The following is a 56,188-nucleotide window of genomic DNA, read 5'->3' on the forward strand; positions in this document are numbered from 1 at the left end:
GCTGCCGCCGGGCACGACGCTGGACTCGACCCGCCGCGCGGTGGACCGGGCGGCGGCCAGCATCCGCGAACTGCCCGAGGTGCGCTCCGTGCTCGCCATCGGCGGCTCATCACCCACCGGCACGCTGGAGGTGCGCCGCGCCGCGCTCACGATCAATCTCGTGCGCAAGTTCGACCGCCACCGCAGCCAGGCCCAGCTCGAGCCCGTCATCGCCGCCAAGCTCGCGGCGATCCCGGACCTGCGCTCCTTCTTCGTCAACGACCGGGGCGAGCGCGAACTCTCCGTCGGCCTGCTCGGCAGCGACGGCGCGGCGGTGAGCGAGGCGGCCGCGCGGCTGGAAAGCGAGATGCGGCGCGAGCCGATCTTCGCCAATCCGTCGGCCATGATGTCCTTCGCGCGGCCCGAGCTTCGCATCGTGCCGCGCCTGGACGAGGCGGCCGATCTCGGCATTGCGCCCGAAGCCATCTCGCAGACCGTGCGCGTCGCCACGATCGGCGATGCGGACGCCAATCTCGCCAAGTTCAATATCGGCACGCGCCAAATCCCGATCCGCGTGCAGATCAGCGAAACGGCGCGGCAGGATCTGGGCGCCGTGCAGTCCCTGCGCGTCCAGACGGCCAAGGGCGGCACGGTGCCGCTCGACGCCATCGCCGCGATCGGCTTCGGCCAGGGCCCGTCCACGATCGACCGCTACGACCGCGAGCGCCTCGCCAAGGTCGGCACGTCCATGGCCCCCGGCCATGAGATCGGCGAGGGGTCGGCCTGGATCGCTCAGAGTGAAACCGTCAAGACCCTGCCCCCGGGCGTGCGCCTTCAGGCGGTGGGCGACGCCGAAATCCAGGGCGAGGTCTTCGCCGGCTTCGCCTCGGCCATGGGCGCGGGCATCATGATGGTACTGGTGGTGCTGATCCTCCTGTTCGGCTCGGTCTTCCTGCCGATCACCATTCTCGCCGCCCTGCCGCTCTCCATCGGCGGCGTGGTCGGCGCGCTCTGGCTGACGCAGAATGCCGTGTCCATGCCGGTCGTCATCGGCATTCTGATGCTGATGGGCATCGTGACCAAGAACACGATCATGCTGGTGGATTTCGCGGTCGAGCAGGAGCGACACGGGATGCGCCAGCGCGACGCGATCATCGACGCCGGTCGCAAGCGCGCGCGCCCGATCATCATGACCACGATCGCCATGGCGGCGGGCATGATGCCGGCGGCCATGGCGACGGGCGAAGGCGGCGAGTTCCGCGCGCCCATGGCCATCGCGGTGATCGGCGGCCTGCTCGTCTCCACCGTCCTGTCGCTGATCTTCATCCCCTCGCTCTACACGCTGATGGATGATCTGAGCGGCCTGACGGGGCGCATCTTCGGCAAGCTCATGAAGCCCAACCGGGCCGATGGCGAGGCGCCCGCCCACGCCCATCACGCAGCGCCGCCGCTCGCGGCCGAGTTCGAGGCGGGGCCGACCTGGAAGCGCGTCACCGAGTTCGGCGGCCAGAAGGACGCCGGCGGCGGCGGCACGCTTCAGCCAGCGGCGGAATAGCCGTCACCCGAAGAAGTATATGAAGGGGCCGGTTTTCGAACCGGCCCTTTTTCGTGGACGGACGTCTCGAATGCTCTGCCCACCCCGACAATGCGAACAGCCCGCTCTGCCTCGCCCTTGAGCAGCCTGCTCAGACATGCGCCAAACGCAGAACTCGCCGCCTTATTCCCGCCCAAAACCCTTCGATGAGGTTGAGATTGCCTCGGAGACTCGAGCGGTTTGCATAAGTCGCATGGCAAGTATGCGCGTCGCTGCATTGCAGCATGGCTCGGCCGATCCTATTCTTGGATCAACACGCAAGCCAAAGGACCCCTACGATGAAGCTCACTGCTCGACTGCGCGAAGCCCTTCGCCCCACCCGCCAGAGCGACCGCGAAGCCGCCTATCTCAACGAAGCCACCTCGCTCGTCGACCTCGAAGGCCGTCAGCGCGAAATCGATCGTGGCCGCTATGGCCGCAACCACAACTCGGGCTTCTGATCCTCTCGACAGCGTATGCTGCGGGGTGACGGTGCATTCACCCCTCCCCGCTCGACAGGGGGCCTTCGCCCCCGCATAAGCTGGCCGCGTTCGGCGACAGCTCTCAGGACGGCCCGAACCTGTCGATGATCAGGCCTGCCGTCCATGCCGGACCCGCTTCCGCCCCAAGGGAGCCGCCCGGCGGCCCGATGGGCCAGTGTCATCGATAGCTCCCCTCGCATCCTGTCCTGCGGAGCTTGGCCATGGCCTCTTCTCTCGAACTCGGCCTCGACACGTTCGGCGACGTGACGCGCGGGCCGCACAGTGCCCTCCAGCCGCACGCGGCGGTGCTTCGCGAAGTGGTGGAGCAAGGCGTTCTGGCCGACGAGCTGGGCGTCGATTTCTTCGGCGTCGGCGAGCATCATCGCGCCGATTTCGCGGTATCCGCGCCCGACATCGTTCTGGCCGCCATCGCCTCGCGCACCAGCCGCATCCGTCTCGGCTCGGCCGTCACGGTCTTAAGCTCCGACGATCCGATCCGCGTGTTCCAGCGCTTCTCGACGCTCGACGGCCTCTCCTCGGGCCGGGCCGAGGTCATTCTGGGGCGCGGCTCCTTCACCGAGTCCTTCCCGCTCTTCGGCTTCGACCTCAGCCAATACGAGCGCCTGTTCGCCGAAAAGCTCGACCTCTTCGCGGCCCTGCGCGCGGGCGGCCCGGTGACATGGCAGGGTTCGATCCGCCCTCCGCTCACCGAGCAGAGCGTGTTTCCGCCCACCGAAAGCGAGCCGCTGCGCACCTGGATCGGCGTCGGCGGCAGCCCGGAATCGGTGGTGCGCGCCGCGCGCTACGACATGCCGATGCTGCTCGCCATTATCGGCGGCGATCCCGCCCGCTTCCGCCCCTATGTCGATCTCTTCGCGCGCGCGAGCGCCGAAATGGGACGCCCTGTCCGGCCGATCGGCGTTCACTCGCCGGGCTTCGTCGGCGAAACGGACGAGGCCGCGCGCGAAGCCTTCTGGCCCGACTACAAGCGGATGCACGATCGGATCGGCGCGGAGCGCGGCTGGCCGCCGCTGGAAAAGGCGCAGTTCGAACGCGAGATCGAGCGTGGCTCGCTTTACGTCGGCTCGCCCGAAACCGTCGCCGCCAAGATCGCCAAGACCGTGAAGGCGCTCGGCCTGTCCCGCTTCCAGCTGAAATACAGCGCCGGCCCCCTGCCCCAGGCCGATCTGATGCGCTGCATCGAACTGTTTGGGACGCGCGTCGCGCCGCTCGTGCACGAACTCGCGGCGAACTGACGCCAACAAAAAGGGCCGGCCTCCCGAGCGGGAGCCGGCCCTTCGTGTCGCATCAGGCGCTCAGGCGCTCGAAACTCTCGTCGTTCAAATCGAAGTCGAAGCCCGATCCTGCCGACGGTGGGGCGGCGGACGGACGCTGGCTCGGTGCGGGCTGTGCCTCACGTGGCTGGATGCGCGGCGCCCGCTCCTGCGCCTTGGCGGCCACGGGCTCGGCGCGGGGCTGCGCCGGGCGCGGCGCCAGCTTGAAGAAGGATGCGCGCTCGGCCAGCCGGTGCGCTTCCCCGGACAATTGATCGGATGTCGCCGCCATCTCCGTCGCCGCGCTGGCGGTGGATTGCGTGACCTGGTCGAGCTGCGTGATCGCCTGGCTGATCTGGTCGGCACCCGCCGATTGCTCGCGGCAGGCCGCCGAAATTTCGGCGACGAGTTCGGCCGTGCGCTCGATGCCCGGCACCAGCGCGGCGAGCTTCATCTGCGCGCTTTCGGCCACCACAAGCGTCGAGGAGGAGAGTTCGCCGATCTCGCGCGCGGCCACCTGGCTGCGCTCGGCGAGCTTGCGCACCTCGGAGGCCACCACCGCGAAGCCCTTGCCATGCTGTCCGGCGCGCGCCGCCTCGATGGCGGCATTCAGAGCCAGAAGGTCGGTCTGGCGGGCGATTTCCTGCACCATCGCGATCTTGGAAGCGATGTCGCGCATGGCGTCTGCCGACTGCGCGACGGCCGCGCCGCTCTCGGTGGCGTGGCGGGCCGCCTCGGCCGCGATCTTTTCGGTCTGCGACGCGTTTTCGGCCGTCTGCCGGATATTGGCGGTCATCTCTTCGATCGCCGCCGAGGACTGCTCGGATGCCGCCGCCTGCTCGCTGGACCCCGAGGACAATTGCTCGGCCGTCGCGGCCGACTGGGTCGAGCCGGAGGCGACCATGGCGGCCGAAGCGTTCACGTCTCCCGCAATCTCGGCGAGGTTGCGGTTCATCAAAGCCATGGCGCGCTGGAGATCGCCGATCTCGTCGGAGCCCTTCGCCTCGATCTGGCGCGTCAGGTCGCCGGCCCCGATCGAGCGAGCCATGGAGACCGCCGTGTCCAGCCGCTTGGTGATGTTGCGGGTAACGAAGACGCCGCCGGCCGCCATCGCGAGCGCCATGCCCAGCAGCCACAGACCCGCTTCGATCATGCGCTGGCGCAGAATGGCCTGGATGTCATCGACATAGACACCCGTTGCGACCGTCCAGTCCCACGGCTTGAAATAAGCGGAATAGGCGTATTTCGGCACATCCTCCGTGCCGCCGAGCCGCTTGGTGGAGTAGCTCGTGAACCCACCGCCCGCGATGGCGCGGCGGATCATTTCCTGGTTGAGATAGACGCCGTTCTCGTCCCGCCGCTCCCAGCCGCTTTCCCCTTCCTGCTCGGCCTTCGGGAAGATCGTGCGGATGCCCTTCGAATCGAAGCTGACGAGATAATTGTCCCCGCCGAAGCGGATCGGGCGCAGGGCTTCGCGGGCTCGGTTCTGAGCTTCGGTGAGGGACAGTTCGCCCTTTTCCACACGCCCTTGGAGCGAGGCGATCGTCGTCATGGCGGCTTGGATCTGCGCGGTCAGGAGGTCGCCGCGATCGGCCCACAGCTGGTTGCGCAAGGTCCAAAGCTGGACGCTGGCGCAACCGATGGCGATGGTAATCGCAAAGGCCATGAGCAAGAATAGTTTCCGCCCAACGGTGAGACGCATAAGAAACTCCTGGATTCGCACGAATGCAGCAATCCAGCGCAAGCTCGCCGAAAGGCGTTAAGAGTTCCCGAGACGATTGGGAAAAATGCCAATACGACCTGATAATCCAAGGTCATGGTAAATGGGCGTTTTCAAACAACCCCGCACGTCAACAATGCCCTCAGGTTACAAACGTCGGCGCAAACCGGCGAGAAACGCAACGCAGGCCATGCGTCTGCGATACCGATCAGGGCAGGAAAAGTTTGAGCAGCAGCCAGCCGGCGGCCATCATCATGCCAAGCGCCGTCGTGTGAACGAAGAGCGTGACGATCGTCTCGATTCGCATGGCATTCTCCCGCGCCGCTCCCCATCCCCCGATGGGCGGCGAACACACGACACGGCGTGGGTTCGATCTGGCATGGACGAGCTTAGCCCAGCCGCTTTTCCGAAGAACTGACGCGGGCGACCGCAGCGGACCTATCCACCGGAAAAAGAAAAAGCCCGCTCGGGGGAGGACCGAGCGGGCGAAGAATGCAAGGTATCTGGGAGGAAACGATGCACAGACACATAACCATGCTGCACCGCACTCCAGCAAGCCCAATATTGCATAGCTGCCATGCCCGTCACGATATTCGTGCATAGATTGTGATTTGCATGGTGGGGTTACCGAGGAGGGTTTGGAGCGCGAGAGGGCTGATCGGCTCTGGCCTTCGGCCGTGCTCTCCGATAGCGAGCGCGCTGGAAGTGTAGAGGCTTGGCGGAGGGCAGCATGGCCGATCGGGAACAGGTTGCGGGAGGGAACTGGCTGGAGCGCGCGTCGCACCGCCAATGGCTCTTGCGCGAAGCGGACGATCTGTTCCGCTTCTTCGAAGGGGCGAGCCTCAATTGCGACGGGCGGATTTCCGTTCCCGACACGAAGGGTCGGCCGATGCGCGACGGCACGCCAACCGAGCTTCACACCACGACGCGCCTCGTTCATTGCTTCTCGCTCGCCAGCCTTCAGGGCCGGCCGGGGGCCGACGCTCTGGTGGACCACGGCATGAAGGCCCTATGGGAGCGTCATCGCGACGCCGAGCATGGCGGCTATGTCTGGAGCTTCGGCCCGGATGGTTTCGCGGACGACAAGAAACAGGCCTATGGCCACGCCTTCGTGCTGCTGGCGGCGTCCAGCGCCCTGCAGGCCGGGCACCCGGACGCGCCCCGGCTTCTGGCCGATATTACCCAAACGCTGAACACGCGCTTCTGGGAAGAGGCGCATGGCGCGACGGCCGAGGAGTTCACGCGCGACTGGCAGCCCTTCGACACCTATCGCGGCCAGAACTCCAACATGCACCTCACCGAAGCGCTGATGGCGGCCTTCGAGGCGACGGGCGAGCGGCATTATCTCGACAAGGCCGGGCGCATCGCCGACCTCATCGTCAACCGTCACGCCCGCGCCACCGGCTGGCATCTGCCGGAACATTTCGACGCGGACTGGCAGTTCGACCGCGCCTATGACGGCAACCCGATCTTTCGACCCTTCGGCACCACGCCCGGCCATTGGCTGGAATGGGCGCGGCTTCTGATCCAGCTTTGGAAGTTGGAAGGACGGGTAACCGACTGGATGCCGGACGCCGCCAAGGCGCTCTTCGCCAAGGCCGTGTCGGATGGCTGGGACGAGGCGCGCGGCGGGTTCTTCTATACGCTCGACTGGGACGGCCAGCCCCGCATCGCCGATCGCTACTGGTGGCCGGTCTGCGAGGGCATCGGCGCGGCGGCCGTACTGGGTGCGGTCACGCAGGACCCGTTCTACGAGACCTGGTATCGCCGCATCTGGGACTTCGCGGCGCTCCACCTGATCGATCGGCGGCGCGGCGGCTGGCACCCGCAGCTCGGCCCCGACAACCAGCCCAAGCCCGAGCCCTTCGCCGGCAAGCCCGATCTCTACCACGCGCTTCAGGCCTGCCTGATTCCGCTTCTGCCGACCGATACGGGCCTTGCCAAGGGACTTCGCGAAGGTCATCTGCGCGGGGCGTGAAGCCCCCTCGCCCGCAAGAACCCGACGCTCGAAGCCTTCTGCCATGCTGCGTCGCAGCATGGCTTTCGCTTGCGCTCGGGCGCGATCCGTCGTTCCCCTGTGTCCCGCCGTCGGACAAGCAATTCCGGGAGGGAGGCGCATCGGCGGCGAAGCGATACGAGTGCTGCGGATGTCTCATTCTTCTCCCCTGCCGACCGATGCGACCGAGGCGGTTCTGGTCGGACGCCTGTTCGACCCCAAGGTCGGCGGTCCGGTCATCGTCCATGTGCGGGGGGACCGGCTGGTGGACGTCTCCGCGCTCGCCCCCACCGTATCCGAGCTTCTGGAAGGCACCGACGTCGCGGCCCGGCTGCGCGCGGCCGAGGGCGGCCGATCCTGGGCCTTGTCCGACGTCTTAGCCGCCAGTGAGGCGCATGAGACCGGCGAGACGCGGACGATCCTCCTCGCCCCTTGCGACCTCCAGGCGGTGAAAGCCTGCGGCGTGACCTTTGCCCGCTCCATGGTGGAGCGCGTGATCGAGGAGCGCGCCAAGGGCGACTACGCGCTCGCCAACGCCATCCGGCAGGAGATCGGATCGGTGATCGGCGGCGCGCTGGCCGAGGTGGTGCCGGGCTCGCCCAAATCGGCCGAGGTCAAGCGCATCCTTCAGGAAAAGGGCTACTGGTCGCAATATCTGGAAGTCGGCATCGGGCCGGACGCGGAGGTCTTCACCAAGGCCCCGGTTCTGGCAAGCGTCGGCCATGGTGCCGAAGTCGGCATCCTGCCCATGTCGGAATGGAACAATCCCGAGCCCGAAGTGGTGCTGACGGTCAATTCGCGCGGCGAGATCCTGGGCGCGACGCTCGGCAACGACGTGAACCTGCGCGACGTGGAAGGCCGCTCCGCCCTCCTGCTCGGCAAGGCCAAGGACAACAACGCCTCCTCCTCGATCGGCCCCTTCATCCGCCTGTTCGACGAAGCCTTCACGCTGGACGACGTGCGCTCGGCCGAGCTGACGCTGATCGTGGAGGGCGCCGATGACGGCTACCGGCTGGAGGGCTTCTCCACCATGCGCGAGATCAGCCGCGACCCGGCCGATCTGGTGCGTCAGGCGCTCGGCCCCCACCATCAATATCCCGATGGCATGATGCTGTTCTGCGGCACGTTGTTCGCGCCGGTGGAGGATCGCGACACGCCGGGCAAGGGCTTCACGCACAAGCTCGGCGACCGCGTCACCATCGCCTCGCCGCGCCTTGGCGCGCTGACCAACACGGTGACCCACACCGACAAGGCCGCCCCTTGGCGCTTCGGCATCGCGGCGCTCATGCGCAATCTGGCGGCGCGGGGTCTCCTGTCGTGAAGCATTTCCAGCGAAAGCCGAGCCGGCTTTCGCGGCCGGACAATGCGGAAAACAAAAGCCCGGTGCCTTTCGGGCGAACCTATGGTCGGCGGAAAGGCACCAGAATTGGATGCAAGGCGAACGGTTTGTTGGCCTTCTCGTCTTCCAAAGGCTTGTGATCGTCACAATTTGACGTCATTCCATGGTGGCTCCGAAGGGGCCGCCATTTCGATCTCAAGAGGAAGTCTGCCCCATGGCCGATCCTGTGACGAGCCGACCAGTCCCCGTCGAGACGGAGACACGGCGTCTCCTGGAAAGGTTCGATTGGTCCACGACCTCGCTCGGCCCGCGCGAAGGCTGGCCGGAGCGGATTCGAACGGTCATCGACACGGTGGTGGATTCGCCCGTGGCCAAGGTTCTCATGTGGGGGCCGGACCACGTGATGATCTATAACGATGCCTATATCGAGATCGCCGGCGCCAATCATCCGCATGCCTTCGGCGGGCGCGTGCCGAAGATCTGGCCCGAAATCTGGGACTGGAACAGCGCCATTCTGGAGGCGGGTTTCCGGGGCGAAATCCAGTCCTTCCGGGACAAGATTCTGCGTTTGAAGCGCAACGAACAGCTCGAAGACGTTTATTTCGACCTCTTCTACACGCCGATCCGCGATGTCACGGGCGGCATCGGCGGGGTGCTCTGCACCGTCCTGGAGAAGACCGACCGGATCGTCGCCGAGCGGCAGACCTTCCTGTCCAACCAGCGCTTCCGCGCCGCGATCGACGCCATCCATGGCACGATCTGGACCAACGAGGCGAGCGGGCGCATGGTCGGCGAGCAGCCCGGCTGGGCGCGGCTGACCGGGCAGAGCTATGCCGACTATCAGGGACTCGGCTGGAGCAAGGCGGTTCACCCGGATGACGGTCCGGCCTCCGTCGCCGCCTGGCAGGAGGCCGTTGCAACCGGCCAGACCTTCAATCACGAGCACCGGGTTCTGGTGGCCGGCGGCGAATATCGCCGCTTCATGGTACGTGCCGTGCCGACCTTCGACGAGGCGGGTGTGCTGCGCGAATGGGTCGGCGTCCACACCGATGTCGAGGACATGCGTGCCTACGAGGATTCGCTGCGCGAGCACGCCGAGATGCTGGAGCGTCAGGTGCGCCACCGCCAGCGCGCCGAAGAGCAGTTGCGCAATCTCAACGAGACGCTGGAAAGCCGCGTCATCGACGCGCTGGAAGAGCGCCGGCAGGCGCAGATGGCGCTGGCCCAGTCGCAGAAGCTGGAAACGATCGGCAAGCTGACGGGCGGCGTCGCGCACGATTTCAACAATCTGCTTCAGGTGGTCTCGGGCAATCTCCAGCTTCTCCAGCGCGATCTGACCGGCAACGAGCGGGCCGAGCGGCGCATTGGGAACGCCTTGGCCGGCGTCGCGCGCGGCTCCAAGCTCGCCGCGCAGCTTCTGGCCTTCGGCCGCCGGCAGGCGCTGGAGCCCAAGGTCGTCAACGTCACGCGCTTCGTGCGCGGCATGGACGACATGCTGCGCCGCGCGCTCGGCGAAGGCATCGAGATCGAAACCGTGGTCGGCGGCGGCCTCTGGAACACGTTCATCGACCCGACGCAGATCGAGAACGCGCTTCTGAATCTTGCCATCAACGCCCGCGATGCGATGGATGGCCAGGGCAAGCTGACGATCGAACTCGGCAATGCCTCGCTGGACGACACCTATGCCCGCACTCATGCCGAGGTGACGCCGGGCCAGTACGTCATGCTGGCGGTGAGCGACACGGGCTGCGGCATGAGCGCCGAGATCATCGATAAGGTGTTCGAGCCCTTCTTCTCGACCAAGGCGGAAGGCAAGGGCTCGGGCCTTGGGCTCTCCATGGTCTATGGCTTCGTCAAGCAGTCCGGCGGCCATGTGAAGATCTATTCCGAGATCGGCCACGGCACCACGATCAAGCTCTACCTGCCCCGCGCCGAACAGGCCGAGGACGTGGAAGTCACGATCGACAACGGGCCGATCTCCGGCGGCACGGAAACCGTTCTCGTGGTGGAGGACGACGACGAGGTGCGCGCCACCGTGGTGGAGATGCTGACCGATCTCGGCTACCGCGTGCTCAAGGCCGTGGACGCGCAGTCGGCGCTCTCGGTGGTGGAAAGCGGCATTCCGATCGACATTCTGTTCACCGACGTCGTCATGCCCGGCAAGCTGAAAAGCCCGGAACTGGCGCGAAAGGCCAAGGCGCGCCTGCCCGACCTCGCCGTGCTCTTCACCTCCGGCTACACCGAGAATTCCATCGTCCATGGCGGGCGGCTGGATTCGGGCGTCGAACTTCTGTCCAAGCCGTATACGCGCGAGGCGCTGGCGCGAAAGTTCCGCCATGTGCTCGCCAACCGCGCGCAGAAGGGCGTGCGCAAGCCCGATGTCGCGGCTCCCGCTCTCGCAGCGGAAGCCCCTTCCTTGGAGACCTCCCTGCGAAGCGCCCCGTCCGCAGACGCCCCGGCACCGCGCCATTTCAAGCCCTGCACCGTGCTCTTCGTGGAAGACGACGCGCTGATTCGCATGAACACGGCCGACATGCTGAAGGATCTCGGCCATATCGTCGTGGAAGCGGGCAGCGCCGAAGATGCGCTGGTGGCGCTGGAAACGGCGGGCGTCGATGTTCTCGTGACCGACGTGAACCTTCCCGGCATGTCCGGCCCCGAGCTCGCCCGCCGCGCGCTGGAGCTGACGCCTGGCATGGGCATCGTCTTCGCCACGGGCGATCGCCATGTGGATGGCATCGAGCAATTCGGCGCGCGCACCGCCCTTCTGCCCAAGCCCTACGACATGAGCGATCTCGACAAGGCCGTGGCCAAGGCGAGCGCGCGTCAGCGGGTCGACGCCTAGGAGCCTGCCTCGAGAATCCACCGGGTCGGTCCGGCGAGTCTCTTCCGGCCCCGGTTTATCGTCCATCCTCGCCGACCCTCTGCCGGGGCGTTTCCAAACGGGCTCGAAGGCACGCCCCTTCCCATCCGAGGTTGGTGACAGGATGAGCGATTTTTTAGCTCATCCGTGCCCTTCCGCCCTTTGTTCCGGCCCGGTCCTGAGCTAGGAAGCGACCCGTCCTTCAGGCCTTCCCGCCCATGGAGCCGCCATGTCCGACCAGCCCCAGAATCAGGCCAGCCTTCTGGCCGAAGCCCTGCCCTTCATGCAGGCTTACGAGAACAAGACGGTCGTGGTGAAATATGGCGGCCACGCCATGGGCAATGCCGAGCTCGGCCGTGCCTTCGCCCGCGACATCGCCCTCCTCAAGCAGGCCGGCATCAACCCGATCGTCGTCCATGGCGGCGGTCCGCAGATCGGCCGGATGCTGGAGAAGATGGGCATCGAAAGCCGCTTCGAGCACGGGCTGCGCGTCACCGACGAGCGCACGGTCGAGATCGTCGAGATGGTTCTCGCCGGCTCGATCAACAAGGAGATCGTCGCCCTCATCAACGCCGAAGGCGAATGGGCCATCGGCCTGTGCGGCAAGGACGGCAACATGGTCTTCGCCGAAAAGGCCAAGAAGACCGTGGTCGATCCCGATTCCAACATCGAGCGCGTGCTCGATCTCGGCTTCGTCGGCGAGCCGGTGGAAGTCGATCGCACGCTGCTCGACCTTCTCGCCCGTTCCGAGATGATCCCGGTGATCGCGCCGGTCGCGCCCGGCCACGACGGCTCGACCTACAATATCAACGCCGATACGTTCGCGGGCGCCATCGCCGGCGCGGTGAAGGCAGCCCGGCTTCTGTTCCTGACCGACGTTCCCGGTGTTCTCGACAAGAACGGCCAGCTCATCAAGGAGCTTTCGGTGAGCCAGGCGCGCGAGCTGATCCGCGACGGGACGATCTCCGGCGGCATGATCCCCAAGGTCGAGACCTGCATCGAGGCCATCGATCGCGGCGTCGAAGGCGTCGTGATCCTGAACGGCAAGGTGCTTCATGCCGTGCTGCTCGAACTCCTCACCGAGCATGGCGCCGGCACGCTGATCGTGCGCTGAACCCCGCCCTTCCAAGCCTTGAAGCGGCCGGATCGACATCGCGTCGGTTCGGCCGCTTTCGTCTGCAGCAGGTTGTCATGCATCCCAAGCGCCGCATTGATCAGTCTGGCATGGTTTCAGCTTGCATTGAAGCGTAACGTCAGGTACTCGGCGATCCGTACCCTGCGGTACGCTTCCCGTCATCCTGAAGGCATTGTCCCGTGTCCGCCGTTTCCGCATCCAACGCCGACGCAGCGCCCGCCAATTCGCGCGCGCGCGTTCTCTTCGCCAGCCTGATCGGCACCACGATCGAGTTCTTCGATTTCTACATCTACGCGACGGCGGCGGTTCTCGTATTTCCCAAGCTCTTCTTCCCGGCAGCCGACGCGACCTCCGCGACGCTCCAGAGCTTTGCCACCTTCGCCATCGCCTTTTTCGCGCGCCCCATCGGCGCGGCGATCTTCGGCCATTTCGGAGACCGGATCGGCCGCAAGGCGACGCTGGTCGCCGCCCTCATGACCATGGGCGTGTCCACCGTCGCGATCGGCCTTCTGCCGACCTATGCGAGCGCGGGCGTGCTGGCCCCGCTGCTGCTCGCGCTGTGCCGCCTCGGCCAGGGCCTGGGGCTCGGCGGCGAATGGGGCGGCGCGGTGCTCTTGGCGACCGAGAACGCCCCTCCCGGCAAGCGCGCGTGGTACGGCATGTTCCCGCAGCTCGGCGCGCCGATCGGTTTCATCTGCGCCACGGGCTCCTTCCTGATTCTGTCGGACATCCTGACAGACGAGCAGTTCTTCCAGTTCGGCTGGCGCATTCCTTTCATCGCCTCGGCGCTGCTCGTCTTCGTCGGCCTCTGGGTGCGCCTGAAGATTCATGAGACGCCGGCCTTCCAGAAGGCGATGGAGCGTCACGAGCGCGTCAAGGTTCCGCTCTTCGCGGTCTTCTCCGAACACAAGGGCCGGCTTCTGGCCGGCACCTTCGCCGCGCTCGCGACCTTCGTGCTCTTCTATCTCATGACGACCTTCGTCCTCTCCTGGGGCACGACGGCGCTCGGCTATTCCCGCTCGACCTTCCTGCCGATCCAGATGCTGGGCGTCGTCTTCTTCGGCCTCGCCATTCCCGTTTCGGCCCTCATGGCCGACCGGATCGGCAGCCGCGCCACGCTGATCCTCGCCACGGTCGGCATCGGCCTGTTCGGCTTCGTGTTCCATCCGCTCTTCGGCGCGGGCACGGTCGGCAGCGTGATCGCCTTCCAGATCATCGGCTTCGCGCTGATGGGTCTCACTTACGGCCCGCTCGGCACCGCGCTGTCGGACCTCTTCCCGACCGCCGTGCGCTATACCGGCGCGTCGCTGACCTTCAATTTCGGCGGCATCGTCGGCGCCTCGCTGGCCCCCTATCTGGCGACGCGTCTGGCCACCGAACACGGTCTGGCGGCCGTCGGCTACTATCTCTCGGCCGCCGCCCTCATCACGGCCATCGCCCTCTTCGCCACCCCGCGCAAGGGCGAGTTCGCCTGATCGGGCAAAGACCCAGTCGCTGATACGACCCGGCCCGGCATCGCCCTCCCGCGATGCCGGGCTTTTCTTTTGATACGCGGCGGATGCGTTTCGCCGGCTTTGCTTCCGCCTGTGGCCTCCCCGCACTGGCCTGTGACGAAGGCCGCTGCCACCAAGGATGGAATGCCAGCGCAGGACTTATGCCAGGATGAACCCGATGTCTCGCCGCGCCCTGTTCCTCCTCATGCTTCTGTCCACCACCGCCGCGCCCGCGCTTGCCGAGGACACCAGCCCTTCGCTGGTCGAGCGCCTCGAAACCGCGCGGCAGATCGGGAGCGACGAGCGCTTCATTCGCTTCTCGCCCTTCGTCCAGTTCGACGGTGGCTGGGCTTCCTCCTCCCCGGGCGATCTCCTGGACCCGGCCGACCGGCGCAATGGTGAGGTTCGGCGCGGACGGCTCTACACCGATTTCGGCTATGACGACTGGGGCGGGCGGCTGACGCTCGACTTCGCCAATTGGGAAGATGCGGCCGTCACCTATGCCTATGTGAACTACAAGATCTCGGAAGCGCTGACCGTTCAGGCCGGCTATCAGGACATTCCGTTTTCCCTCCAGAACATCATGGGCAGCCGCTCGGCCACCTTCGCCGAGGACGGGCTGAACAGCACGCTGCAACTGTCAGATGCCGTCGGGATCACAGCCTTGGCCCATGGCGAGCGCTGGAGCCTCCAGACGGGCGTCTTCGGCGGCGACATCAACGCTCAACCCTTCGACGATGGGGTGACGCTGGCCGCGCGCGCGACCTATGCGCCTTATCTCGAAGGTGGGGACGCCGTGCATCTCGGCCTCGGCCTTGCCGGCGGATTCGACCGGCAGGAGCCCTTGAGCTTCTCGGGCGGCGTCGGCACCAATCTCGTTTCGCTTTCCCCCGTCTCGACCGATGATTTCGAGAAACCGTCGAAGCTCCTGTCCCTGAACGGTGAGTTGACCGCAACGCTCGGCCGCTTCACCTTCCAGAGCGAATATACAGTGAGCCGCGTCGAGGCGGCGCGGGGCGAAGAGGCCGTCCTGCACGGCGGCTATGTCTCGGCGCTTCTCTTTCTCACCGACGACCACCGCCGTTACGAGGTGGATGGCGGCCAGTTCGAGCGTGTGAAGCCCGCCCATTCCGTCTCCAAAGGCGGCATCGGGGCTTTCGAGATCGGCGCGCGGCTGGATGCGCTCGACCTGACCGATGCCGAGGATGGCGGGGCGGAGATCGCCGGCACGGCCATCCTGAACTGGTATCCGACCGACATCCTGCGCTTCACCGCCAGCCACACCTACACGCGCGTCACCGATGGGCCGGACGAGGGCGACGAGGTGAACGCGACGCTTTTGCGCGCCACGATCGTTTATTGACCATTCGCATTGACGCCGAACCCGCCGCCGTGTCGAAAGAAGAGATGACCGAGAACACCACGATCCTGCGCACCGCCGACGCCACGCCCGCGGACTTCTCCCATGTCACGACATGGGTCTTCGACCTCGACAACACGCTCTACCCCCGCCGCACCGACCTGTTCCGCCAGATCGACGAGCGCATGACGAGCTTCGTCGCCGAGCTTCTGAACGTGCCGGCCGACGAGGCGAAGGTTGTGCAGAAGCGCTTCTATCGCGAATATGGCACGACGCTGCGCGGCCTGATGACGGTGCACGACATCGACCCTGACGCCTTCCTGCGTTACGTCCACAATATCGACTATTCTTGGCTCTCGCCCGACCCGGAGCTGGGCGCGGAGATCGCGGCTTTGCCCGGCCGCAAGTTCATCTTCACCAATGGCGACCGGGGCCATGCCGAGCGCACGGCGCGCCAGCTCGGCATTTTCGAGCATTTCGAGGATGTGTTCGACATCGTGGCAGCCGGCCTGATCCCGAAGCCCGCCGCCGAGACCTATGACAAGTTCATGGCGCTGCACCGGATCGACACGGCCCATGCGGCGATGTTCGAGGATCTGGCGCGCAATCTCGAAGTGCCGAAAACCCTGGGAATGCGCACGGTGCTGATCGTGCCGGAAAATTTCGAGACGGCCATTGGCGATGCCTGGGAGCACGAAGGGCGCGAGGGCGAGCATATCGACTTCGTCACCGACAATCTGACGCATTTCCTGCGCTCGATCCGCTGACGCAAAAAGGCCGGAGCGCAACGCCCCGGCCTCAAACACTTCGTTTCGAATGGCCTACGAGCCGAGAATGGAGCGGTCGGGCCGCACCAGCGACGCCATGCCGCCGGTTGCCCGGTCTTCCATCATGTTCAGCTCGGCCCGGCCTGCGCCGGCGCGCTTGTTCTGGTTGAAGATCGCGTCCATCTGCTCGTTGGCATAGACGGCATCGCCGCTTTTCGAGGCTTCGCGTGCCGCCCGACTTTCGGGGTCGAGATCGGTCGGCGAAGCTTTCGCGCCCGTCTCGTCCTCCTGGATTGTTTCGGGCACGTCCATGTTCTGCTGACGGCGCATCATCGCGGAATCGGTATCGAACTCGCCCATGGCTGGTTTCCTTCCCTCAAGATTTATGGCTTGGGAGAAAAACGTCGCGGGATGGGCCGGGTTCCGGCCGGATCAGAACTCGTAATAGCTGCGGATGATATCCCAGCCCTGTTCGGCCGTATCCACGAAATGGATGAGGCCGAGATCGTCGGGGGCGATCGTGCCTTCCTGCGCCAGGAATTCGAAATCCACCACGCGCCGCCAGAAACTTTCGCCGAACAGCACCACCGGAATGCGCGCCATGCGCCGGGTCTGAATCAGCGTCAGCGCCTCGAACAACTCGTCCATCGTGCCGAAGCCGCCGGGGAAGATGGCCATGGCCTTGGCCCGCAGGAGGAAATGCATCTTGCGGATCGCGAAATAATGGAAGTTGAAGCAAAGCTCGGGCGTCGCATAGGGATTGGGCGCCTGCTCGTGCGGCAGCGTGATATTGAGCGCGATCGACACCGCCCCGACATCGGATGCGCCGCGATTGCCCGCTTCCATGACGCCCGGCCCGCCGCCGGTGACGATCACGAATTCCTTGCCGCCCGATGAGTTGGCCGAATGGCGCGAGGCGAGTTGCGCGAAGCGCCGGGCCTCGTCGTAGTAATGGCTGTTGGCGCGCAGCCGCTCGGCCTGTTCCGGCGTGCGGGCCGCCCAGGGATCGTGGCCGGGCTCGGGGATGCGCGCGCCGCCGAAGAGCACGACGGTGGACAGGATGCCCGCTTCCGTCAGCGCCATGTCGGGCTTCATCAGTTCCAGTTGCAGCCGGACGCCGCGCATCGGCTCGGAGGCGAGAAAGTCCGGGTCGTCATAGGCAAGGCGATAGGTCGGCGAGAGGGTCTGGGGCGTGCGGGGCTTGGCCGTCTGACGCGCCCGATCCTCGCCCGAAGTTGGAAAAGGCGAAAAGGCTTCTTCGCCCTCTGCACCCGAAAGAAGGTCCTTGTCGGTTTCCATCGCCACGCGCCATCGTCCTCGCGTTGATTGTCCAGGGGGCTTCCAATAGAGGAAGCGTCATGCCCGAAGCTTTCACGCCGCTACACAAGGACGCACGGATGACCGACCACGCCCAGCTTGAACAGATCATCGAAACCGCCTTCGACAACCGGGACTCCGTCAACGCGCAGACCCAAGGCGAGGTTCGCGACGCGGTGAACGAGGCGCTGAACGGACTCGACCGAGGCGCGCTCAAGGTCGCGACGCGCGGCGGCGATGGTCAGTGGACCGTGCATCAGTGGCTGAAGAAGGCGGTGCTCCTGTCCTTCCGCCTGAACGACATGGAACTCGTCTCTGGTGCACCGGGCGGGGCGAACTGGTGGGACAAGGTGCCCTCGAAGTTCGACGGCTGGACGGAAACGCAGTATCGGGAGGCCGGCTTCCGGGCCGTGCCGGGCGCGATCGTGCGCCGCTCCGCCCATATCGGCAAGAACGCCATCCTGATGCCGAGCTTCGTCAATCTCGGCGCCTCGGTCGGTGAAGGCACGATGGTGGACACATGGGCGACCGTCGGCTCCTGCGCGCAGATCGGCGCGCATGTGCACCTGTCCGGCGGCGTGGGCATCGGCGGCGTGTTGGAGCCGCTTCAGGCCGGCCCGACCATCATCGAGGACAATTGCTTCATCGGCGCACGTTCGGAAGTCGTGGAAGGCTGCATCGTGCGCGAGGGCTCGGTTCTCGGCATGGGTGTCTTCATCGGCCAGTCCACCAAGATCGTGGACCGCGAGACGGGCTCCATCACCTATGGCGAAGTGCCGCCCTATTCCGTCGTCGTCGCCGGCTCGCTGCCGGGCAAGCCGATGGGTAATGGCGAGGCCGGCCCGGCGCTCTATTGCGCGGTGATCGTCAAGCGCGTGGACGAGCGCACCCGCTCCAAGACGTCCATCAACGATCTCTTGCGCGCCTGATCGAAGAGGGGGTGCACGGCGCAAGACAGCGCCGTGCATTCGACGGCATTTTCTAAGACATCGCTTTGGGAAGCCCTTCGAGGGATCGCTGTGGGGTTTCCGCTCTGCGGCCTGACAACGAACGCGGCCTCTACCAGGAGCATGAGCCGAAATCGAAGAAGCAGCCCGGATGGAGAGCGCCGCCGGGCCGCGCACGGACGGACTTTCGACACAGTCCGATCTCCCAGCCCAGCGCATCCAGCGCGGCAGCGGCCCAGCGTTCCGCCGCTAGGTCGCTGCCGGCATTTCGGGTCGCGACGGGTGTCGCACTTCCCTGTCCTCACGCGCCTTCCCAACCGCGCATGAAAAAAGCCGGGGCGAACCCGGCTTATTTTTCCTTGCGATAGCGGCCCCTCCGAGCGGGCTCACGCTTGGCGAGCTTACTGTGCGGGCCGCGTCGAGGCATCGAAGGCGCCGCCGAAGCGGTCGCGGTCGATTTCGGGCTGCGAGCGATGGGTCACGCGGCCGCCATCGGGCGCGCCGGCTTCGGCCTGCTGCGGGGCGATCAGCGGCGGGATATGATTTTCAGCGAGACGAATGATCGGGCGCGGCGCGGGGACGGGCGCCGACACGGCGGCGATCGCGCCGCTCGTGGCTTCGTCCGTGCCGGTCAGAGCCGTTGCGGCGGCCGGAGCGTTGGTGGATTGCGGCCTGGAAAGCGTCGCGGCGACGGTCGGCTTGACCTCGCCGCGCGCTTCGGCCGGATGGGCAGCGACGGCGCGGGCGACGAGGCCCTTGCGCACGGTCGGCTCGACAGCAGCGACGAGCGAGGCGGTGTCCGACATGGCGGGCGTCTTGCGCGAGCGGATCTCCGCCATGTGGCGCTTGACGTTGGAGCAGTAGACGCTGGCGGATTTGGACATAACCGTGGTCCGGTGTCCGCCCTTGTACTTCATCGCCGTGCGGCAGATGTCGCCATTGCCCTCTTCGTAGGCGCCCTTGAGATAGCGCATGCCGTAGCGAAGATTGGTTTCGGGATCGAGCAGGGCTTCCGCCGGGCCGGAGAAGCCGAGGCCCCGCGCCGTGGCGGGCTTGATCTGCGACAGGCCGTAGACGCCCGCGCCGCGAGCGCGCGGATTGTAATGGCTTTCGACGCGCACCACGGCATAGGCCAGTTCGCGCGGAATCTCGTTTTCGTCGGCGGCGGCGGCGATCATGCGGTCGATCTTCGGATCGCCCGTGATCGTGTCCTTGGCGGCCTGCGCGACGTTCTGGATCGTGGCAGCGGACACATTGGCGACGGCGACGGCTTTTTCACCGACCCGCACCGCGCCGGCTACGACGCTGTTCTTGGCGGCGACGGCGGTGCCATAGGCGCGGCTGCCGAGGGAGGGCTTGGCCTCTGCGACCTCGGCGCGGGCGGCGACGACGCGCCCGCCCTTCTGTTCGGTCTGTTCGGCGCTCTTCTCGCTCGGCTTGGCGGACGGAGCGATGACGCGGGTCGGACCGTTGTCGTTCTTGGCGATCTGCACGACTTCGGACTTGGTGCCCGACGTCTTGGTGGGGGAGATGTCAGCGGTGCCGCTGAGCTTGTCTCCGTCGGAGACACATGCCGAAAGCATCAAAGGTGCGAGGAGGGCCAGAGAGGCCACCGAAACCATACGGCCGGAACGCGCGCGAGCGATCCGGGCTCCTTCGGCCCATTGATGCGTCATGCAGGAATCCCCTCAGCTATTTCGCTCGGTGGCAAGCCTTCGTGACCAAACCCGGCCGAAACGTGGCAAGGCTGGGTCAAAGGTTACCGACCGTTCACAAAGATTAGCGCATCGTGACTAAAAAGCACCACCCCCAAAAAACGAAGAATCCAGCCTGTGGACAAGTTCGGTGGCGAAGCGGCTTTCGGCGCGTTAGAAAACAGTCATGAGCACCACCCTTCTCGACCCCGCCGACAACCTTTCCCGCCTTCTGCGCTGCGCCTCCGTGACCCCCGAGGATGCAGGGGCTCTGGGCACGCTGGAGGCTATGCTGAAGCCATTGGGATTCCTCGTGGAACGCCCGATTTTCGAGGCCGATGGAACCCCCGCCATCGAGAACCTTCTGGCGATTCGCGGCCAAGCCGGACCGCACCTGTGCTTTGCCGGACACACCGATGTCGTGCCGCCCGGGCCCGACGCCGATTGGTCGCAGCCGCCCTTCGCCGCAATCGTTAAAGATGGAGAGATCTATGGCCGGGGCGCTGTGGATATGAAGGGTGGAATCGCCTGTTTCGTCGCCGCCGTCGCGCGACTCGAATCGAAGGGCGCGCTGCCCGAAGGCCGTTTGTCCTTCCTGATCACAGGCGACGAAGAAGGGCCGGCCATCAACGGCACGGTGAAGCTGCTCGCCCATGCCGAACAGGCGGGGCACCGCTTCGACGCCTGCCTTCTCGGCGAGCCCACCAATCCCGAAGCGCTTGGCGACATGATCAAGATCGGCCGGCGGGGCTCGATGTCGGGCATCGTCATGCTGAACGGGCGGCAGGGCCATGTCGCCTATCCCCATCTCGCCGACAATCCGATGCGCCGCCTCGCCCCCGTCCTCGCCGCCTTGCAGGATACACCGCTCGATGGCGGCACGGAGCGGTTCCAGCCCTCCAATCTGGAAGTGACGACGGTGGACACGGGCAATTCGGCCAGCAATGTCATCCCCGCGCGGGTCGCCATCCGCTTCAACATCCGCTTCAACGATCACTGGACGCCCGAGACGCTGCGCGCCGAAGTGCTGCGGCGAATCGAATCAGCCCTGTCCAGCGCCGCGCCGGGCCGGCCCATGGCGGACCTTTACGAGATGACATGGCGCGAGCCGGTGTCGGATGTGTTCGTGACGGCCCCCGGCCCCCTGGTGGAAGAGCTGTCGGACGCGGTGGAGGCGGTGACGGGTCGCCGGCCCGAACTCTCCACCTCGGGCGGAACCTCGGACGCGCGCTATATCAAAAACCATTGCCCGGTGGTCGAATTCGGACTTGTCGGCAAGACGATGCATATGGCCAATGAACGTGTCGCCCTATCGGACCTCGAAACGCTGACGGCTATCTATGAGACCTTCCTCACCCGCTGGTTCGCCGCCCAGTCCTGATTTCATGCCGAGTCTGGCCGAGATCGCGCGCTACTTCACCGGAGCCGCGCGCCTCATGGCGGGGCGGCGCGACGGGCTGTCGCTTCTCGACATCAGCGCCGACGGGTTCTGGCGATCCTTCGCCGCGCTCGTCGTCGCCCTGCCGCCGACGGTTCTGTCCTGGCTGGAATATGAAAGCGTCGAGCGGCCGCCCTTTGCGGGGCATCTCGGGCGCTTCTCGACCTATGGCGCTCATGCGCTGGCCGATCTGACGGCCTGGCTTCTGCCGATCCTGATCATGGCGTCCTTCGCGCGCCTGCTCGGCTTCTCACGGAAGATGGTGCCCTTCGTGGTCGCGACGAACTGGGGCGGCGCGTTTCTCGCCTGGGTCTTCTCGCCCTTCTTCCTGCTCCTGCTGCTGACGGGGCCGAGCGACCTGACGGCGCTGCTCGGACTCGTCGTCGCCATCGCCTCGATCGTCTTGAGCGTGCGACTGATCGCCAACGCGACGGGCACCGACATTCCCATGTCCGTCGCCATCGTCACGATGATGGTCTTCGTCTCACTCCTCTCCTACGCCGCCGTCTCAGATCTCGTCGGCGTGCCCATAGCCTGAGCGAAGCGGCGGGTCTCCCGGCGCTGCATAGTCGACGCGGGTGAGATACAGCCCGTCGGGCGGCGCGACCGGGCCGCAGCGCTTGCGGTCGCGCGATTCCAGCGCGGCGACCAGATCCCGGTCGCTCCAGCGATGCTCGCCGACGAGCTTCAGCGAGCCCGCGAAGGAGCGGATCTGGTTGTGCAGAAAGGACTGCGCCGAGGCATGGATATGCACCTCGTCGCCGGGTCCGCGCACCACATCCAGCCGTTCCAGCGTGCGCACCGGGCTCTTCGCCTGACAGTTCACCGAGCGGAACGTGTTGAAATCATGGGTGCCGAGAAGGTGCTTGGCCGCGCGGTCCATCGCCTCGACATCCAGCGCCTTCCAGCACCACCAGACCTGGCCTTTCAGGATGCTCGGCGGCGGGCGGCGGTTCAGGATGCGATAGAGATAGTGCCGCTTGCGGGCCGAAAAGCGCGCGTCGAAATGATCGGGTACCAGCTCAGCCGAAAGGATCGCGACGCCCCCCTCCTCGCGCAGCCGCGCGTTCAGAGCGTCGCGCACCGTGTCGGTCCGCCAGAGCTTGGGGATATCGACATGGGCGACCTGCCCCGTCGCGTGGACGCCGGCATCCGTGCGCCCCGCGCCGAACAGCGTGACATCCTCGCTGCAAAACGCTTTCAGCGCGATCTCGACCGTTTCCTGAACCGACATGCCGTTTTTCTGGCGCTGCCAGCCGCAATAGGCCGTACCGTCATATTCGATGGTGAGCTTGTAGCGGGGCATGAGCTATCCGAGCCGCGTGCCGGCCGGCACGGCCGTGCCGCGCAGGAAGACCTCCGCCGGCCCGGCCTTGCCGCCGGCGCGCTGCACGTCGAGAAGGCGCACCGCCCCCTCCCCCGCCGCGATCAGAAGCCGGTCGTCCAGCGCCGCGCCGGGCCCGCCGGTGCCATCAGAGGCTTCCGCGCGCAGCAGCTTTAGGCGCTCGCCCGACAACGTGGTCCAGGCGCCAGGAAAGGGTGAGAAGGCGTTGATGCGGCGCGCGATCTCGGGCGCCGGGCGCGTCCAGTCGATCTCGGCCTCGCCCTTCTCGATCTTGCGGGCATAGAGCACCTCGCGCCCCGTGCGCGCGGCGATGGCGTCCTGCGGCTCGAAGCCGAGCGTGTCAGCCTCAAGCCCTTCGAGGGCGCGCACCATCAACCGGGCGCAGGATTCGGACAGGCGGTCGTGCAATTCGCCGGCCGTTTCGCGCGCGCCGATCGTGAGCGTGTCGGTCAGCGCCACCGGCCCGGTGTCGAGCCCGGCTTCCATGCGCATCACCATCATGCCCGTTTCGGCATCGCCCGCCTCGATGGCACGCTGGATGGGCGCGGCCCCGCGCCAGCGCGGCAGAAGCGAGCCATGGCCGTTCAGCGCGCCGAGGCGCGGCGCATTCAGAACCGCCTGCGGCAGAAGCAGCCCATAGGCGACGACGACGGCGACATCGGCCTGGAGCGCGGCGAAATCGGCCTGCTCCTCCGCGCCTTTCAGCGAAACGGGCGTGAGGATCTGGATCCCCAGCCGCTCGGCCTCAAGCGCGACGGGCGAGGGCGTCGGCGCGAGGCCCCGCCGACCGGCCGGGCGTGGCGGCTGCGAATACACGGCCGCGATCTCGTGGCCGGCGTCCGCGAGGGCGCGGAGCGTCGGAACGGAAAAGGCGGGTGTGCCCATGAAGACGACGCGCAGCGTCATGATCTCGCCCTTATGGAGGATGGCGCGCGGACGGCGGTGGCGCGTCAGAGCGTCTTCTTGGCCGCCTTGGTGAACTTGCGGATCACCATGTCGCGCTTGAGCTTGGAAATATGGTCGATGAAGAGGACGCCGTTGAGGTGGTCCATCTCGTGCTGGAGGCAGGTGGCGAGCAGCCCGTCGGCCTCGATCTCGCGCGTTTCCCCGGTCAAATCCTGAAAGCGCACGCGCACCGTCGCCGGGCGTTCGACCTCGGCGTAATAGTCGGGGATCGACAGGCAGCCTTCCTCGTAGCCCGAGCGCTCGTCGGACGAGGCGAGGATTTCCGGGTTCACGAAGATCTGCGGCTGCTTCTCCTCGTCTTCCTTGGCGAGGTCGATCACCAGCATCCGCAGGGGCTCGCCCACCTGAATGGCGGCCAGCCCGATGCCCGGCGCGTCATACATGGTTTCCAGCATGTCGTCGGCGAAACGGCGCACCGAATCGTCGATGCGCGCCACCGGTTCGGACACGCGGCGAAGGATGGGATCGGGGAGGATGACGAGAGGCTTGACGGTCATGTCCGTCAGGTAAACGCAGGCGCGGGAGCGGTCAACAGAGCGCGCCATGTTCTCCTTTTGATCTGGTGCATGTCGGACGAATCGCATAGGCTCCTTCCATGCGCTTCGCTGACCTCGCCGGCCTTCTCGACACGCCTTTGTTCGCTCTCGGCCAGCGCCCTGTGAGCCTCGGCGAAGCTTTGGTCGTGGCGGTTGCGCTCTGGCTCGTCTGGCGCTTTCTACGACGGTTTCGCCAGCCCGAAGGCTTCGACGGTGACGGAGTGGACGCGCTCCTGCGCGCGCAGGTCGAGCTGGCCGGCCGTGTTCATTCCATGGGCGAAATGCTGGGCGCGCGGCAGGCGGAGCTGGCCCGCAGCGTGGCCGAGCGGCTGGACGGGATGGGCCACCGCGTCGGCCGCTCGCTGTCGGACGCGCAGATCCAGACCGGCGAAACGCTGACGCGGCTGGCCGAGAGGCTGGCGGTGATCGACCGTGCGCAGGGCGAAATCCGGGGGCTCGCCGGCGAGGTCGTTCGGCTTCAGGATATTCTCGCCAACAAGCAGGCGCGCGGGGCCTTCGGGCAGGCGCGCATGGAAGCCATCGTCATGGATTCGCTGCCGCGCGGCGCCTATTCCTTTCAGGCGACGCTCTCCAACGGCAAGCGGCCGGACTGTCTCATTCCCATGCCGAACGGCGCGCCGTCGCTGGTGATCGACGCGAAGTTTCCGCTGGAATCCTGGAACGCCTTTCGCAATGCCCCGAGCGACGAGCATCGCGACGCCGCCGCGCAGCGCCTACGCCGCGACATGGACATGCATATCAAGGCCGTTTCCGAGAAGTACCTCCTGCCGGGCGAGACGCAGGACACGGCCTTTATCTTCCTCCCCTCCGAATCGGTTTTCGCGGAGTTGAACGAGCATTTCGAGGACGTGATCCGCCGAGCCCACCGCGCACGTGTGGTGATTGTGTCACCCTCGCTTCTGATGCTGTCGATCGAGGTCGTGAAGGCCCTGTTGAAAGATCAAAGAATGCGGCAGGAAGCAGGCAGGATTCAGAAGGAAGTCATTCTTCTGACCGAAGATCTGCAAAGGCTGGACGCGCGCGTTTCGGCGCTTCGAACCCACTTTTCTCAAGCCGGCCGGGATGTCGATCAGATCCTGACCACGACGGAGAAGCTGGTGCGGCGCGGAACGCGAATCGGCAGTCTCGAACTGGAACCGGGCGAACCCTTTCGCCCAGCCGAGAGCGGCAGGGGAGGTCATCAGGCTGATCGTTAAATTCCGAGGGTTTCCCCCAAAGAATCGGCAACCGAGGAAAAAATCCGACAGCCAATTCTTGACAATCTGCTAACGTGTCGGGATCGAAAATGCTTCCGCCGCGTTTTCCACAGGACTGGAAATTCGGGGACTTACCTCATGCGTGGTATGTTGAAGGCAGTTCTGGCAAGTCTCGTGCTCTGCGCGTCGCCGGCGGCTCTTCCGGCCATGGCAACGCAAGCCCTCGCCAGCACGGATTTGGCTTCGGCCTATAATGACAATACCGACGCGGCCTTCCGCATCGGCCTCCAGACGCGCCTCGCCTGGACGGGAGACTATGACGGCACGTTCGACGGGCGCGTCGGAACCCAGACATTGCGCGCCATTCGCGATTTTCAAGCCCGCACCGGGTTCAAACCCGACGGCGTGATGACCGACGCCTTCCTCAAGAAGGTGATCGCCGAGAGCGACAAGGTGCGCGACGGGCTGGGCTACCGGCTGGTGCGCGACGATCGCACCGGCGTCCGCGTCGGCCTCCCCGGCGCGCTCGTCTCCCCCGCCGGCGAAACCGAAGTCGGCTCGGTCTGGCGCTCGGCCGATAGCGGCGTCGAGATTGAGACGGTTCGCTTTCATGACGAGGGTTACTCGCTTCAGGGCGTCTTTAACGTCCTGTCCACAGATGGCGACAACAAGAAAGTCTCCTCCTCCACTCTGTCCAACGATGGCTTCACCATTCGCGGTCAGGAGGACGGTCGTTCCTTCCTGATCCGCTTCGCCGATCGCAACGGCGATCTGCGCGGCTTCTCGGTCGCCTGGGACAAGGGGCATGAGGAGGCCATCAAGCCCTATACGGTCGTCGCCTCCAATGCTTTCGACCCGTTCGCGGGGGAGCCGCATAGCGAAGAACTCGGCCCCATGGCCAAGCTCTTCCGCTCGGGCCGCGCAGAGGGCGTTGCCTTCGGCGAGCATGAAACGCAGACCGCGACGCCGCCCGCCGGCGAGCCCCAAGGCCCGGCGCTCGCGGCCCCTGGCTTCGACTCGTCAGGCACCGGCTTTGTCGTGTCCAAGGATGGCTGGCTGCTGACCAACGCACATGTCGCCAAGAGCTGCAAGACCGTTCTGGTCGGCGATCTCGGCGCGGCGTCCAAGGTGGTGGTGGACGAGGGGCACGATCTAGCCCTCCTGAAGGTCGATGCTCCGGTCGGCAAGCCGCTGCCGATCGTCACCAACAAGCCGCGTCTGGGCGAGGACATTCTCGCCCTCGGCTTCCCACTGCGGTCCATCCTGGCCGATAGCCTGAACGTGACACGCGGCAACATCTCCTCGCTCATGGGGCTGATGAACGACGCGAACTACCTGCAGATTTCGGCGCCCGTGCAGCCCGGCAATTCGGGGGGCCCGCTGGTGGATCTGGCCGGCCGCGTCGTCGGCGTCGTCACCGCCAAGCTCAACGCCGTGGCCGTTGCCGATCTGACGGGCGATATTCCGCAGTCCATCAACTTCGCGATCCGCCCGGACGCCGCCACCCGCTTCCTCGACCAGCACAAGGTCGCCTATCAGACGGCCGACGCCAAGGCTCCGTTGGAAAGCGTGCCGGACGCGACGGCCAAGGTGCAGGACTCGATCTATCCCGTGCTCTGCCTCGGCACGAAGTAAATCCGCCAGATACAACAAGGCGGCCTTTGACGGGCCGCCTTGTTGCGCGCTATGGTGACGGCCACGGGCTGGAGAGCCCCGGCCGTCCGCAGGCTGAACGCCCTTGGTGAAGCTCTCCGATCGAACAGCGTCCAACGGTCATCCCTTGTGGCATGTCGCGGGCGGCAACGCGGACTCCCCTCGCATATCGACATGCACCGAGCGGAGACCCTTATGACACGTTCCCCCAGGCCCCTCCCTGCCCTCGACGGGCTGAAGGATCAGGCCAAGCGTCTGCGCGCCGCACTCAGCGAGGACGGCCAGACCCTGTCTTATTCCAAGTCGCTGGAGCTTGTCGCCGCCCAGCACGGCTTTCGAGACTGGAACACGCTTCACGCCCATATCGGCCATCGCGGCGCCTTCGACCCGTACCGCCTCGGCGCGCGCGTCAAAGGCTTCTATCTCGGCCAGCCCTTCGAGGCGTCGGTCCTCGGCGTCGAGGCGCTGGGGAGCGAGAGCGGTCGCTATCGCCTCGTGCTCCAGTTCGACGAGCCCGTCGATGTCGTGACGTTCGACAGTTTCTCCGCCTTTCGCCAGCGCGTGTCCTGCCGTGTCGACGGCACGGGACGCACGATGGAGAAGACCTCGAACGGACGGCCGCAGGTCGAGTTGCTCTGGTAGGTTCGCACCAAAGATGCGAACGGGCTTCGAGAAAGACCTCTCGAGCAGCAGGACGGGCTTCCGGCCCGACAAGCCGACGCGCCTCTCGGTCGCCGACATTGCGACACGGGACGGCGGCAAGATTGCCTGAGGCTTTGCAGCGTTAGATGGAAGCATAACCCTCGGAGCGATCCGAGGACCTTCTACGGTAGCTCATTGGAAAGTTGCGCCCTGCTCAGAAGAGACCCAATCAGGCATTGCGCAACGCAACTGAGCCGGCTTCCACTCCTTCCCGTATGGTACTCTGTAATCAGCGGCAGCTACTCTTGCGGGTATCACCTATCATCGACACCACCTAGAAATGGTGGGTTACGCTAGGGGCTTCTTCGATGCAGACGTTCGATCCAGTCGAGCTTTTGACGTTGCCGCTCATGGCCAATCTTGCGACGGTCAGCAGTGACGGCGCACCCCGCAATTCGCCCGTCTGGTTTATCTGGGAGGACTCGACACTGTGGATGCCGGGGGCTCAGGGAGCGAGCGCAGTCAAACGATTGCAACAGGATTCACGTTGTTCCGTCGAGATCGTTCACTTCGACAACGATGCCGGGATTCTTCTGCACCTTGGCTTTCGCGGACACGCCTTGATCGAGCCCAACTGCCCCGCGCTCTTCAAGAGACTTTTGCGGAAATATCTCGGCCCTGAATCCAATTGGAACGAATGGTTCATCGAAAACGTCGCTCGGATCGATTCACCTTCCGGGCGAATGATCCGCCTGGTGCCGGAGAGCACATTCACCAATAACGTGTCGTTCTTCAAAACCGGCCCGGTACTGGCATGGCCTCCAACCGGATGGTCGCTGGAATCAGATTAGCCCATTAGGAATCAACCGAACGCGAAGCGCAGCGTGGTTGCTATGCGGCAATCCATTGCCTTAACGCTCGCCCGCTCAAACCGCCCATTTCTCATCCCCCGTGAAGGCCACCGTCAGCCAGCGATCCGGGCCTGCGCCGCCGATGGCCTTGCCGACTTCCTCACGGATGGCGTCGAAGGCGCCGATGCGGCCGAAGTCGCGGTCGGGAGGCACGACGAAATGGATCTCCACCATGCGCGAGCGGCCGGCGCGCGAGACATAGGTGTGGGCGCGGATGAAGCCGTGGCGGCGCACGGTCTCGTCGGCTACCCGCCGGGCCAGGGCGTCGAGATCGGCCGGGGCGAGCAGCAGGATGTCCTGAAACGCCTTGAACACCGTCTGAAGCGGAACGGGAATGAGACAGAGGGTCAGGAGCGCGAGGATCGCCGGATCCACATAAGGCGTCCAATGCGCGTAGGCTGTGCCCTCCAGCGCCCAGGCGACGATGAAGGCGCAGAGCAGCGCGGCGGTGATCGCGCCGGACATGATCCAGCCCTTGGCGTCCAGCGCGATGAAGGAGGAGTTGAGGACGCGGTTGGCGCGCCGGCCGTAGATCGCCATCACGATGCAGATCACGACGACGAAAAACGAATAGACGATGGCCCAGCCGAATTCGAGCGAGCGCCCGCCATCGAGGATCGTGCCAATGGCGTTGACGAAGGCATAGAAGGAGAGAAGCGACAGAAGCCCGCCATTGAAGGCGAGCACCATGGGCTCGAAATGCCAGAAGCCCATCTGGAAACGCTGGCTCGTGTCGCGCGCGATGAGGCGCGTGACGAGAAGCGCCATGCCGGTCATCGAGGCATCCACCACGGAGAAGACGCCATCGAACGCGATCGACAGCGATCCCGACAGGATGCCGAACACGACGCCCGTCGCCCCGATCAGGAGCGTCATGGCGATGGAAAGCTTCAGAACGGCGCTTTCGTCGGGCGCGGCGGCAGGCATCGGAGGGCTCCGGTCGTGGCAATCGACAAGGAGCTAGGGCAGGCCGGTTAAAGAAGCAGCCTGCCGGACGCTGACAGGCCGCTCACGAACGCGTCGTCAGCCGAGCCGCTTGGCATCAACCGAGTTTCTTGGCGAGCGCCGGGGTCGGCCAGCAGGTGGCGGGCAGGCCCAGCTTCTCCTCCGCCTGGCCGATGGAGCGGCGCGTCTTGAAGCCGGCCAAGCCGTCCGTGCCGCCGACATCGTAACCCTGTTTCTGCAACCGCTCTTGAAGGCGCGAGACGTCGCCCCGCGTCAGGCCGGACGCGCCCGGCCAGCGCGCGTCGAAGCCCCCGCCGCCGGCGATCCGGTCGGCCACATGGCCGATGAACAGGGCGTAGAGGTCGGAATTGTTGTATTCCTTGATGACGTAGAAATTGGGCGTCGCGACGAAAGCCGGCCCGAGGCGGCCCGCCGGCATCAGGAGATGGCCGGGGCGCTTCAGCTCGGCGTCGGGAAAGCCGCGGCCCGAGGCGCGCGCGACCCCGGCTTTGGCGAAATCGGCGATCGGGCGCGGACGATCCGGCCCCTCACCCGTGCAGGACACGCCGGCTGGAAAGCGCGCCTCGTAGCCCCAGGGCCGGCCGCGCTGCCAGCCCGACATCTGGAGATAATGGGCGATGGAGGCGAGCGTGTCGGGCACCGAATTCCAGATATCGGGGCGACCGTCGCCATCCTCGTCCACCGCAAGCGCGCGGAATTTCGAGGGCATGAACTGCGGCTGACCGAGCGCGCCAGCCCAGGAGGACTTCATGTCCGAGACCTTGAGATGGCCTTCCTGCACGATCTTGAGGGCGTCGATCAGCTCGGCGCGGAACATCTCCTTGCGGCGCGAGAGATAGGCCTTGGTGCCGAGCACCTCGAAGGCATTGTAGGGAATCTTCGCCGCGCCATAGCCGGACTCGCGGCCCCAGACGGCGAGAACGATCGGACCGGGAACGCCTGTTTCGCGTTCGATGCGCTGGAGAAGCGCGCCGTTGGCCTGCAGGAGCGCGCGGCCCTTGGCGACGACGCCCGCGATCTTCTTCTCGTCGAAATAGGCGGCGGGGCTCTGGAACTCGGCCTGACGGTTCACCTCCTCCACCTTCGGCTTCTGGCCGGGGAGCTGCAGGTCGGGCAGGCTCAAGTTGGGCTCCACGCCCCGGAAGGCGGCGTCGAAGGTCGCGCGCGACACGCCCTTCGCCCGCGCCTCGGGCCAGATTTCACCCTCCAGAAAGCGGCGGAAGCCGGCCTCGATCTCGGGCTTGGGCGCGGCCAACGCGGGCGCCGTCACAGCCATCAGGGCAAGGCACAGGGCCGCCAGTCGCTTCTTCATCATGCGGATTCCTTGGGGGAGACAGTCCCTCTCCCGCCGGAAGGCTAAGGCCACGAGCTTGCGTCGAACTCGTGGCGAGGGGTCTCACGTCTTGGCGAGAGGGCCGGCCAGAAGGCGCAGCACGGCGGCCGGGTCGCCCGTCCCCGTCCCGTCCGGCGGCGCGCGGCCGTCCAGCGCCAGGACCGCCAGCCCATGCACCAGCGCCCAGCAGGCGAGCGTGGCGGCGGGGTCGTTCGTCAACGTGGCCACCCGGCGCGCCAGAACGCCGTAAGCCGTTTCACCCACAGGCTCGCGCGGCACGCAGGCGCCCGAGAACATCAGGCGAAACAGCGCGGGATGCGCTTGCGCGAAACGGAGATAGGCGAGCCCCTGCGCGACCACGGCCTCGCTCCCCTCCGCCGTCGCATCGGCTTCCACCAAGGCCTCGCGAAGCCGCTCGAACCCATGGCCGGCCACCGCGCCCATGAGCGCGGCCTTGTCGGCGAAGTGGCGATAGGGCGCCATGGCCGAGACGCCGACATCCCGCGCCAGCGCCCGGAGGCTGAGATCATTCGCCCCCCCTTCCAGCGCCGCCACAGCGGCTGCGATCAGCCGCGCACGCAAACCGGACTCTTCGATGGGAGACATGACTGTTTACGCCGTACACATTCCGCGCTACGTTTACGGTGTAAACAAGGAAGCCTTCCCGATGCAAGCCAAACCGAAGCGCCAAAGCGTCGATCTCTCCGCCTTTCCCGATCTTGTGATGGTGCTCCTGGGTTTTCAGGTGCAGGGCTGGCGCGGCGTGCCGGCGCTCCTGCGCATTGGCCGGGGCCTGCGCGCGCTGCGCGACCACGCGCCGGACGGGCTCCTCTGGGACCAGCAGTTCATTTATGGTTGGAATCATGTCGGCATCCGCCAATATTGGCGCGATCCGGACAGTCTGGAGCGCTTCACCCGCGCCGAGCCCCATTCGCTCTGGTGGCGCGCTTTCCTGCGCGATGCCCAGACCTGCGGCTTCTGGCACGAGGCCTTTCACGCGCGCGGCGGCGTCGAGGCGATCTATGTCAACCTGCCCCGGCCCGGCGGCCTCGCCGCCTTCGCGCCCGAGCGCGCGCCGATCGGCCCCTTCATGACGAGCCGGGACCGCGTGCGCGCCGATGCCGAAGCGCGGCGGGGATAGGGTCTATATCTTGGTGCGCGAGCGCATGGCGGCCGAGAGCGTGCCCTCGTCGAGATAGTCCAGCTCGCCGCCGACCGGCACACCATGGGCGAGGCGCGTGATCTTGAGATCGAACCCGTCGAGCTGGTCGATGATGTAATGCGCTGTTGTCTGACCCTCGACCGTGGCGTTCACGGCGATGATGATCTCGGAAATGCCCCCTTCCGTGACGCGCTCCACGAGGCGGCGGATGGTGAGGTCTTCCGGGCCGATTCCTTCCAGCGGCGAGAGCACGCCGCCCAGCACATGATAGCTGGCGTTCAGCGCCTTGGCGCGCTCCAACGCCCAGAGATCGGACACGTCCTCCACCACGATCACGGTGGAGCGGTCACGCCCGGCATCGGTGCAGATCGTGCAAGGGTCGCGCGTGTCGATATTGCCGCAATGCGAGCAGACCTTCACCTCCTCCGCCGCCTCGGCCATGGCCGCGCCGAGCGGGCGCAGGAGCTGTTCGCGCCGCTTCACCAGATGCAGGGCGGCGCGCCGGGCCGAGCGGGGGCCGAGCCCCGGCAGCTTGGCGAGAAGCTGGATCAGCCGCTCGATCTCGGGACCGGCGATGGACTTGGCCATTCGGGAAGACGCTTTCAGCGGTGTCTCAGGCAATGGGGCGGCCCCGCAGGGCCGCCATAGGCGTAGCGAAAAGCCTAGAACGGCAGCTTCAGGCCCGGAGGCAGCGGCAGGCCGGCGGTGAGGGCCTGCGTCTTTTCCTGGATCAAGGCGTCGAGCTTGCGCTTGGCGTCGGCATGGGCGGCGACGATCAGGTCTTCGAGAATGTCCTTCTCGTCGGCCTTGAGAAGCGAGGGGTCGAGATTGAGCGATTCCAGTTCGCCCGAACCTTTCAGCGTCACGGACACGACGCCGCCGCCGGCCTGGCCGCTGGCCGTGGTCTCGGCGATCTCGGCCTGCAGGCCCTGCATCTTCTCCTGCATGGCCTTGGCCTGCTTCATCATGCCCATGAGATCCTTCATGCCGGGCCGTGCTCCTTCTGCCGCGTTGAATCGAAAAGCTCAGTCGTCGTCATCGTCGTCGCCGGGTTCCAGCGACGCGTCGAACGCTATGTCGTCATCCGCGCCGCCCATGCCAAGGTCCGGCTCGCCCACATCATATTGTTCGGGCAGACCGCCATCCCCGACGAAATCGTCCAGGGGCTCGGCGGGTTCCGGCTCGGGCGGCGTTTCCGGCTCGCTGCGCAGGCGCACCTCGCGCACCTTCGCGCCCGGCATGGCGGCGAGAATGGCGGCGACATCGGGGTCGGCCTCCGCCTCGCGGATCAGCTGCGCGCGCCGCGCCGCGTCGAGCTCCTCCAGCGTTTCGCTGCCACCCGACGGCGCGACGGTGACGACCCAGCGCAGGCCCGTCCAGTCGAACAGACGCTTGGCGAGATCGCCGGCAAAGCTCACCGGCGCGCCCTCGGCCGGCTGGATTTCCAGGCGGCCGGGCTCGATGCGTACCAGCCGGAGATAGCGGCGAATGCGCGTCTTCATCAGCGAATCGCGCTTCTCGCCCGCGAGCTTTTCGAGATCGCGCAAGGAGGCCGGCATGGACTGCGGATCGGCGTCCACCGCGCCGACGCGCGCGGGCTGCGCGTCCGGCGCGGGCGCGGCCATGCGCGCAGCGAGCGACAGTCCGCCGCCCTGGATCGTGCGCAGCTGCATGGTCGGCCCGCCGCCCGGCCCCGAGCCGTTCGGCCCCGCCATGCCCCGCGCATCCGCGGGCGCACCGTTCGGCGCGCCGTTGCCCGGCAGGCGCGGCTGGCCGCCCGGCGCGCCACCGAGCGCCGCCAGTTGGCCGCCGCCTTCGCGCAGAAGCTTCACGAGTTCGTCCGGCGAAGGCAGATCGGCAGCATAGGCGATGCGGATCATCGCCATTTCGGCGGCCTGGCGCGGCGAGGCGGCGGAGCGCGCCTCCTCGATCGCCTTCAGGAGCATCTGCCAGACTTCCGACAGGGTGCGCACGGAGAGGCGCGCGGCGAAGTCGCGCCCGCGCTCCACCTCGTCGGGAGACAATGAAGCGTCGCCCGCCGTTTCGGGCACGAAGCGCAGCGAGGTGACGAGATGGCTGAAATCGGCGAGATCGGTCAGCACCACGACCGGATCGGCTCCGGCCTGATATTGCTCTGCGAACTCGCGCAAGGCCCCTGCCCCGTCGCCCTTCATCAGAAGCTCGAACAGGTCCACCACCCGCGCGCGGTCGGCCAAGCCCAGCATGTCGCGCACGGTCTGCGCCGACACATGGCCCGCGCCGTGCGCGATGGCCTGATCGGTGAGCGACAGCGCATCGCGCACCGAGCCCTCGGAGGCGCGGGCGATGAGGCGCAACGCGCCTTCCTCGGCCTCGATCTTTTCCGAGCCCAGCACGCGCTGGAGATGGCTCATCATCGTGGCCGGATCGACGCGGCGCAGGTCGAAGCGCTGGCAGCGCGACAGGACGGTGATGGGAACCTTGCGGATTTCGGTCGTGGCGAAGACGAATTTCACATGCTCGGGCGGCTCTTCCAGCGTCTTCAGCAGGCCGTTGAAGGCCTGCGTGGAGAGCATGTGCACCTCGTCGATGATATAGACCTTGTAGCGCGCCGAAACCGGGCGATAGCGCACCTGCGCGATGATCTCACGGATATCGTCGATGCCCGTGTGCGAGGCGGCGTCCATCTCCACCACGTCCACATGCCGCCCTTCCATGATCGCCTGATCGTGGATGCCGGGCTCGACCATATGGATGGTCGGCTGGTGGATCGTCTCGGTCTCGTAATTCAGGGCGCGGGCGAGGATGCGCGCCGTCGTCGTCTTGCCGACGCCGCGCACGCCCGTCAGCATCCAGGCCTGGGCGATGCGATTCGCCTCGAAGGCGTTGGTGAGGGTGCGCACCATCGGCTCCTGGCCGATCAGGTCGTCGAAGGAGCGCGGCCGGTATTTGCGCGCGAGAACGCGGTAGGAGCCGCCCGAGCCCCCCGTTTCAGCCAGTTCGTCGCGGTTCTCAGCCATGCCGTCTCGTTCGAATGCGCCCCCGCGCCGGGGCGAGCCCACGCGGCGCGACACTAAAGCAAAGGGACCTGATTGAAACCCGCGCTTTGTCGCTGGGACGGTCTACAAGGCTTTTCGCTCAATGCAATGCGCGGGAGGCGAGGCCATGCGTGGGAGGCGATCCGAGCCCAACGCTCTTCGAAGCCGGCTCTTACACGCGAGCGGGCTTGGCGAACGGCTTAAAACGGGCGAGGGAAAGGGTGGGAGGCTGGCACGATGACCCGCGCCGGATTCGCTGGGGCTGCTTCCTTCCGGACCTGACCCGGTTGGCGAGCGGCTCGTCCACCACCAACCTCCCAAGGCTCATATCGTGGAGAAACGTGCCGAATGCAAGCCACCACCGATCACGAACTCGACGAACGCCTTCGGGCCGACACGATTTTCATCGCCGACCTGCCGCTGTCGCGCCTTCTCCTGATGAACGACCGCCGCTGGCCCTGGGCGATTCTGGTGCCGCGCCGTGCCGGGATCGTGGAACTGTTCGAGCTCGCGGCCGAGGATCGCCACCAGCTCGATGCGGAAGCTTGTGACGTCGCGAAAGCGATGCAGGCTTTGAGCGGGGCGGAAAAGATGAATGTCGCGACGTTGGGCAACATCGTGCGCCAGTTCCATCTTCATGTCGTCGCGCGCCAGGAGGGCGATCCGAACTGGCCCGGCCCCGTCTGGGGTTTCGGCGCGCGCGAGCCCTATTCCTCTGATGAGGCGCAGTCCCTTCGCGCCCGCCTTCTCGAAAGCCTGTCATGATCGCTCCGACCCCTCGCCTCGGTTTTGCCGGCAACCGCCTCGTCCGCGACGGAGAGCTCCGAACCGAAACGAGCCTTGCCGAGGCGCTGGATCACCCGGAGGCCGGCTTCTATGTCCAGGCAGCCGGACAATGGCTGGCGCATCAGGATGGCGACGCGATCCGCCCGCTGTTCGGGCGCGCGGAAGCGCAGACGCTTCTGGGTTCGCAGGAGGCGGAGCTTCTGCTCGGCCACACCGGGGATGGGCTGCCGCGTCTGGCCGTGCGCCTGTCGGAGGCGCGGATCGCAGCCCTCGGGATGGACGGCGAAGGGGCGGAGCGGCGTCTGGGTGGTCTGCCGCTGTTCGACCTGCGCACGCTCGGCCTGCACGTAGCCCTCGACGCCGACACGGAAGGGCAGCTCGCCCAAGCCGCCCATCTCCTGAACTGGCATGACTCGGCCCGCTTCTGCGGGCGCTGCGGCGGCGCAACCGTGTCAGAGGCAGCAGGCTTCCGACGCCGCTGCACAAAATGCGATCACATGATCTTTCCGCGCACGGACCCGGTGTCGATCATGCTGGTGCAGGACGGGGCCGGCCGCTGCCTCATGGGGCGGCAGCCGCATTTTCCCGCCGGCATGTGGTCGTGCCTTGCCGGCTTTATCGAGGCGGGCGAAACGATCGAGGACGCGGTGCGGCGCGAAACCTTCGAGGAAGCTGGGATCACGGTCGGCGCCGTGCGCTACCATTCCTCGCAGCCTTGGCCCTTTCCGAACTCGCTGATGATCGGCTGCATGGCCGAGGCGCTGACGACGGAGATCCAGTTCGACGGCGCGGAACTGGAGGATTGCCGATGGTTCGACCGCGAGGAGGTGCGCGCCATGCTGGAAGGGCGGCACCCGCAAGGGCTCACCCTACCGGCTCCCTTCGCCATTGCGCACCACCTGATTCGTGCCTTTTTGGAAGGCAAGGAGCGCGATGATGCATTTCTATGAGGCAATTTCTTAAAATGCGATAAACGGAAATATGACTATGCCATGCGCAGATTGCACAACTGGCGTGCAGACTTTGCTCTCCTAAGAGGCAGAGGGGTCGCTTATATCTCGGTCAACAAACGAACCCATTCTGGAACAGTCCGATGATCACCGAGATCGCCTCCCGCCTCCGCAACCTCCGCTCTCACCGCCGCACCGTCGCCGAGCTCAGCCGCATGGACGACCGTATGCTCAGCGACATCGGCGTGCTGCGCGGCGACATCGAGCGCATGGTTCGCGTCGGCCGCTAAGCGCCGAAAAAACCCGCCGGGCACCTCGACCCGGCCGACGAAAAAGCCCCGCCAAGCGGGGCTTTTTGCTGTTTGGGGTTCGGGTTCGAACAAGGGGTGGGCGACCGAGGCCACCCTCCCCTCAGCGCCTTATTCGCCGATGGCGGGCGCGGGCAGTTCGGGCCGGTTGGGCGCGGCCGAATAGACGCCGAGAATGGCCAGCCGCTTGGAGAAGAACTCCAGTTCCTCCAGCGCATGGGCGACGCCCACATCGTCCGGGTGCCCCTCGATATCGGCATAGAACTGCGTCGCCACGAACTTGCCTTCCAGCTGGTAGCTTTCGAGCTTGGTCATGTTGACGCCGTTTGTGGCAAAGCCACCCAGCGCCTTGTAGAGCGCTGCCGCGACATTGCGCACTTCGAAGACGAAGGTGGTGACCACGCGGTTGTCATTCTTGGCCCAGAGCGCCCGGCCTGCCTCTTTTCGCGTCAGAACGACGAAGCGCGTCGCGTTGTGCTCGGCGTCCTCGACATTCTCGGCCAGGATATCGAGCCCGTAGAGATCGGCGGCCAGACGCGGCGCGAGGGCCGCCACATGGCGCTCCTCCATTTCCGAGACAATACGCGCCGCGCCCGCCGTATCGCCCGCCACGACCGGCTTCCAGCCATTGCGCCGGATGATGCCGCGGCACTGGCCGAGCGCGTGGACATGGCTGTGCACTTCCTTGATGTCGGCCAGCGTCATGCCCGGCTTCACCATGAGCTGGAAGCGGATCGGCAGGAAGAATTCGCCGACGATCTGCAAGCCCGACGAGGGCAGAAGGTGATGAACGTCGGCGACGCGCCCCGCCAGCGTGTTCTCGATCGGGATCATGGCGAGATCGGCCGTTCCGTTCTGGACGGCGGCAAACGCGTCCTCGAAGCTCGGACAGGGCAGCGGCTCCAGATCGGGATACATGGCCTGACAGGCCATGTCGGAATTGGCCCCGCGTTCGCCCTGGAAGGCGATGCGCCCGGTGCGAGCCGGCGGCAGGAAGGCGCGGCGCGCTTCCTCCAGCTGATAGGCCGTGTCGACGCCGAGCGGCACGGCATCGACGATCTCGGCGTCGATCCGCATGCCCGCTTCCAGCGCGCGCAGCTGCTCCAGCCGCTCGCGCACCTCCAGCGGCGAGGGCTTCAGCGTGACGAAGCGCTCCAGCGCGGCGCGGCGATAGGCATAGATGCCGACATGGTGGAACAGCGGCCCGTCGCCCGTCGGCGCGGTGGCGCGGGTGAAGTAGAGCGCGTTCAGCCGGCGCTCGCCGTTCGGCGTGCCGATCAGCTTCACGACGTTCGGGTCCTTGGCGTCGGCCTCGTTGCCGATCTCGACCACGACGGTCGCGATATCGCAGTCCGGGTCGGCGAAGGGTTTGAGAACGGCGCGCACCGTCTCCGGCTCGATGGTCGGCAGATCGCCCTGGAGATTGACGATCACGTCCACCTCGCCCTCGGGATCGACGGCCTGCAGCGCCTCGAAGATGCGGTCGGAGCCCGACGGATGGTCGGCGCGCGTGATCACCGCCTCGAAGCCGGCGTCCCGCACCGCGCGCAGCACCTCGTCGCTGTCGGTGGCGACCACCACACGGCCGATGGCAGCGTCGCGCGCGCGCTCGGCCACGCGCACGATCATCGGCGCGCCGGCGATATCGGCCAGCGGCTTGTTGGGCAGGCGGGTCGAGGCGAGACGCGCGGGAATGAGGACGAGTGTGGACATGGACGCAACTTTCGGGGCCAATCGCACGAAATCCCGCCCGGAATGCGCGAGATAACGCGGAGCTGTGACAGGTGGGCGCTTGATCCATTCCGGGGGGAATGTCAGAACGCTTCCAGACTTTGCGTGTCTTTCGAAAGGCGCGGGCCGAAAGGTCGCCGCTCGCATTTCGAAAGACACGCCGAGGGGGCTTATAGGGGGTGCCGCTATCCGGCAAAAGGCCCCAAGGCGCTTGCGGAGGAAGGGACTTGTCCTTTTCCCCTCGAGACGCCGAGCATTCGACGGCCCGGGGCCTTCCGCACCGAACGAGCGGACGGCCCTGGTATCATGACTTCGTGTCAGCAGCGTTCGCCGGTCGCCGGGCCGGTTGGAGAGGGAGCCGCCCAGCCACATGGATTCTTTCGAGGCCAACAAGATTTTCGGCGCCGTTCTGGGCACCGTCTTCGTTCTGTTCGGCGGCAGCCTTCTGGCCGAAGCCATTTTCCATTCCGAAGTGCCGGAAAAGCCGGGCTTTGCGATTACCGCCGCCGAGCCGGTAGCGGGCGCGGCCTCCGCCGCCCCGGCGGCAGCGGAGGTGACGCCGGTCGGCAAGCTCATGCAGACCGCCAATGCGCAGGCCGGCGCGGCCATCTTCAAGCGATGCCAGGCCTGCCATTCCGGCGAGAAGGGCGGCCCGAACAAGGTCGGCCCCGATCTCTGGGGCATCGTGAACCGCCCGATGGCCTCGCACGAGGGCTTCTCCTACTCGGCCGCCATGACCGAGTTCTCCAAGGGCAAGACCGTCCTCTGGGACTGGGATCACCTGAACCACTTCCTGCACGGCCCCAAGCAGTACATTCCCGGCACCGCCATGGGCTTTGCCGGCCTTCCCAAGGATCAGGAACGCGCCGATCTTCTGGCCTATCTCGGCACGCTGGCCGACACGCCGGTTCCGCCGCCTGCGCCCGATGCCGGCGCGAGCGAAGCGGCCGCCCCCGCGGCCGGTGCGGGCGATGCCAACGCCCCCGCCCCGACCAACCCGGCCACGACCACCAACAGCAGCCCCGGCGGCAACGACCCGGTGACGCAGCCCCAGAGCGGCGGCACGACCGACGCCACCACGGGCGCGGCCCCGACGGCGCCTCCCTCCGGCGCGGTGCCGGCCACGGGCGACAACGCCACCTCCGCCCCGCCGCAGGCTCCGAGCCCGGCCGAGGCGCAGACCCCCGGCGCGGCTCCGGCAGCCCCGGCCCCGGCACCCGCGCAGTAAGGCAGGCGCCAACGAGATCAGAAGGTCGGGCGGCGACGCCCGGCCTTTTTGCGTTTCAGGACTTTCGCGTTTCAGGATGATCGCGCCGCTCTGCGACGAGAGCGTGATGCCCGAGGGCATGGACACCGGCCGCTCGGCCATTACACTTTCGTATCTTGGCGCCTGTCGCCCGAGGATGGCCATATTGATCCGGCCGTCTGGGCTCCGTCTTTTCCGCCTGTCCCGCCTGGAGTTCGCTTTGCCGATCGCATCCCGCGCCGTTTCCCTCCTTCTCGCCTCGGCGCTTCTCGCCGGCACCGCCCCGCTGGCCTATGCCCAGCAACCGGCGCCCGCGCCGGCCGCCGCTCCGGCGGCGGAGGCGGGGGAATGGCACACGTCGTCCTCGCTGATCCGGCCGTCGAAATATGGCGAGACCTTCCAGCGCTACGATTACGTGAACCCCGACGCGCCGAAGGGCGGCGTCCTGCGCCTGTCGGCGCCCGGCACGTTCGACAGCTTCAACCCGTTTCCCGTGCGGGGCACGCCGGCGGCGGGCTTTGCGGTGCTGGGCGGCGGCATCGTCTATGACACGCTTCTCGACCAGTCGCCCGACGAACCGGGCGTCAGCCACGCGCTGATCGCGGAAGCGCTGCGCTATCCCCCGGACTTCTCTTCGGTCACCTACCGGCTGGACCCCGACGCGCGGTTCAGCGACGGGCAGCCGATCACGGTCGAGGACGTGATCTGGAGCTTCGAGACGGTGAAGGCGCTGTCGCCGCTCTATGGCAATTATTATCGCAGCGTGACGGGCGCGGAGAAGACCGGCGAGCGCGAGGTCACCTTCCGCTTCGACCAGACCGGCAATCGCGAACTGCCCAACATCATGGGCGATCTCGTCGTGCTGCCCAAGCACTGGTGGGAAGGCACGGGGCCGAACGGCCAGAAGCGCGACATCACTGCGCCGACGCTGGAAGTGCCGGTTGGCTCCGGCCCCTACCGCATCAAGAGCTTCACGCCGGGCTCGGACATCACCTGGGAAAGGGTGCCCGATTATTGGGCCGCTCGAAAGCCGGCGCGCATCGGCCGCTACAATTACGACGAAATTCGCTACACCTATTTCCGCGACCAGAGCGCAAGCTGGGAAGCCTATAAGCGCGGCGGCTTCTCCGACTACCGGGTCGAGAACAGCGCCGGTCGCTGGGCGCAGGGTTACAATTTCCCGGCCTTCAACGATGGCCGCGTGAAGAAGATGGCGCTGGCCTCCGAAACCGGACAGCCCATGCAGGGCTATGTCTTGAACACGAGGCGCGAGAAATTCGCCGATCCGCGCGTGCGCCGCGCGCTGACGCTGGCCTTCAACTTCCAGGACATGAACAAGAACCTGTTCTATGGCCTCTACCAGCGCACGACGAGCTATTTCCAGGGCACGGAACTGGCCTCATCCGGCCTGCCGAGCGAGGGCGAGCTGAAGCTTCTGGAGCCGCTGCGCGACAAGATCCCGCCCGAGGTCTTCACCACGCCCTTTACCCTGCCGGATTATTCGCAGCCCAATGCAGAGCGCACCTATCTGAAGCAGGCCTTCGATCTGTTGACCGCCGCCGGCTGGACCCGCAAGGGCTCGCAGCTCGTCAACGCCAAGGGCGAGCCGTTCCGCATCGAGTTCCTGGCGACCGATCCCTCTTCCTCACGCGTCATCGACCCGTTCGCCAACCAGCTGAAGCGGCTCGGCATCGAGACCTCGACGCGCATCGTGGACGTCTCGCAATATCTGGCGCTGACCAACAGTTTCGACTTCGACATCGTGACCGACGTGATGGCGCAGTCGCTGTCGCCCGGCAACGAACAGCGCGAGTTCTGGACGACGCCGGCGGCCTCGCAGCCGGGCAGCAAGAACACGGCCGGCATCCGCAACGAGGCGGTGGATGCGCTGGTCGAGAAGGTGATCTACGCGCCCGACCGCGACAGTCTGGTGACCGCCGTCCACGCGCTCGACCGCGTTCTTCTCTGGAATTTCTATGTCGTGCCGCAATGGCACAATCCGGAAATCTGGGTGTCCTATTGGGACAAGTTCGGAATGCCCGAGAAGCAGCCGGCCTATGTCGGGCTCGACCCTTATTCCTGGTGGGTGAAGGGCGAGGTGCCGGTGAACACGCCGGCCGATGCGGCGGCGGCCGGCGCGCCGGACCCGGCGGCCAAGCCGGCCATCCCGCCCGTGCAGCCTTGAGAGGCGCGCCATGACCGGGCCTCTCCGCCTCTTCTCGCGCCGCGACTTCGGCAGGCTGGCCTTGGCGGCGGGCGCGGTCGCCGCGCTGCCGCGTCTGGGGTTCGCGGCGCTCGCGCACGACACCAAGCTGCACGGTCTCTCGCCCTTCGGCGATCTGAAATACCCCGCCGATTACCAGCAGTTCGACTACGCGAGCCCCGACGCGCCAGAGGGCGGGCGCTTCACGTTCACCGTGCCGAACTGGGTGCTCAATCAGGCGCCCGATACGTTCGACACGTTCAACACCTTCATTCTCCAAGGCAACGCGCCGCCGCGCATCGAAATGCTCTATGAAGGGCTGATGACCGGGACGCTGGACGAGCCGGACGCGATCTATGGTCAGCTGGCCGAGAGCGTGTCCGTTTCGCCCGACAACAACACATTCCGCTTCGAGCTTCGCCCGCAAGCGCGCTTCTCCACCGGCGCGCCGGTTCTGGCTTCCGACGTCGCCTTTTCCTATCGCACCATGAAGAGCGAGGGCCACCCGGCGCTCGCCATTCAGCTGGCCGAGGTCACTGAGGTGACGACTGACGGCGAGCGCGGGGTGACGATCCGCTTTTCCGGCCGGCAGACCCTGCCGACCGCGCTTCAGGCGCTGTCCATCCCGATTGTGCCGGAAAGCTTTTTTCAGGATCGACCGTTCACGCAGGGCGGCTTCACCGAGATCCCGGGCTCCGGCCCCTATCGCATCGGCCGCTATATCGCAGGGCGCTTCATCGAATACGAGAAGCGGGCCGACCATTGGGCCAAGGATATGCCCTTCCAGCGCGGGCTGGACCATTTCCAGACGATCCGCGTCGAGTTCTACCGCGACCGCCAGAGCGCGCTCGAAGCCTTCAAGAAGGGCGACACGACCTATCGCGAGGAGTTCACCACCAAGGCCTGGGCGACGGAATATCAGTTTCCGGCCGTGACCGACGGGCGCGTGCAGATGCGCCAGTTCGAGGAAGAGAAATGGCCGCGCTTCCAGTGCTGGGCGCTGAACCAGCGCCGGGCGCAGTTTCAGGATGCGCGCGTGCGCCGCGCGATCAATCTCTGCTTCGACTTCGAATGGACTAACGCCAATCTTCTCTATGGCCTGCGCGAGCATTCGCAATCGCCCTTCGAGAATTCGGACTTCGTGGCCGTGGGCGCGCCGCCCCCCGAGGAACTGGCGCTTCTGGAGCCGCTGCGGGCCGACCTGCCGCCGGAGGTCTTCGGCGAGGTTTGGCGCCAGCCGATCTCGGACGGGTCGGGCCGTGACCGCAAGCTCCTGCGCGAGGCCGCCGACCTGCTCCAGGCCGCCGGCTGGACGCGCAAGGGCTCGCAGCTCGTGAATGCGCAAGGGACGGTCTTCCGGCTCGAGCATCTGATCAACGACCCGGAGCAGGCGCGCGTCTACGGCAAGATGATCGAGAACATGAAGCTTCTGGGCATCGACGCTTCGCTGCGCCTCGTGGACGCCGCGCAATATCAGGACCGGCAGAACCGCTTCGACTTCGACATGATGCTCTGCGCTTTTTCGCTGAACGGCACGCCGACGCGCGAAAGCCTCGGACTCTTCTTCGGCTCGGCCGCGCGCGATCGCAACGGCTCCTACAATTATCCGGGCACGGCGAGCCCGGCGGTGGACGCCCTGATTGCGAAAGTCGGCGAGGCGCAGGACCGCGAAAGCCTTGCCATCGCCATGCGCGCGCTGGACCGGACCTTGCGCTGGCGGCTGGACTGGCTGCCCAATATCGGCTCCACCGGGCATAAGGTCGCATGGTGGGACATGTTCGGCTTTCGCGATCCCAAGCCCGATTACGGGTTTCCGGTGGAACGGCTCTGGTGGTACGACGAGGCCAAGGCGAAGGCGGCGGGTCGGGCTTGAGCCCGCCGCACCGTCTGATCGCCGCGCAACGGAACGGGTGAATGGCCGCCTATATTCTTCGACGTCTGGCTTTGATGATTCCGACCCTGTTCGGGATCATGGCCGTTTCCTTCATCGTGATCCAGTTCGCGCCGGGTGGCCCTGTGGAACAGGTCGTCGCCAGCCTCCAGGGCCAGGGCGGCGGCGCGGCCGACCGGCTGGGCGGCGGAGGTGGCGGCGAGGCGGCCGCCATGAGCGGCGAATCCTCGGGCTATCGCGGGGCGCAGGGGCTCGATCCCGAGTTCATCAAGCGGCTGGAACAGCAGTTCGGCTTCGACAAGCCGCCGCTCGAACGCTTCGCCACGATGATCTGGGACTATGCCCGCTTCGACTTCGGCACGAGCTTCTTTTCCAACGCCACCGTGGTGGATCTCATCATCCAGAAGCTGCCGGTTTCGATCTCGCTCGGGCTCTGGATCACGCTTCTCTCCTACATCATCTCGATCCCGCTCGGCATCCGCAAAGCCTTGAAGGAGGGCTCGCGCTTCGACACCTGGACGAGCGCGGTCATCATCGTGGCCTATGCCATTCCGGGCTTTCTCTTCGCGGTTCTCCTGATCGTGCTCTTTGCCGGCGGCTCGTTTCTCGACTGGTTCCCGCTGCGCGGGCTGACCTCCGACAATTGGGCCCAGCTCTCCTGGCCGGAGCGGATCGTCGATTATTTCTGGCATCTGACGCTGCCGCTCATCGCGCTGTCGCTGTCGGCCTTCGCCACGACGACGCTGCTCACCAAGAACTCGTTCCTCGATGAAATCCGCAAGCAATACGTGACCACCGCGCGCGCCAAGGGCCTCACCGAGCGCCGCGTGCTCTATGGCCACGTGTTTCGCAACGCCATGCTGATCATCGTCGCGGGCTTCCCCGGCGCCTTCATCTCGGCCTTCTTCTCCGGCTCGCTGCTGATCGAGACGATCTTCTCGCTGGACGGGCTCGGGCTTCTGTCCTTCGAGAGCATCTACAAGCGGGATTATCCCGTGGTTTTCGCCACGCTCTACATCTTCTCCCTGATCGGCCTTCTGACCACGCTGATCTCCGACCTCACCTATACCTGGATCGATCCGCGCATCGATTTCGAGAAGCGGGAGGTTTGAGCATGGCGCCTTCTTCGGACAACCCGCCCGAACTCATCAAGGCTGCGGACGCCAGAGCCGACACTGGCGCGCTGGCGCAGATGGCGCCGCCTGTCGAAACATTGCGCCCACCGCGCCTGTCGCCGCTCAACCAGCGCCGCTGGCAGAACTTCAAGGCGCATCGGCGCGGCTGGTGGTCGCTCTGGATCTTCCTCGTGCTCTTCGTGCTGACGCTCGGCGCGGAGTTCATCGCCAATGACCGCCCGCTTCTGATCTCCTACAAGGGCGAATATTACACGCCCATCTTCAAGGACTACCCGGAAGAGGTCTTCGGCGGCTTCCTGCCCGTCACCAATTACCGCGACCCGTTCATTCAGGACGAGGTGGCGGCGAACGGCTGGATGGTCTGGCCGCCGATCCGCTATTCCTACGGCAGCGTCAACAACGAGATCCCGGTTCCCGCCCCCTCCCCGCCCTCTTGGACCTTTTCCAAGGAGGAGCGCTGCGCGCGCTATCCGTTGGGGGTGAACGATCCCAACTGCGTGCTGGGCAACTGGAACTGGCTGGGAACGGACGATCAGGCGCGCGACGTTCTGGCTCGTCTCATCTACGGCTTCCGCATCTCCGTCCTGTTCGGCCTGATCCTCACCGCCACCTCGGCCGTGATCGGCGTGTTCGCCGGGGCGGTGCAGGGCTATTTCGGCGGCTGGGTCGATCTGATCTTCCAGCGCTTCATCGAGATCTGGAGCTCGATCCCGGTTCTCTATCTGCTCTTGATCGTCGCCGCGATCCTGCCGCCGGGCTTCTGGATTCTGCTCGGCATCATGCTGCTCTTCTCCTGGGTCTCGTTCGTGGGCGTCGTGCGCGCCGAGTTCCTGCGGGCGCGCAACTTCGAATATGTGAACGCGGCGCGCGCACTCGGCGTCGGCGACTGGACCATCATGGGCCGGCATCTCCTGCCCAATGCCATGGTCGCGACGCTGACCTTCCTGCCCTTCATTCTCAACGGCTCGATCACGACGCTGACCTCGCTCGACTTTCTCGGCTTCGGCCTCCCGCCCGGCTCGCCCTCGCTCGGCGAGTTGCTGGCGCAGGGGCGCAACAATCTTCAGGCGCCCTGGCTCGGCATTTCGGGCTTCGTCGTCCTGTCCTTGATGCTGTCGCTGCTCGTCTTCATCGGCGAAGCGGTGCGCGACGCCTTCGACCCCCGCAAGAGCTTCAGGTGAGCACGATGGGCCATTCCCACGATCAGGCCGGCCACGCTGGCCACAGCCATGCTGGCCACGACCACGATCACGCGGCCCATGCGAGCGAGCGCCGGCTCGCCATTGCGGCGGGGCTGACAGGCGTCTTCATGCTGGTCGAGGTCGCGGGCGGGATCGTCTCCGGCTCGCTCGCGCTTCTGGCCGATGCCGGGCATATGCTGGTGGACTTCGCCGGTCTGGCGCTCGCCTTCGTCGCCATCCGCATGGCGCGCCGCCCGGCCGATGCGCGCCGCTCCTTCGGCTACGATCGATTCCAGATTCTGGTCGCCTATTCCAACGGTCTGGTTCTCTTCGGCATCAGCGCCTTCATCATCTTCGAGGCGTGGCAGCGTCTGGCCAACCCCGCGCCGGTTCTGGCCGGGCCGATGTTCGCCGTGGCCGTCGCCGGTCTCCTCGTCAACATCGCGGCCTTCTTCACGCTGCATGGCGGCGACAAGGACGACCTGAACCTGCGCGGCGCGCTTCTGCACGTGCTCGGCGATCTCCTGGGCTCGGTCGCGGCCATCATCGCCTCGATCGTCATCTGGCGCACAGGCTGGACGCCGATCGACCCCATTCTGTCCGTGCTCGTCTGCCTCCTGATCCTCGGCAATGCCTGGCGGCTGGTGCGTGAATCCGGCCATGTCCTGCTCGAAGGCTCGCCCGCCGGCGTGGATGGCGCGGCGGTGAAACAGGCTCTCGCCGACCGTGTGCCGGGTCTGGCCGAAGTGCATCATGTCCATGTCTGGATGATCACGCCCAAGCGCCGCGCCGCGACGCTTCATGCCAGGCTTCTGGAGGGCGCGGACGGGCCGGGCACCGTGCGCGCCATCAAGACCGCGCTGCGCCAGGACTTCGCCATCGGCCATGCGACGGTGGAGGTCGAAGGCGATCTCTGCGCCGACGCCGCGCATCCCCACGACCACGACCACGACCACGACCACGACCACGACCACGGGCACGGGCATCAGGGCCATACCGGTCACGGCCACCATCGCCATGCGGCGAACGTCCATCCCGCCGCTTCCGCGCTGAACGCCCGTCCGGCGTGAGGAGACATCGTTGAGCCAAGCTGCTTCCTCCTCCGCGCAAAGCCCGCTTCTCGATGTGCGCGGGCTTCAGGTGGCCTTCGCGCAGGGCGGGGCGACCAGCCTTGCGGTGAAGGGCGTCTCCTTTTCCATCGCCAAGGGCGAAACGGTGGCGCTGGTCGGCGAGTCCGGCTCGGGCAAGTCCGTGTCCGCGCTCTCGATCCTGAAGCTCCTGCCCTACCCCGCCGCGAGCCATCCGGGTGGAGAGGTCCTGTTCGAGGGGCAGGACCTGATCGGAGCGAGCGACGACGCGCTGCGGGCGGTGCGCGGCAACCGCATTTCGATGATCTTTCAGGAGCCCATGTCCTCGCTGAACCCGCTCCACACGATCGAGCGGCAGATCGGCGAGGTCATGAAGGTGCATCGGGGCCTGTCCGACCGCGCCGCGCGCGAGCGCACGCTGGAGCTTCTGCATCAGGTCGGCATTCGCGAGCCGGAAAAGCGGCTCGGCGCCTATCCGCACCAGCTCTCGGGCGGGCAGCGCCAGCGCGTGATGATCGCGATGGCGCTCGCCAACGAGCCGGACCTTCTGATCGCCGACGAGCCGACCACCGCGCTCGACGTGACGGTTCAGGCGCAGATTCTGGAGCTTCTGAAGAAGCTTCAGGAGGAGCGCCAGATGGGCCTCCTCTTCATCACGCATGATCTCGGCATCGTCCGGCGCATCGCAGACCGCGTCTGCGTCATGACCAAGGGCGAGATCGTCGAGACCGGGCCGACCGCCGAGATCTTCGCCAATCCTCGCCACGAATACACCCGCCATCTTCTGGCGGCCGAGCCCAAGGGTCGGCCGCCCGCGGCCAACGCCAATGCGCCGGTCGTCATGGAGGGACGAGACATCAAGGTCTGGTTTCCCGTGCGCACCGGCCTGTTCCGGCGCGTTTCGGACCATGTGAAGGCCGTGGACGGGATCGACATCACGGTGCGCGCCGGGCAGACGGTCGGCGTCGTCGGCGAGTCGGGCTCGGGCAAGACGACGCTCGGTCTCGCGCTCTGCCGCATGATCGGAAGCCAAGGCGAAATCCGCTTCGATGGCGAGCGGATCGACCAACGCTCCTTCAAGGACATGCGGCCCCTGCGCGACCGCGTCCAGATCGTGTTTCAGGACCCGTTCGGCTCGCTCTCGCCGCGCATGGCGGTGGGCGAGATCATCGCGGAGGGTCTGCGCGTCCACCAGCCCTCGCTCTCCAGCGCGGATCGGGATGCACGCGTCGTCTCGGCGCTGACCGAAGTCGGGCTCGACCCGGCCACGCGCTTTCGCTATCCGCATGAGTTCTCGGGCGGCCAGCGCCAGCGCATCGCGATTGCCCGCGCCATGGTGCTCAACCCGCGCTTCGTGATGCTGGACGAGCCGACCTCGGCGCTGGACATGAGCGTGCAGGCGCAGGTGGTCGATCTCCTGCGCCATCTCCAGAAGAAGCATGATCTCGCCTATCTCTTCATCAGCCACGATCTGAAGGTCGTGCGCGCGCTCGCCAACGAGGTGATCGTCATGCGCGGCGGGCATGTGGTGGAGCGCGGCTCGTCGGACGCGATCTTCGACAATCCCCAGACCGACTATACCAAGGCATTGATGGCGGCGGCCTTCCGCATCGAAGCGGCGGGCACCCGAGAGGTTTCGGAATGAGCGACATCTATCGTCAGCGGCTGGAGGACCAGCCGCTCGATTTCACCATCGAGAAGGACGAGCGCCTTCACGCGGGCTTTCGTGCGCTGGACGCGGTGACGGTGCGCCACGCCCCGCTCGGGCGCGACGAGCCTGTGCTGGCGCGGCGCGAATTCCTGCGCTCGGGCCTCGCCGCGATCATCATTCCCTATGACCCCGTGCGCGACGAGATCGTGGTGATCCGCCAGTTCCGCATCGGCGCAGCGCTCACCTCCGGCAAGGCGGCGGCGCTGGAACTGCCGGCGGGTCTGGTGGACGAAGGCGAGAATCCGATCGAGGCGGCCAGCCGCGAACTCGAAGAGGAAACCGGGCTCGTGACGCATGCGATCGCGCCGGCCTATACGATCCTCTCCTCCCCCGGCCTGTGCGACGAGGTCGCCTGCTTCTTCCTGGCGCTGGTGGATGCCGGCGCGCTGCAGGGTCATGGCGGCAAGCTGGACGAGCAGGAGGACATCATCGCGATCCGTGCGCCGGTGGACGCCCTGATCGAGGCGGTGGACGCGGGCTCGATCGAGAACGGCTTCCTTGTTTCCGCCGCGCATTGGTTCGCCCGCCACGGACGCCAACAGGCGCGCCTGCTGCAGGACGCGGCCGAACCCGTCGCCTGATTTTTCAAAAACGCCCTTTCATCGAACGCTGACCGAAGAGACCTGCATGACCCTTCTCCTGTCCGTCACCGGCTTCGATCCCACGCGCTGGCACGACGCCATGCTGAAAGCCGCGCCGGGGGAGACCATCGTGCTGCGGCCCGAAACGGCGGGCGATCCCTCGATCCGCTATGCCGTGGTCTGGAAGCAGCCGCCGGGCGTTCTGGAAGGGCTGCCGAACCTTCAGGCTGTCTTCTCGCTTGGCGCGGGCGTCGATCACATCCTGGCCGACCGCACCGTGCCCGACGTGCCGATCGTGCGCATCGTCGCCGACGATCTGACCGCGCGCATGAGCGAATATGTCGTCTGGCGGGTGCTCGATCATCATCGCCGGGGCATGGTCTATCGCGCGCAGCAGGCCGCCCGTCTCTGGAACGAGCGCCGCCAGCCCGCCGCCGGCGATGTTCAGGTCGGCATTCTCGGCCTTGGCGAACTTGGGCGGGACGCGGCCGAAAAGCTCCGCCTCCTCGGCTTCAAGGTCTCGGGCTGGAGCCGGCGCGAGCGTCAGGTCGAGGGCGTCACCACCTTCCATGGCGAGGAGGGGCTCGGGGCGATCCTGGCCCAAAGCGACATTCTGGTCGTGCTTCTGCCGCTCACGAGCGAGACGCGCGGGCTGATCGATGACGCCTTCCTGTCGCGGCTCAAGCGCGAAACGCCGCTGGGCACGCCGGTTCTGATCAATGCCGGGCGCGGCGGCTTGCAGGTCGATTCGGCCATTCTGCGCGCGCTCAACGACAATCGCCTGATGGAAGCCTCGCTGGACGTGTTCGAACGCGAGCCGCTGGCCGCCGACAGCCCGCTCTGGCGCCACCCGCGGGTCTTCGTCACGCCCCATGCCGCCGCGTCTTCCGACCCGGAAGCGCTGGCGCCCATCATCATGCGACAGATCGCGGCCCACCGGCGCGGCGAGGCGCTCACCAACATCGTGGATCGTTCGGCGGGGTACTGAGAGCCGCGCATGCAACCCGTCAGCCCTGCCGGACCTCCGGCAGGCGACGGATGGAGAGCACGGGCGCGCCCTTGGCTTCGAGCCGCGACACGGCCTCCGACAGAGGCTCGATCGCCGTCATCATGTGATGGGCGTTGGCATGGAGAAGCTGCGTCTCATTCATCATGATGCCGACATGGCCGCGCCAGAAGACGAGATCGCCGCGCCGGGGGCTTTCCCCCTCGCTCAGCGCTTCGCCCAAGGCCATTTGCAGGTCGGTATCGCGCGGAGCCAGGATACCGCAGGCGTCGAGCGCGACTTGGACCAGCCCCGAACAGTCGATGCCGAGCGCCGACTTGCCACCCCAGAGATAGGCGACGCCCAGAAACCCTTGCGCCACCGCGACGAAATCGGTCTCGAACGAGGTCGCGGGCTTCATATGCTGCACGACCACCGCGCCGAAGGGCGCGATCAGCCCATAGGTCGCGTTGTGGTCGCTCGCCTCGCCCTTCACATGCAGCCGCGCGCCGAGCGGCAGATCGTGCATGGGCGGGCGCTTGATGTCGGGGCCGGGGAAGACCAGCGTGCGGCGCACAGCAATGCGATGGGTCGGCGCGGGCGGCTCGCCGTTCATCAGCGTCACGGTCGGCACCCAGCCGACATAGCCGTCCTTGTCGAGCTGAACCCAGCACCAGCCCTCGCCGGTTTCCTCGAAGACGCGTAGCCGCTCGCCATAGAGCGCCTGCGTTTCCAGCGGCGCGTCGGCCGACGGGCGGCGGCGCAGGTCGGCGACGGGCATGACGACATGGGCGGGCGCGCCGTCCACGAAGCGCTCGGCCTCCACGCGCCCTTGCAGGCGGCGGTCGGCGAGATCGGGGCGGTGGGCGTGCAGGCGCGGATCGAGCGGGGCCGTCATCGTCCGAGCGCCTCCGCTTCGCTCACCAGCCGGTCGGCCATTTCGGAGACGAAGAGACTGCCCTCGACCGTGCGGCGGATCAGGACATTGCGCAGGTCGCTGGGGTCACGCTGGCGTTCGAGCAGATTCATGCGTCCCATCGAGTCGAGCGCGCGGGTCACCACGGGCTTGGCCACGTGAAGTTTCTGGGCAAGACCGCGCACCGTGTGGGGCGGCGGGTCGAGATAGATCGTCAACAGGATCGCGGTCTGGCGCGCCGTGAGATCGGAGCCCGGATGCTGCGATTGAACCATTGCGTTGCGATGGAGCAGGCGCAAGGCCTGCCCCGGCTTGATGTCGAGTCCCATACGCCCCTCGGGAGCGTCGATTCGTCTCAGGCGACGCTCGGGGCCTAGTGTCCGGCACTTTCAGGCGGTTTCAAGACCGTGGGAAGCGACCCGACAGAACGTGGTGAAGGGCGCGGATGCCCTGCGCCTCACCGCCGGCGGGGCCGAGCGGGCCGGGCTGCGGACGCCAGCCGAACACGTCGAAATGCGCCCAGCTCTTGGCCTTGGTTACGAAGCCCTGAAGGAAGAGCGCGGCCGTGACGGAGCCGGCGAAACCGTCCGATGTGACGTTGTTCGTGTCGGCCACCTTGGACGCGAGATTCTTGGCATAGGGCTTCCAGAGCGGCAGACGCCAGAGCGGATCGTGCAGCGCTTGGCTGGCCGCCGCGATCTCGCCCGCGAACGCCTCGTCGTCGGTGTAGAAGGGCGGCAGGTCCGGCCCCAGCGCGACGCGCGCCGCGCCCGTCAGCGTCGCCATGTCGATCAGGATCTCAGGCGATTCCTCGTCGGCCAGCGCCAGCGCATCGGCGAGGATCAGACGCCCCTCCGCATCCGTGTTGCCGATCTCGACGCTCTTGCCGAGCCGGCTGCGCAGGATGTCGCCCGGCCGGAAACTGTTGGCGGAGATGGAATTCTCGACGGCCGGAATCAGAACGCGCAGGCGCACGGGAAGCTTGGAGCCCATCACGAGCCGGGCGAGGCCGAGGACATTGGCCGCGCCGCCCATGTCCTTCTTCATCAGAAGCATTCCCGAAGCCGGCTTGATGTCGAGCCCGCCCGTGTCGAAGGCGACGCCCTTGCCGACCAGCGTCACCTTGGGGCCGGTCTCCGGGCCCCAGCTCATGTCGATGAGACGGGGCGCGACGCTGGAGGCGCGGCCGACCGCATGGATCATCGGGAAGTTCTGTTCGAGCAGCGCGTCGCCGACGATGACGTTGACCTCGGCCCCGAACTCCGCCGCGACCTGACGCGCCGCCGCCTCGATGCCATCGGGCAGGAGGTCGTTGGTCGGCGTGTTGATGAGATCGCGCACCAGAAACACGCTGCTCGCCAGAAGCCGCACCGCCGCTTCGTCCGCGGCCTCAGGCAGCGCAAAACGCGCACCCGCCTTCCCCGGCTTCGACAGATAGCGCTCGAACCGGTAGGAGCCGAGCAGGAAACCCAGCGCGGCCAAATCGGGGTCGAGTCCGCTTTCTCCTTCCAGCGCCCAGTCCCCTGCCGGCAGGCTCTGCGCCAGCGCCCCGGTCAGCAGCGCGCGGGCGGCCGGGGTTTGCGCCTCGGGCTCGCCGAGGCCCAACACCGCGCCCGCTCCCCCGCCGTCCAGCGGAAACAGCGCAACCGAGCCCGCGCTCGCCTTGTAGCCGGCCGCGTCCAACCAATGGCGCGCGGTCTCGGGCAGGCGCTCCAGTCCGGTCTCGTCCACCGCATGGACGGGACGGGCATCGAGGGCGGAGGAAAGAAGGCGGTCGGTCATGAGGCGCTCGTGAACGTCAGCCCCGCGAAATGAACGGGACGTAGGGGTTAACGAAAGATGACCCGCTTGCACTCTGCCCGCAGCGGGCGAAGAAGAAACGGGGAAGCCGATGCGTCGATCGATGCGACCGCTTGCGCGAGCCGAAGGCGGCGACGCCGCGCCGAACTACGCCCGCCGGAGCGCGGGCGCAAGGCGCGGTTCGCTGGCGCTTGTGTTTCTGACCTTGATGGCGGCCAGCGGCTGCACGCACACCTCGCGCATGACGACGGGCTCGATCGCCCCGCGCGGCGAGGCCGCTCCGCGCCGCGACGTCTCCACCATGACGGCGGACGAGCTGCGCGCCGCGATCCGCGTTTACGGCGCGTCCTACGAACGCAATCCGAAGAACAAGGATGTCGGCCTCGCCTATGCGGCAGCCCTCCAGGCGGCCGGGCGCAACGACCAGTCGCTGGCCGTGATGCAGCAGGTCGCCATCGCCTTCCCGAACGACCGGGACGTGCTCGGCGCCTATGGCAAGGCGCTGGCGGCGGCGGGCGATCTCAACAAGGCGCTCGAAACCGTGCAGCGGGCCCAGACGCCGGACCGGCCGGACTGGCGTCTCCTGTCGGCCGAAGGGGCGATCCTCGACCAGCTCGGCCAGCCCGAGAAGGCGCGCGTTCTCTACGAGAAGGCGCTGGTGCTCCAGCCGAACGAACCCTCGATCCTCTCCAATCTCGGCATGTCGTCGCTTCTGCAGAACGATCTGAAAAGCGCCGAATCCTATCTCAGCCGCGCCGCCAGCCAGCCGGGGGCCGATCCGCGCGTGCGCCAGAATCTGGCGCTCGCCGTGGGGCTTCAGGGTCGCTTCTCGGAAGCGGAGAAGATCGCCTCCGACGTGCTGTCGCCCGAGGAAGCGCAGGCCAATGTGGCCTATCTCAAGCAGATGCTCTCCCAGCGCAACACCTGGAGCGAGCTGAAAAGCGAGCGCCGGGGCTGAGGCAGACGAGGCGGGGGACGGCCGGTCGCCGCCCCTCCATCCTCAAAGGTTCGGCAGAACCTTGATCACGGCCGGCCCGATGATCACGGCAAACAGCACGGGCAGGAAGAACACCATCATCGGAACGGTGAGCTTGGGCGGCAGCGCGGCGGCCTTGCCTTCGGCGGCCGTCATGCGCTGGTCGCGGCTTTCCTGCGCCAGCGTGCGCAGGGCGACGCCCAGCGGCGTGCCGTAACGCTCGGCCTGGATCAGCGCCGTGCAGACCGAGCGCACGCTTTCGAGGCCGGTGCGTGTGATGAGGTTCTCGTAGGCCTGCTTGCGGTCGGGCAGATAGGACAGCTCGGCGCAGACCAGCACCATTTCCTCGGCCAGCGGCACCGACTGAATGCCGATCTCGTCCGCCACGCGGCGAAACGCGGCCTCGATGGCATTGCCCGATTCCACGCAGATCAGAAGCAGGTCGAGCGCGTCGGGCCAGGCGCGGGAGATCGACTGCGCGCGCTTCTTGCCCGCGTTGCCGACAAAGACGATCGGCGCGTAGAAGCCGGCATAGGCCACCGCGATACAGACGAACAGACGGATGCCCAGAGCGTGGCTCGCCATGATCCCGAGGCCGAAAATATAGAAAGCCGCGACGACGCCGAACAGAAGCGGCAGGCTGACCCGGCAGAACAGGAACAGCGTCAGCGAGCGCTGGGTGCGAAAGCCCGCGATGCGCAGCTTGTTGGTCGTCGCCTCGTCCATCAGCGCCTTGCGCAGGTCCAGCGCCTCGACCACCTTGGCCGCGAAGGATCGGTCGGCCTGCTGGCGCAGGCTGACGCGCTGGTTGTCCCGCTCGCCGGCCATGCGGGCGCGCTCGCGGGCGCGGACCTGATCGCGCTCCAGCGCCACCGCCTTCATGCGCGTTTTCATGTCGCGACCGTTGAGCAGCGGGCCTACCAGCGACACCACGGTCGCAAACATCGCCACCGCGACACAGAGGCCCAGCGCGACATGGCTGGACAGGCCGAGCATCTGAAATACGGCGTCCATAGCAGCCTCTAGAAGTCGAAATTGATCATCTTGCGCATGATCAGGATGCCGCACGACATCCAGAACGCCGAGCCGAGCAGGATCATGTGTCCCATCGGGTCGGTGAACAGGACCGAGATGTAGTCGGGCGAGGTGAGATACACGAGCCCGGCGACGATCACGGGCAGCGAGCCGATGATGGCGGCGGAGGACTTGGCCTCCATCGACATGGCCTTGATCTTGCCCTTCATCTTGCGCCGGTCGCGCAACACACGGGACAAGTTGCCCAGCGCCTCGGCCAGATTGCCGCCCGACTGCGACTGGATCGACACCACGATGGAGAAGAAATTGGTCTCGGGGATGGGCATGCTGACATAGAGGCGGTTGACGGCCTCCGGCAGCGAGGAGCCCATCTGCAGCGCCTCCACCACGCGCGCGAATTCCGAGCGCACCGGCTCGGGCGTTTCGGTGGCGATCATGCGCAGCGTGTCGTTCAGCGGCAGGCCGGACTTGATACCGCGCACGATGACGTCGAGCGCGTTGGCGAACTCATCGGTGAATTTCGTCTGGCGCTTCTTCTT

General features: G+C 66.5%; 50 protein-coding genes, 1 other RNA gene and 1 pseudogene (2 of these 52 only partly in view). 31 read left to right on the forward strand and 21 right to left on the reverse strand.

What is annotated here, in order from left to right:
- The 3 genes from AUL36_RS17790 to AUL36_RS17795 form a co-directional block, all read left to right on the forward strand.
- Positions 1-1,534, forward strand: partial view of an efflux RND transporter permease subunit gene (locus tag AUL36_RS17790; RefSeq protein WP_062222853.1) — the 3' portion only. Its footprint begins 1,922 nt before the window's first position; 1,534 of the gene's 3,456 nt are visible here — the last part of the coding sequence; its start codon lies off the left edge, out of view; the stop codon is at positions 1,532-1,534.
- A 317-nt stretch (positions 1,535-1,851) separates the two neighbouring features.
- Positions 1,852-2,013: a DUF3563 family protein gene (locus AUL36_RS23365; protein ID WP_156418450.1), complete on the forward strand. Its 162-nt coding sequence runs from the start codon at positions 1,852-1,854 to the stop codon at positions 2,011-2,013.
- A 242-nt stretch (positions 2,014-2,255) separates the two neighbouring features.
- Positions 2,256-3,290: an LLM class flavin-dependent oxidoreductase gene (locus AUL36_RS17795; protein ID WP_062222855.1), complete on the forward strand. Its 1,035-nt coding sequence runs from the start codon at positions 2,256-2,258 to the stop codon at positions 3,288-3,290.
- Between the two features lie 52 nt (positions 3,291-3,342).
- On the opposite strand, the gene AUL36_RS17800 is transcribed toward AUL36_RS17795, so the two are convergent.
- Positions 3,343-4,974 carry a methyl-accepting chemotaxis protein gene (locus tag AUL36_RS17800; protein ID WP_062222857.1) on the reverse strand — a complete coding sequence of 544 codons (1,632 nt, stop codon included), beginning with the start codon at positions 4,972-4,974 and terminating at the stop codon, positions 3,343-3,345.
- 784 nt (positions 4,975-5,758) lie between these two features.
- Between AUL36_RS17800 and AUL36_RS17805 the strand changes: the two genes are divergently transcribed.
- The 7 genes from AUL36_RS17805 to AUL36_RS17835 all read left to right on the forward strand — a co-directional run bounded on the left by AUL36_RS17805 (position 5,759) and on the right by AUL36_RS17835 (position 15,981).
- Positions 5,759-7,006: an AGE family epimerase/isomerase gene (locus tag AUL36_RS17805; RefSeq protein ID WP_062222859.1), complete on the forward strand. Its 1,248-nt coding sequence runs from the start codon at positions 5,759-5,761 to the stop codon at positions 7,004-7,006.
- Between the two features lie 169 nt (positions 7,007-7,175).
- A complete protein-coding gene (locus AUL36_RS17810) occupies positions 7,176-8,345 on the forward strand; it encodes a fumarylacetoacetate hydrolase family protein (protein WP_062222860.1) in 1,170 nt (389 codons plus the stop codon).
- A 232-nt stretch (positions 8,346-8,577) separates the two neighbouring features.
- Positions 8,578-11,208 carry a response regulator gene (locus tag AUL36_RS17815; protein WP_062222861.1) on the forward strand — a complete coding sequence of 877 codons (2,631 nt, stop codon included), beginning with the start codon at positions 8,578-8,580 and terminating at the stop codon, positions 11,206-11,208.
- Between the two features lie 247 nt (positions 11,209-11,455).
- Positions 11,456-12,340, forward strand: coding sequence for an acetylglutamate kinase (gene argB, locus AUL36_RS17820; protein ID WP_062222862.1), 885 nt, complete (start codon positions 11,456-11,458; stop codon positions 12,338-12,340).
- A gap of 200 nt (positions 12,341-12,540) precedes the next feature.
- Positions 12,541-13,836 carry an MFS transporter gene (locus tag AUL36_RS17825; RefSeq protein WP_058601020.1) on the forward strand — a complete coding sequence of 432 codons (1,296 nt, stop codon included), beginning with the start codon at positions 12,541-12,543 and terminating at the stop codon, positions 13,834-13,836.
- 196 nt (positions 13,837-14,032) lie between these two features.
- The gene (locus AUL36_RS17830) at positions 14,033-15,217 is read left to right on the forward strand and encodes an OprO/OprP family phosphate-selective porin (RefSeq protein WP_062222864.1); all 1,185 of its coding nucleotides are present in this window, start codon (positions 14,033-14,035) and stop codon (positions 15,215-15,217) included.
- Positions 15,218-15,261: 44 nt separating this feature from the next.
- Positions 15,262-15,981 carry a pyrimidine 5'-nucleotidase gene (locus AUL36_RS17835; RefSeq protein WP_062223024.1) on the forward strand — a complete coding sequence of 240 codons (720 nt, stop codon included), beginning with the start codon at positions 15,262-15,264 and terminating at the stop codon, positions 15,979-15,981.
- Positions 15,982-16,035: 54 nt separating this feature from the next.
- Here AUL36_RS17835 and AUL36_RS17840 read toward each other — a convergent pair whose 3' ends face one another.
- Positions 16,036-16,341, reverse strand: a complete 306-nt coding sequence (locus tag AUL36_RS17840; protein ID WP_058601018.1) for a hypothetical protein — start codon at positions 16,339-16,341, stop codon at positions 16,036-16,038.
- 72 nt (positions 16,342-16,413) lie between these two features.
- Positions 16,414-17,280 carry an LOG family protein gene (locus tag AUL36_RS17845; RefSeq protein WP_058601017.1) on the reverse strand — a complete coding sequence of 289 codons (867 nt, stop codon included), beginning with the start codon at positions 17,278-17,280 and terminating at the stop codon, positions 16,414-16,416.
- 98 nt (positions 17,281-17,378) lie between these two features.
- Between AUL36_RS17845 and dapD the strand changes: the two genes are divergently transcribed.
- Positions 17,379-18,227, forward strand: coding sequence for a 2,3,4,5-tetrahydropyridine-2,6-dicarboxylate N-succinyltransferase (dapD, locus tag AUL36_RS17850; RefSeq protein WP_058601035.1), 849 nt, complete (start codon positions 17,379-17,381; stop codon positions 18,225-18,227).
- A gap of 419 nt (positions 18,228-18,646) precedes the next feature.
- On the opposite strand, the gene AUL36_RS17855 is transcribed toward dapD, so the two are convergent.
- The gene (locus tag AUL36_RS17855) at positions 18,647-19,921 is read right to left on the reverse strand and encodes a lytic transglycosylase domain-containing protein (protein WP_156418451.1); all 1,275 of its coding nucleotides are present in this window, start codon (positions 19,919-19,921) and stop codon (positions 18,647-18,649) included.
- Positions 19,922-20,126: 205 nt separating this feature from the next.
- Here AUL36_RS17855 and dapE point away from each other — a divergent pair, with 205 nt between their 5' ends.
- Both dapE and AUL36_RS17865 read left to right on the forward strand, forming a co-directional pair.
- The gene (gene dapE / locus AUL36_RS17860) at positions 20,127-21,320 is read left to right on the forward strand and encodes a succinyl-diaminopimelate desuccinylase (protein ID WP_062222869.1); all 1,194 of its coding nucleotides are present in this window, start codon (positions 20,127-20,129) and stop codon (positions 21,318-21,320) included.
- Positions 21,321-21,324: 4 nt separating this feature from the next.
- Positions 21,325-21,915 carry a hypothetical protein gene (locus tag AUL36_RS17865; protein ID WP_062222871.1) on the forward strand — a complete coding sequence of 197 codons (591 nt, stop codon included), beginning with the start codon at positions 21,325-21,327 and terminating at the stop codon, positions 21,913-21,915.
- Here the strand turns inward: AUL36_RS17865 and truA are convergent.
- Genes truA through def form a run of 3 tightly spaced genes read right to left on the reverse strand, consistent with a single transcriptional unit; the run spans position 21,886 to position 24,185 of the window.
- Entirely contained in the window at positions 21,886-22,683 is a 798-nt protein-coding gene (gene truA, locus AUL36_RS17870; protein ID WP_062222874.1) for a tRNA pseudouridine(38-40) synthase TruA, read from the reverse strand. The two genes, AUL36_RS17865 and truA, sit on opposite strands and share 30 nt — an antisense overlap.
- A 3-nt stretch (positions 22,684-22,686) precedes the next feature.
- On the reverse strand, positions 22,687-23,628 hold the full coding sequence (fmt, locus tag AUL36_RS17875; protein WP_062222876.1) for a methionyl-tRNA formyltransferase: 942 nt from the start codon (positions 23,626-23,628) through the stop codon (positions 22,687-22,689).
- 44 nt (positions 23,629-23,672) lie between these two features.
- Positions 23,673-24,185, reverse strand: coding sequence for a peptide deformylase (gene def / locus AUL36_RS17880; RefSeq protein WP_062223025.1), 513 nt, complete (start codon positions 24,183-24,185; stop codon positions 23,673-23,675).
- A gap of 98 nt (positions 24,186-24,283) precedes the next feature.
- Between def and AUL36_RS17885 the strand changes: the two genes are divergently transcribed.
- From AUL36_RS17885 to AUL36_RS17900, 4 genes are all read left to right on the forward strand, one after another.
- On the forward strand, positions 24,284-25,441 hold the full coding sequence (locus tag AUL36_RS17885) for a DNA recombination protein RmuC (protein ID WP_062222877.1): 1,158 nt from the start codon (positions 24,284-24,286) through the stop codon (positions 25,439-25,441).
- 138 nt (positions 25,442-25,579) lie between these two features.
- Positions 25,580-27,076 carry a serine protease gene (locus tag AUL36_RS17890; protein WP_062222879.1) on the forward strand — a complete coding sequence of 499 codons (1,497 nt, stop codon included), beginning with the start codon at positions 25,580-25,582 and terminating at the stop codon, positions 27,074-27,076.
- A gap of 213 nt (positions 27,077-27,289) precedes the next feature.
- The gene (locus AUL36_RS17895) at positions 27,290-27,736 is read left to right on the forward strand and encodes a glyoxalase superfamily protein (protein ID WP_062222882.1); all 447 of its coding nucleotides are present in this window, start codon (positions 27,290-27,292) and stop codon (positions 27,734-27,736) included.
- Between the two features lie 368 nt (positions 27,737-28,104).
- Positions 28,105-28,587: a pyridoxamine 5'-phosphate oxidase family protein gene (locus tag AUL36_RS17900; protein ID WP_062222885.1), complete on the forward strand. Its 483-nt coding sequence runs from the start codon at positions 28,105-28,107 to the stop codon at positions 28,585-28,587.
- Positions 28,588-28,662: 75 nt separating this feature from the next.
- Here AUL36_RS17900 and AUL36_RS17905 read toward each other — a convergent pair whose 3' ends face one another.
- The 3 genes from AUL36_RS17905 to AUL36_RS17915 all read right to left on the reverse strand — a co-directional run bounded on the left by AUL36_RS17905 (position 28,663) and on the right by AUL36_RS17915 (position 31,552).
- Positions 28,663-29,574 (reverse strand): cation diffusion facilitator family transporter, encoded by a 912-nt coding sequence (locus tag AUL36_RS17905; RefSeq protein WP_062222887.1) that lies wholly within the window; start codon positions 29,572-29,574, stop codon positions 28,663-28,665.
- Positions 29,575-29,689: 115 nt separating this feature from the next.
- Positions 29,690-30,925, reverse strand: coding sequence for a lytic murein transglycosylase (locus AUL36_RS17910; RefSeq protein ID WP_062223027.1), 1,236 nt, complete (start codon positions 30,923-30,925; stop codon positions 29,690-29,692).
- 84 nt (positions 30,926-31,009) lie between these two features.
- Positions 31,010-31,552: a TetR/AcrR family transcriptional regulator gene (locus AUL36_RS17915; RefSeq protein WP_082640481.1), complete on the reverse strand. Its 543-nt coding sequence runs from the start codon at positions 31,550-31,552 to the stop codon at positions 31,010-31,012.
- Positions 31,553-31,613: 61 nt separating this feature from the next.
- Here AUL36_RS17915 and AUL36_RS17920 point away from each other — a divergent pair, with 61 nt between their 5' ends.
- Positions 31,614-32,087 (forward strand): monooxygenase family protein, encoded by a 474-nt coding sequence (locus AUL36_RS17920; protein ID WP_062222895.1) that lies wholly within the window; start codon positions 31,614-31,616, stop codon positions 32,085-32,087.
- A 3-nt stretch (positions 32,088-32,090) separates the two neighbouring features.
- On the opposite strand, the gene recR is transcribed toward AUL36_RS17920, so the two are convergent.
- From recR to ffs, 4 genes are all read right to left on the reverse strand, one after another.
- On the reverse strand, positions 32,091-32,696 hold the full coding sequence (recR, locus tag AUL36_RS17925; protein WP_062222899.1) for a recombination mediator RecR: 606 nt from the start codon (positions 32,694-32,696) through the stop codon (positions 32,091-32,093).
- Between the two features lie 74 nt (positions 32,697-32,770).
- Positions 32,771-33,094: a YbaB/EbfC family nucleoid-associated protein gene (locus AUL36_RS17930; RefSeq protein ID WP_058601003.1), complete on the reverse strand. Its 324-nt coding sequence runs from the start codon at positions 33,092-33,094 to the stop codon at positions 32,771-32,773.
- Between the two features lie 39 nt (positions 33,095-33,133).
- Positions 33,134-35,107, reverse strand: coding sequence for a DNA polymerase III subunit gamma/tau (locus AUL36_RS17935; RefSeq protein ID WP_062222902.1), 1,974 nt, complete (start codon positions 35,105-35,107; stop codon positions 33,134-33,136).
- A gap of 239 nt (positions 35,108-35,346) precedes the next feature.
- Positions 35,347-35,443, reverse strand: an RNA gene (gene ffs / locus AUL36_RS17940) — signal recognition particle sRNA small type.
- 30 nt (positions 35,444-35,473) lie between these two features.
- Between ffs and AUL36_RS17945 the strand changes: the two genes are divergently transcribed.
- The 3 genes from AUL36_RS17945 to AUL36_RS23370 all read left to right on the forward strand — a co-directional run bounded on the left by AUL36_RS17945 (position 35,474) and on the right by AUL36_RS23370 (position 37,151).
- Positions 35,474-35,890: an HIT domain-containing protein gene (locus tag AUL36_RS17945; protein WP_062222904.1), complete on the forward strand. Its 417-nt coding sequence runs from the start codon at positions 35,474-35,476 to the stop codon at positions 35,888-35,890.
- A complete protein-coding gene (gene nudC, locus AUL36_RS17950) occupies positions 35,887-36,861 on the forward strand; it encodes an NAD(+) diphosphatase (RefSeq protein ID WP_062222906.1) in 975 nt (324 codons plus the stop codon). The genes AUL36_RS17945 and nudC overlap by 4 nt, the downstream gene beginning before the upstream one ends.
- Positions 36,862-37,004: 143 nt before the next feature.
- Positions 37,005-37,151: a DUF1127 domain-containing protein gene (locus AUL36_RS23370; RefSeq protein ID WP_082640480.1), complete on the forward strand. Its 147-nt coding sequence runs from the start codon at positions 37,005-37,007 to the stop codon at positions 37,149-37,151.
- Between the two features lie 129 nt (positions 37,152-37,280).
- Here the strand turns inward: AUL36_RS23370 and AUL36_RS24695 are convergent, their stop codons facing one another.
- Entirely contained in the window at positions 37,281-38,102 is an 822-nt protein-coding gene (locus tag AUL36_RS24695; RefSeq protein WP_058601032.1) for a prephenate dehydratase, read from the reverse strand.
- A 120-nt stretch (positions 38,103-38,222) separates the two neighbouring features.
- Positions 38,223-39,359, reverse strand: a pseudogene (locus AUL36_RS24945) (3-deoxy-manno-octulosonate cytidylyltransferase); the annotation flags it as partial.
- Between AUL36_RS24945 and AUL36_RS17960 the strand changes: the two are divergent.
- From AUL36_RS17960 to AUL36_RS18000, 9 genes are all read left to right on the forward strand, one after another.
- Positions 39,271-40,128 carry a c-type cytochrome gene (locus AUL36_RS17960; RefSeq protein ID WP_062222908.1) on the forward strand — a complete coding sequence of 286 codons (858 nt, stop codon included), beginning with the start codon at positions 39,271-39,273 and terminating at the stop codon, positions 40,126-40,128. The pseudogene AUL36_RS24945 and the gene AUL36_RS17960 sit on opposite strands and share 89 nt — an antisense overlap.
- A 238-nt stretch (positions 40,129-40,366) precedes the next feature.
- The gene (locus tag AUL36_RS17965) at positions 40,367-42,331 is read left to right on the forward strand and encodes an extracellular solute-binding protein (RefSeq protein ID WP_062223028.1); all 1,965 of its coding nucleotides are present in this window, start codon (positions 40,367-40,369) and stop codon (positions 42,329-42,331) included.
- Between the two features lie 10 nt (positions 42,332-42,341).
- Positions 42,342-44,222: an extracellular solute-binding protein gene (locus AUL36_RS17970; RefSeq protein ID WP_062222910.1), complete on the forward strand. Its 1,881-nt coding sequence runs from the start codon at positions 42,342-42,344 to the stop codon at positions 44,220-44,222.
- A gap of 41 nt (positions 44,223-44,263) precedes the next feature.
- Positions 44,264-45,352 carry a microcin C ABC transporter permease YejB gene (locus tag AUL36_RS17975; protein ID WP_058600997.1) on the forward strand — a complete coding sequence of 363 codons (1,089 nt, stop codon included), beginning with the start codon at positions 44,264-44,266 and terminating at the stop codon, positions 45,350-45,352.
- An 80-nt stretch (positions 45,353-45,432) separates the two neighbouring features.
- Complete coding sequence (locus AUL36_RS17980) at positions 45,433-46,557, forward strand: ABC transporter permease (protein WP_062223030.1); 1,125 nt, start codon at positions 45,433-45,435, stop codon at positions 46,555-46,557.
- A 5-nt stretch (positions 46,558-46,562) separates the two neighbouring features.
- A complete protein-coding gene (locus tag AUL36_RS17985) occupies positions 46,563-47,627 on the forward strand; it encodes a cation diffusion facilitator family transporter (RefSeq protein WP_062223031.1) in 1,065 nt (354 codons plus the stop codon).
- A 10-nt stretch (positions 47,628-47,637) separates the two neighbouring features.
- Positions 47,638-49,290, forward strand: coding sequence for an ABC transporter ATP-binding protein (locus AUL36_RS17990; protein WP_062222912.1), 1,653 nt, complete (start codon positions 47,638-47,640; stop codon positions 49,288-49,290).
- A complete protein-coding gene (locus AUL36_RS17995) occupies positions 49,287-49,937 on the forward strand; it encodes an NUDIX domain-containing protein (RefSeq protein WP_062222914.1) in 651 nt (216 codons plus the stop codon). Before AUL36_RS17990 ends, AUL36_RS17995 begins: the two co-directional genes overlap by 4 nt.
- 46 nt (positions 49,938-49,983) lie before the next feature.
- Positions 49,984-50,925: a 2-hydroxyacid dehydrogenase gene (locus AUL36_RS18000; RefSeq protein ID WP_062222917.1), complete on the forward strand. Its 942-nt coding sequence runs from the start codon at positions 49,984-49,986 to the stop codon at positions 50,923-50,925.
- A gap of 19 nt (positions 50,926-50,944) precedes the next feature.
- Here AUL36_RS18000 and AUL36_RS18005 read toward each other — a convergent pair whose 3' ends face one another.
- From AUL36_RS18005 to AUL36_RS18015, 3 genes are all read right to left on the reverse strand, one after another.
- Positions 50,945-51,820, reverse strand: coding sequence for a C40 family peptidase (locus AUL36_RS18005; RefSeq protein ID WP_062222919.1), 876 nt, complete (start codon positions 51,818-51,820; stop codon positions 50,945-50,947).
- Complete coding sequence (locus tag AUL36_RS18010; protein WP_062222921.1) at positions 51,817-52,167, reverse strand: MarR family transcriptional regulator; 351 nt, start codon at positions 52,165-52,167, stop codon at positions 51,817-51,819. Before AUL36_RS18010 ends, AUL36_RS18005 begins: the two co-directional genes overlap by 4 nt.
- Before the next feature lie 70 nt (positions 52,168-52,237).
- Entirely contained in the window at positions 52,238-53,620 is a 1,383-nt protein-coding gene (locus AUL36_RS18015) for a leucyl aminopeptidase family protein (RefSeq protein WP_062222923.1), read from the reverse strand.
- Between the two features lie 109 nt (positions 53,621-53,729).
- On the opposite strand from AUL36_RS18015, the gene AUL36_RS18020 reads away from it, so the two are divergent.
- The gene (locus AUL36_RS18020) at positions 53,730-54,596 is read left to right on the forward strand and encodes a tetratricopeptide repeat protein (protein WP_082655922.1); all 867 of its coding nucleotides are present in this window, start codon (positions 53,730-53,732) and stop codon (positions 54,594-54,596) included.
- A gap of 42 nt (positions 54,597-54,638) precedes the next feature.
- Here the strand turns inward: AUL36_RS18020 and AUL36_RS18025 are convergent, their stop codons facing one another.
- Both AUL36_RS18025 and AUL36_RS18030 read right to left on the reverse strand, forming a co-directional pair.
- Positions 54,639-55,628, reverse strand: a complete 990-nt coding sequence (locus AUL36_RS18025) for a type II secretion system F family protein (RefSeq protein WP_058600989.1) — start codon at positions 55,626-55,628, stop codon at positions 54,639-54,641.
- Between the two features lie 8 nt (positions 55,629-55,636).
- Positions 55,637-56,188, reverse strand: partial view of a type II secretion system F family protein gene (locus AUL36_RS18030; RefSeq protein ID WP_058601028.1) — the 3' portion only. 429 nt of this gene lie beyond the right edge of the window; the window shows 552 of its 981 coding nt (coding positions 430-981); its start codon lies off the right edge, out of view; the stop codon is at positions 55,637-55,639.

The organism is Aureimonas sp. D3, assembly GCF_001463805.1.
Taxonomy (GTDB): domain Bacteria; phylum Pseudomonadota; class Alphaproteobacteria; order Rhizobiales; family Rhizobiaceae; genus Aureimonas; species Aureimonas ureilytica_A.

Coding starts and splice junctions, on each gene's coding strand:
- AUL36_RS23365 (WP_156418450.1), top strand. CDS start 1,852: ATGAAGCTCACTGCTCGACTGCGCGAAGCCCTTCGCCCCACCCGCCAG.
- AUL36_RS17795 (WP_062222855.1), top strand. CDS start 2,256: ATGGCCTCTTCTCTCGAACTCGGCCTCGACACGTTCGGCGACGTGACG.
- AUL36_RS17800 (WP_062222857.1), bottom strand. CDS start 4,974: ATGGCCTTTGCGATTACCATCGCCATCGGTTGCGCCAGCGTCCAGCTT.
- AUL36_RS17805 (WP_062222859.1), top strand. CDS start 5,759: ATGGCCGATCGGGAACAGGTTGCGGGAGGGAACTGGCTGGAGCGCGCG.
- AUL36_RS17810 (WP_062222860.1), top strand. CDS start 7,176: ATGTCTCATTCTTCTCCCCTGCCGACCGATGCGACCGAGGCGGTTCTG.
- AUL36_RS17815 (WP_062222861.1), top strand. CDS start 8,578: ATGGCCGATCCTGTGACGAGCCGACCAGTCCCCGTCGAGACGGAGACA.
- argB (WP_062222862.1), top strand. CDS start 11,456: ATGTCCGACCAGCCCCAGAATCAGGCCAGCCTTCTGGCCGAAGCCCTG.
- AUL36_RS17830 (WP_062222864.1), top strand. CDS start 14,033: ATGTCTCGCCGCGCCCTGTTCCTCCTCATGCTTCTGTCCACCACCGCC.
- AUL36_RS17835 (WP_062223024.1), top strand. CDS start 15,262: ATGACCGAGAACACCACGATCCTGCGCACCGCCGACGCCACGCCCGCG.
- AUL36_RS17840 (WP_058601018.1), bottom strand. CDS start 16,341: ATGGGCGAGTTCGATACCGATTCCGCGATGATGCGCCGTCAGCAGAAC.
- AUL36_RS17845 (WP_058601017.1), bottom strand. CDS start 17,280: ATGGAAACCGACAAGGACCTTCTTTCGGGTGCAGAGGGCGAAGAAGCC.
- dapD (WP_058601035.1), top strand. CDS start 17,379: ATGACCGACCACGCCCAGCTTGAACAGATCATCGAAACCGCCTTCGAC.
- AUL36_RS17855 (WP_156418451.1), bottom strand. CDS start 19,921: ATGACGCATCAATGGGCCGAAGGAGCCCGGATCGCTCGCGCGCGTTCC.
- dapE (WP_062222869.1), top strand. CDS start 20,127: ATGAGCACCACCCTTCTCGACCCCGCCGACAACCTTTCCCGCCTTCTG.
- AUL36_RS17865 (WP_062222871.1), top strand. CDS start 21,325: ATGCCGAGTCTGGCCGAGATCGCGCGCTACTTCACCGGAGCCGCGCGC.
- truA (WP_062222874.1), bottom strand. CDS start 22,683: ATGCCCCGCTACAAGCTCACCATCGAATATGACGGTACGGCCTATTGC.
- fmt (WP_062222876.1), bottom strand. CDS start 23,628: ATGACGCTGCGCGTCGTCTTCATGGGCACACCCGCCTTTTCCGTTCCG.
- def (WP_062223025.1), bottom strand. CDS start 24,185: ATGACCGTCAAGCCTCTCGTCATCCTCCCCGATCCCATCCTTCGCCGC.
- AUL36_RS17885 (WP_062222877.1), top strand. CDS start 24,284: ATGCGCTTCGCTGACCTCGCCGGCCTTCTCGACACGCCTTTGTTCGCT.
- AUL36_RS17890 (WP_062222879.1), top strand. CDS start 25,580: ATGCGTGGTATGTTGAAGGCAGTTCTGGCAAGTCTCGTGCTCTGCGCG.
- AUL36_RS17895 (WP_062222882.1), top strand. CDS start 27,290: ATGACACGTTCCCCCAGGCCCCTCCCTGCCCTCGACGGGCTGAAGGAT.
- AUL36_RS17900 (WP_062222885.1), top strand. CDS start 28,105: ATGCAGACGTTCGATCCAGTCGAGCTTTTGACGTTGCCGCTCATGGCC.
- AUL36_RS17905 (WP_062222887.1), bottom strand. CDS start 29,574: ATGCCTGCCGCCGCGCCCGACGAAAGCGCCGTTCTGAAGCTTTCCATC.
- AUL36_RS17910 (WP_062223027.1), bottom strand. CDS start 30,925: ATGAAGAAGCGACTGGCGGCCCTGTGCCTTGCCCTGATGGCTGTGACG.
- AUL36_RS17915 (WP_082640481.1), bottom strand. CDS start 31,552: ATGTCTCCCATCGAAGAGTCCGGTTTGCGTGCGCGGCTGATCGCAGCC.
- AUL36_RS17920 (WP_062222895.1), top strand. CDS start 31,614: ATGCAAGCCAAACCGAAGCGCCAAAGCGTCGATCTCTCCGCCTTTCCC.
- recR (WP_062222899.1), bottom strand. CDS start 32,696: ATGGCCAAGTCCATCGCCGGTCCCGAGATCGAGCGGCTGATCCAGCTT.
- AUL36_RS17930 (WP_058601003.1), bottom strand. CDS start 33,094: ATGAAGGATCTCATGGGCATGATGAAGCAGGCCAAGGCCATGCAGGAG.
- AUL36_RS17935 (WP_062222902.1), bottom strand. CDS start 35,107: ATGGCTGAGAACCGCGACGAACTGGCTGAAACGGGGGGCTCGGGCGGC.
- AUL36_RS17945 (WP_062222904.1), top strand. CDS start 35,474: ATGCAAGCCACCACCGATCACGAACTCGACGAACGCCTTCGGGCCGAC.
- nudC (WP_062222906.1), top strand. CDS start 35,887: ATGATCGCTCCGACCCCTCGCCTCGGTTTTGCCGGCAACCGCCTCGTC.
- AUL36_RS23370 (WP_082640480.1), top strand. CDS start 37,005: ATGATCACCGAGATCGCCTCCCGCCTCCGCAACCTCCGCTCTCACCGC.
- AUL36_RS24695 (WP_058601032.1), bottom strand. CDS start 38,102: ATGGCCTGTCAGGCCATGTATCCCGATCTGGAGCCGCTGCCCTGTCCG.
- AUL36_RS17960 (WP_062222908.1), top strand. CDS start 39,271: ATGGATTCTTTCGAGGCCAACAAGATTTTCGGCGCCGTTCTGGGCACC.
- AUL36_RS17970 (WP_062222910.1), top strand. CDS start 42,342: ATGACCGGGCCTCTCCGCCTCTTCTCGCGCCGCGACTTCGGCAGGCTG.
- AUL36_RS17975 (WP_058600997.1), top strand. CDS start 44,264: ATGGCCGCCTATATTCTTCGACGTCTGGCTTTGATGATTCCGACCCTG.
- AUL36_RS17980 (WP_062223030.1), top strand. CDS start 45,433: ATGGCGCCGCCTGTCGAAACATTGCGCCCACCGCGCCTGTCGCCGCTC.
- AUL36_RS17985 (WP_062223031.1), top strand. CDS start 46,563: ATGGGCCATTCCCACGATCAGGCCGGCCACGCTGGCCACAGCCATGCT.
- AUL36_RS17995 (WP_062222914.1), top strand. CDS start 49,287: ATGAGCGACATCTATCGTCAGCGGCTGGAGGACCAGCCGCTCGATTTC.
- AUL36_RS18000 (WP_062222917.1), top strand. CDS start 49,984: ATGACCCTTCTCCTGTCCGTCACCGGCTTCGATCCCACGCGCTGGCAC.
- AUL36_RS18005 (WP_062222919.1), bottom strand. CDS start 51,820: ATGACGGCCCCGCTCGATCCGCGCCTGCACGCCCACCGCCCCGATCTC.
- AUL36_RS18010 (WP_062222921.1), bottom strand. CDS start 52,167: ATGGGACTCGACATCAAGCCGGGGCAGGCCTTGCGCCTGCTCCATCGC.
- AUL36_RS18015 (WP_062222923.1), bottom strand. CDS start 53,620: ATGACCGACCGCCTTCTTTCCTCCGCCCTCGATGCCCGTCCCGTCCAT.
- AUL36_RS18020 (WP_082655922.1), top strand. CDS start 53,730: ATGCGTCGATCGATGCGACCGCTTGCGCGAGCCGAAGGCGGCGACGCC.
- AUL36_RS18025 (WP_058600989.1), bottom strand. CDS start 55,628: ATGGACGCCGTATTTCAGATGCTCGGCCTGTCCAGCCATGTCGCGCTG.